Origin of the sequence: Bradyrhizobium sp. Ce-3, assembly GCF_022835695.1 — a bacterium.
In the GTDB taxonomy this organism is placed as follows: domain Bacteria; phylum Pseudomonadota; class Alphaproteobacteria; order Rhizobiales; family Xanthobacteraceae; genus Bradyrhizobium.
In genome coordinates this window covers 386,417-441,581 of sequence record NZ_BQUV01000001.1, presented here as the reverse complement: position 1 = coordinate 441,581, position 55,165 = coordinate 386,417, and the positions used below count along the sequence as shown (strand labels likewise).

Below are 55,165 nucleotides of genomic sequence, written 5' to 3'. Positions count from 1 at the left end.
TCTTCCGCGTCCTGCTGCAGATGGCCGTGGTCATGACCTATGCCGGCGCGCTGCCGGTGGTGAAGGTCGGCCGCATCGCCGGGCAATTCGCCAAGCCGCGCTCGTCGCCGACCGAGAAGCAGGGCGACGTCGAGCTGCCGAGCTATCGCGGCGACATCGTCAACGACATCGCCTTCACGCCGGAAGCGCGGATTCCCGATCCGCAGCGCCAGCTGATGGCCTATCGCCAATCCGCCGCGACGCTGAACCTGCTGCGCGCCTTCGCCACCGGCGGCTTCGCCAATCTCGGCAGCGTGCATCAGTGGATGCTCGGCTTCCTGAAGGATTCGCCGCAGTCCCGCCGCTACAAGGAGCTGGCCGACCGGATCTCGGATGCGCTGAACTTCATGCGCGCCTGCGGCCTCGATCTCGAAAGCCATCCGGAGCTGCGCGCCACCGATTTCTACACCAGCCATGAGGCGCTGCTGCTCGGCTACGAGCAGGCGATGACGCGGGTCGATTCGACGACCGGCGACTGGTACGCGACCTCCGGCCACATGATCTGGATCGGCGACCGCACCCGTCAGCTCGATCACGGCCATGTCGAATATTTCCGCGGCATCAAGAACCCGATCGGCCTGAAATGCGGCCCGTCGCTGAAGCCGGACGAATTGCTGAAGCTGATCGACGTGCTCAGCCCCGACAACGAGCCGGGCCGCCTGACCCTGATCAACCGCTTCGGCGCCGACAAGGTCGGCGATCATCTGCCGGGCCTGATCCGCGCGGTGCAGCGGGAAGGGCGCAAAGTGGTGTGGTCGTGCGATCCGATGCACGGCAACACCATCACCTCGACGTCAGGCTACAAGACGCGGCCGTTCGACCGCGTGCTGGCGGAGGTGAAGTCGTTCTTCCAGATCCATGCCGCCGAAGGCACGCATGCCGGCGGCGTGCATCTGGAGATGACCGGGCAGGACGTCACCGAATGCATCGGCGGCGCGCGCGCCATCACCGATGAGGATCTCAACGACCGCTACCATACGGTCTGCGATCCCCGTCTCAATGCCGAACAGTCGATCGACATGGCCTTTCTGATCGCCGAGCTGTTGAAGCAGGAGCGCGCGGGCAAGGTCAAACCGATGCCGGCCGCTGCGGGATTGTGAGTTGGGGCAGGTGACTTTGGGGCAAGCGACTTGAGGGCAGTGACTTGCTGAGGTTCTGGCGAGCCACCATCAACTCGCGCAACGGGCTGGCGTTCGCCATTCGCTCGGAGCAGGCGATTCGCGAGGAGGTCGTGGCGCTGGTGCTGTCGCTGCCGCTGGCCTGGCTGGTCGGCGCCACGGTGATGCGCCGGGTCGAGCTGGTCGCGACCGTGGTGCTGGTGCTGGTGATCGAGCTGCTCAACACTGCGATCGAGAAGCTCGCCGACCGCCTGACCATGGATCACGATCCGCAGATCGGACGGGTCAAGGACATGGGCTCGGCCGCCGTCGGCGTCGCACTCGTGATGGCCGGGCTGTTCTGGCTGTTCGCGCTCGCCGAGCGGATGGGCGCCTTTTCACCATGAATGCCAGCGGGCCGATCAGGCTTGCGGTGGTCGGACGCGGCCTGATCGGGTCGGCGGCCGCGCGCCATTTGAGCAAGATGGGCCATGACGTCGCGCTGATCGGGCCCGATGAGCCGGCCGACTTTGCGCGCCATGACGGCGTGTTCGGCAGCCACTATGACGAGGGGCGCATCACGCGGAGCTACGATCCGCAAGCCTTCTGGCGACAGATGAACCGCGCGGCGATTGCGCGCTACGGCGAGATCACGGCGGAAAGCGGTGTCGAATTCTACCGCGAAGCCGGTGCGCTCCACGTCGGTGACCGCGAGACCACCGATGTCGCCTCGGTCGGCACAGTCTGCGCCGCGGACGGGATCAATTGTGAGGCCTATCAGGACGCGGGGCTCGCGGAGCGGTTTCCGTTCCTGAAATCGACATCGGGAATGCTCGGCTATTTCGAGCCGCGCAATGCCGGATACATCTCTCCGCGCCGCCTGGTGCGGGCGCAGACCATCGCGGCGGAGCGCGCCGGGGCCCGGATCATCGGCGAGCCGGCGCTCGGGATTTCCGAGAGCGGCTCCGGTGTGACGATCCGGACCCGATCGGGCAGCGTCGAGGCCGATCGCGTGCTGGTTGCGGCAGGCGGGCACACCCAATCGCTGCTCGGCCGATCCCTTGGATTCACGGTCTATGGCCGTACCGTGGCGCTGTTTCGGCTCGGCGCGGCGGAAGTGCAGCGCCTTGCCGGCATGCCGTCGATGCGCTGTCTCGGGCCCAAGGGCGACAATCCCTATATCCTGCCGCCGGTCCCGTATCCGGACGGCCAGAGCTGGTTGAAGCTCGGCGGTGATCCCACAGATCTCCGGCTCGAGAGCGAGGCTGACATCAAGGACTGGTTCCGGTCGGGCGGATCGGTTGCCGTGGCCGATCGGCTGCAAACCCAGATCCTCGACCGCATTCGCGACCTCGCATTCGAGCAACGCCGCGTCGTGCCCTGCATGACCACCTTCGGCGACACCGGCTTGCCCTCGATCGGACCGTTGTCCGAACGGGTCACGGTCGCATTCGGCTGCTATGGCAAGAGCGCGAAATGTTCGGACGAACTCGGCCGGTTGGGCGGCATGGCGCTGCTCGGCGAGGCGAGGGCGGAGCTCGCGCCCTGACCGGCGCCTGTCATCCCGGTGCGATTTCTGCAATCGCACCATGACCGGACGACCATTGAAGTTTGCCCTTGTGCGGGACAACATAAAGATATGAGCGAACAACAGATCAAGATCACCCTGGCGCAACTCAATCCGACGGTCGGTGACGTCACCGGCAACGCCGCGAAAGCGCGCGCTGCGCGCGAGAAGGCCAAGGCCGACGGCGCCGACTTGGTGGTGCTGTCGGAACTGTTCATCGCCGGCTATCCGCCGGAGGATCTGGTGCTCAAGCCGGCGTTCCAGTCGGCCTGCCGCGCCGCGATCGAGGAACTGGCGCGCGAGACCAGCGATGGCGGCCCGGCTGTTCTGATCGGGACGCCCTGGGTGGAGGACGGCAAGCTCTATAACGCCTGCGCGCTGCTCGACGGCGGGCGCATCGCCGCGCTGCGCTTCAAGGCCAATCTGCCGAATTACGGCGTGTTCGACGAGAAGCGGCTGTTCGCACGCGGCCCGGCCTCAGGTCCGGTGACGGTGCGCGGCGTGCGCATCGGCGTGCCGATCTGCGAGGACATCTGGCTCGAAGAATCCGAGGAATACGAGAACGTCGTCGAGTGTCTGGCCGAGACCGGCGCCGAGATCCTGATCGTGCCGAACGGCTCGCCCTATGCCCGCGACAAGGCCGATCTCCGGCTGTCGATCGTGGTGGCGCGCGTCACCGAGAGCGGGCTGCCGCTGGTCTATCTCAACGAGGTCGGCGGCCAGGACGAGCTGATCTTCGACGGTGCCTCGTTCGCGCTCAATGCCGATCTCTCGGTCGCGGCGCAGCTGCCGGCGTTCGAGGAGAACATCACGACGCTCGTCTGGCGCAAGACGCCGGACGGCTGGCGCTGCAACGGCCCGATCGCGCCGCAGCTCGAGGGCGACAAGGCCGATTACGCCGCCTGCGTGCTCGGCCTGCGCGATTACGTCCGCAAGACCGGTTTTCCCGGCGTGTTGCTCGGTGTCTCCGGCGGCATCGATTCGGCGCTGTGCGCGGCCATCGCAGTCGATGCGCTCGGCGCCGACAAGGTGCGCGGCGTGATGCTGCCGTTCCGCTACACCGCGCAGGTGTCGCTCGACGATGCCGCCAAGCTCGCCGCCGCGCTCGGCATTCGTTACGAAATCCTGCCGATCGCCGACGCTGTCAACGGGTTCGAGAAGATCCTGGCGCCGGTGTTCGCGGGCATGGAGCGCGACATCACCGAGGAGAATTTGCAGGCGCGCGCCCGCGGCACGCTGTTGATGGCGATCTCCAACAAGACCGGCGCCATGGTGGTGACCACGGGCAACAAGTCGGAGATGTCGGTCGGCTACGCCACGCTGTACGGCGACATGAACGGCGGCTTCAACCCGATCAAGGACATCTACAAGACCGAGGTGTTCCGCCTGTCGAGCCTGCGCAATGAATGGAAGCCGGATGGCGCGCTCGGGCCGTCGGGCGAGGTGATCCCGGTCAACATCATCATCCGGCCGCCGACCGCGGAATTGCGCGAGAACCAGACCGACCAGGATTCGCTGCCGCCCTACGAGGTGCTGGACGCGATCCTGGAGCGGCTGGTCGAGCGCGAGGAGCCGCTTGCGACCATCATCGAAGCCGGCTTCGACCGCGATGTCGTGACCCGCGTCGATCGCCTGCTCAACGTCGCCGAGTACAAGCGGCGGCAGGCTGCGCCGGGCGTGAAGGTGACGCGGAAGAATTTCGGCCGCGACCGCCGCTATCCCATCACCAACCGCTTCCGTGATTTCGGCAAGGCGTTGCCGGAGCCCGACGAGACGCTGGTGACGCGCACCTCGCGCGCGTCGGCGGAAGCGTTCGAGGGCTGAGCCTTACTGCTTCTTCGGGATGAAGGTCGGGCCGACCGTGCGGATCTGGCCGTCGCTCGACGGCGCGGCCGGCGCGGTGGCGTCGGCGGCCGCAGGTTGCTGCGGCTGAGCTGCCGCTGCGGGCGCACCCTTCTTGCCGGCAGCGGCCTTGGTCTGGGCGCGCTGCTGCATCTTCCGCGCGCTCTCCTCGGTGACGATGATGTCGCCCTGCTGCGCGGCGGAGGCCTGGTCGTCGACCGCCTTCAGCGCCTCGGCCCAGCTCTGGCCCGCCGCCTTGCAGGAGCAGGACGGGTTGAACTCGGTGCGGTACTTGAAGGCGTTCGGCAGCGACGAGTAGGACTGGCCGCTGATCGAGACCGCCTGGTTGATGTCTTCGCCGGGATTCCGATAGGTGAACAGGCTGGCCTCCGCGGCCGGGCACTGCGCCTTGCAGACCTGCTCGTCGGCGGCGAAGCGCGCCTGGCTGGTCGCGAACGAGATCGGGAAGTAGGCGCCGTCGCAGGTGCGGACGCAGACGGTGCGGAAGGTACCGGACTGCGCGCCATATTGCGCGTCGGGCGGGGGCAGCGGATTGTTGGGATTGCCGCCACCGCCGCCGCCGAACAGGTTCTCGAGGAAGTTGCCAGGGCCGCGCGCGGCGGCTGCGGCGTATTGCGGGCCGCAATTGTTCTGCGCCAGCGCGGTCAGCACCGAGCGGCGCTGGTTCTCGCGGTCGGCGCCGCCGAGCCCGCCGGTGCGCAGCCGCTCGAGATTGCCGGTCATCTGGTCGAGATTGGCGCGCATCTGCTGGATCTGGTTGTTGACCGGACCGCACTGCGCCGAGTTGTTATTAAAGAGCGACAAGAACCCTGAGCTGTCGCAGCCCATCCGCCGCGCCTGAGCGGTGACCCGATCGAGCTCGCCCTGCTGCCTCGTCGCCGCATCCTGATAGCGGCGGATCTGCTCGTCCTTGGCCGGGTCGCCGCCGCCCCGATCGATCGCCGCCAGCTGGCCCTCGAGCCGGCCGCACATCGGATTGGCCTGCGGATTGGGCTGCGGCGCGCCTTGCGGAGCCGGGCCAGGCGGGCCCGGTGGCACCTGCGCCACGGCGGGCAGGGCTATTCCGCCCAGCAGAGCGCAAGTCAGGAACCAGCGGGAGAAGCGAGAATGGGAGCTATTGGGCATATCCGGCCATTAGAACGACGCCGCGCGGCGATCAACGCCAAGGCGCGCGGCCAGGGTCACCCGCAAGGGTCGCCTGCAATAGCCGTTTCTCGGGGCAGCGTCACGTCGTTTCCGGGGCGCCGGTGTGGCAATAACCCCGGTTATCCAGCGGCTTGGCCTAGCGCTGGCAGGTGATGGCGACGTATTCGCCGCAAGCGTGGCCGCTGCATGTCTCGTTCGCAGCGTGCGGAACCGCGCCGGTGATCTCGTCGGGATCGACGCGGCGGTAATTGGTGGCCTGCGCAAAATCCCGTGACTGGCAGTAGGCCCGGGCGGCGGAGGCGCCGCAGCGGTCGCCGCGGGCCAGGCACTGGTCGATGCCGTAGCCGTCGGCCTGGTTGGCGACGATGAAGACGCGGCTGTCGGCCAGCGCGGCAGAGGGGGCAAGCAAGGACGGGACAACGAAAAGCGTGCAGGCAATCAATGCTGAAATGGGCCGCATGGTGCACCGGTGAAATGGCGGGGAATCCGCTGGCCCTCCCGTACGCCCAAATCGTTAATAATGATTAACCATGAGGGCGTTGCCGTGATTTCGGTGCGAAGTGGGTTGCAAAACGCCTGAAAACAGCCCCTTGACGCGATAAAGGGGCCGTGAGACAGGAGGAACCATGAACGGCCACCTCGCCATCTGCAGCATTTGCCGCGAGATTATGAGCTAGCGATTCGCTGGCTGAGGCCGTCTTTTCTCAACACCTGAGAGCATTGGACCGCCCGGCCGCAAGGGAACGGTTTCCATGGATTTGCGCCTCTACGATACGCTGACCCGGGAGAAGCGGCCGTTCGTGCCGCTCGATCCCAACAACGTCGGCATGTATGCCTGCGGACCGACGGTCTATGACTTCGCCCATATCGGCAACGGCCGCGCAGCGATCGTTTTCGACGTGCTGTTCCGCGTGCTGCGCCATCGCTATGGCGCCGACCACGTGAAGTACGTTCGCAACATCACCGACGTCGACGACAAGATCAACGTCCGCGCCGCGCGGGACTATCCCGGCATGCCGTTGAACGAGGCGATCCGCAAGGTCACCGAACTGACCTATCAGCAGTATCAGGACGACGTCTCGGCGCTGGGCTGCTTAGCCCCGACCGTACAGCCGCGTGCGACCGAGCACATCCCGGAGATGCGTGCGATCATCGAGAGACTGGTCGCCGGCGGCTTTGCCTATGTCGCCGAGGATCACGTGCTGTTCTCGCCGCAGGCGATGAATGCGGCCAATTCGGTGCTGCCGCGCTACGGCGCGCTGTCGAAGCGCTCGCTCGACGAGATGATCGCGGGCGCCCGCGTCGATGTCGCGCCCTACAAGCGCGACAACACCGACTTCGTGCTGTGGAAGCCGTCGAAGCCGGGCGAGCCGTCATGGCCTTCGCCATCAGGCATTGCGGTCGAGGGGCGGCCCGGCTGGCACATCGAGTGCTCGGCGATGGCCTGGAAGCATCTCGGCGAGAAGTTCGACATCCATGGCGGCGGCATCGACCTGGTGTTTCCGCACCATGAGAACGAGCTCGCGCAGACCTGCTGCGCGTTCCACACCGACCGCATGGCCAATGTCTGGATGCACAACGGCTTCCTGCAGATCGAAAGCGAGAAGATGTCGAAGTCGCTCGGCAACTTCTTCACGATCCGCGATCTCCTGGCCGATTGGCCGGGTGAGGTGCTGCGGCTCAGCATGCTGCGGACGCATTACCGTTCGCCGCTCGACTGGACGCTGAAGAGTGCGGAGGAGGCCGCAAGGACGCTTGACGACTGGTATGCGGTTGCGGCCGATGCCGAGCCCGGTGCGCCGTCGCAGGCCGTGGTCGAGGCCCTCTACGACGACCTCAACACGGCACAGGCGATGGCGGTGCTGCATGGCCTGCGCAGCGCTGCGTCGAGCAGCGAGCAGAGCCGCACGGAGTTCGCCGGTTCGCTGCGGCTGCTCGGCTTCCTGTCGGAGAGTGCGGCCGCTTGGGAGGCGCGCAAGCAGCAGGCGAGCGGCGTCGATGCCGGTGCGGTCGAGGCGCTGCTTGCCGAGCGCACCGCGGCGCGGGCGCGGAAGGACTTCAAGGAGTCCGACCGGATCCGCGATCAGCTCGCCGCGATGGGCGTGGTGATCAAGGACTCCAAGGAAGGCACCACCTGGGAGGTCGCGCGATGAGCCGTTCCGCACCCGCCTTGCGCCCGTATCTGCCCGATGATGCAGCACTGCTGGCGGCGATCTTCGCGGCCTCGATCATGGACCTGACCGGCGACGATTACAGCGAGGCACAGCAGGAAGCCTGGGCGATGGCCGCCGCCGACGAGGCGGCGTTCGGCAAGAAGCTCGCCGGCCAGCTGACACTGATCGCGACCTTGCAGGGCGCGCCGGTCGGGTTCGCCTCGCTGAAGGGCGCCGATCACATCGATATGCTCTATGTGCATCCGAGCGCGGTCGGGCAGGGGGTCGGCAGCGCGCTGTGCGACGCGCTGGAGAAGATCGCGAGTGCCCGCGGCACCAAGACCCTGAAGGTCGATGCCAGCGACACCGCGCTCGAATTCTTCCGCAAGCGCGGCTACGTCGCGCAGCAGCGCAATACAGTCACCATCGGCGACGAATGGCTCGCCAACACCACGATGCAGAAGACGCTCGACGGCGTTGCCACCCCCGGGGGCCACGCATGAGCCGCGAGCGCCTTTATCTGTTCGACACCACGCTGCGCGACGGCGCGCAGACCAATGGCGTCGACTTCACGCTGCAGGACAAGCAGGTGATCGCGGGCATGCTCGACGCGCTCGGCATCGACTATGTCGAGGGCGGCTATCCCGGCGCCAATCCGACCGACACCGAGTTCTTCAGCAGGAAGCCCGCATTCGACCACGCGCGCTTCACCGCCTTCGGCATGACGCGGCGGCCCGGCCGCTCGGCCTCGAACGATCCCGGGCTCGCCGGCATCCTCGAGGCCAAGGCGGACGCGATCTGCTTCGTCGCCAAATCCTCCGCCTACCAGGTCCGCGTTGCGCTGGAGACCACCAACGAGGAGAACCTCGCCTCGATCCGCGACAGCGTCGCGGCCGCCAAGGCGCTCGGCCGCGAGGTGATGGTCGACTGCGAGCATTTCTTCGACGGCTACAAGGAGAACCGCGATTACGCGCTCGCCTGCGCCAAAGCCGCCTATGAGGCCGGCGCGCGCTGGGTGGTGCTGTGCGACACCAATGGCGGCAGCATGCCGCACGAGATCGAGACCATCGTCGCCGATGTGATCAAGCACGTGCCCGGTGTCCATCTCGGCATTCATGCCCATAACGACACCGAGCAGGCGGTGGCCAATTCGCTCGCCGCGGTGCGCGCCGGCGCGCGGCAGATCCAGGGCACGCTCAACGGCCTCGGCGAGCGCTGTGGCAACGCCAATCTCTGCTCGCTGATTCCGACCCTGAAGCTGAAGCGGGAATTTGCCGATAAGTTCGAGATCGGCGTCACCACCGAGAAGATGACGACATTGATGAAGGTGTCGCGCACGCTCGACGACATGCTGAACCGCGCGCCCAACCGCCATGCCGCCTATGTCGGCGAGAGCGCGTTCGTCACCAAGACCGGCATCCATGCCTCCGCGGTCATGAAGGATCCGCAGACCTATGAGCACGTGCTGCCGGATGCCGTCGGCAACCACCGCAAGGTGCTGGTGTCGGATCAGGCCGGCCGTTCCAACGTGATGGCCGAGCTCGACCGCGCCGGCATCGCCTATGACAAGAGCGATCCGCGGCTGACGCGGCTGGTCGAGGAACTGAAGGAACGCGAGGCCGCGGGCTTCGCCTATGAATCCGCCAACGCCTCATTCGACCTGCTGGCGCGCCGCACGCTCGGCAAGGTGCCGGAATATTTCAAGGTCGAGCAGTTCGACGTCAATGTCGAGCAGCGCTACAACGCCAACGGCCAGCGGGTCACGGTGGCGCTCGCGGTGGTGAAGGTCGATGTCGACGGCGAGCGGCTGATCTCGGCCGCCGAAGGCAACGGTCCGGTCAATGCGCTCGACGTGGCGCTGCGCAAGGACCTCGGCAAGTACCAGAAATACATCGACGGCCTGAAGCTGATCGACTACCGCGTGCGTATCCTCAATGGCGGCACCGAGGCGGTCACGCGCGTTCTGATCGAAAGCGAGGACGAGACCGGCGAGAGCTGGACCACGGTCGGCGTCTCGCCCAACATCATCGACGCCTCGTTCCAGGCGCTGATGGATTCGGTGTTTTACAAGCTGGTGAAGTCGGGCGCACAAGCGTGAGAAAATTGTAGCCCGGATGGAGCGGAGCGCAATCCGGGGCGGGTCCATCCGCGGAGAACCTTCCCCGGATTTCGCTTCGCTCCATCCGGGCTACAGGTTCGCAATGACGGCAGGAAGGAGGCCACATGATCGACCACGTCTCCGTCGGCGTCCGCGACCTCGACCGCGCCGCGCGGTTCTATGAGCCGACGCTGGCCGCACTCGGCCTGAGCCGTCTCGTCACGCGGCCGGCCACAATCGGCTTCGGCAAGGCCTATCCGGAGTTCTGGATCAATCTGCGCGCCGCGATGGCGCAGGTCGCTCACGAGAGCGGCACCCATATCTGCCTGCGCGCGAAAACCACAGCCGAGGTCGATGCCTTCCATGCCGCCGCGCTGGTGTCCGGCGGCGCATCCGACGGCGCGCCGGGCCTGCGCCCGCACGATCGCGTGCGCTACTACGCAGCCTTCATCCTCGATCCCGACGGCAACCGCATCGAGGCCGTGACGTTTCCGAGCGAGTGATGTTGGACGGCACTAATCTCAGACCGTCATCCAGAGGTGCGAGCGGAGCAAGCCTCGAAGGATGAATCGGCCACCGGCCGGGCCGTGCATGCTTCGAGACGCGCGTTCCGCGCTCTTCAGCATGACGGGACTAGGTTTGTGCTCGAACGATCACAGCCGCCGCGCGACTTCCGGTGCGAGTTCCTTCGCGGCTGCCGGCTTGCCGGCCACCGCCGAACGCAGCCGAGGCAGGATATCGTCGACGCGGTCGGCCATCAGCACGTTGATCGGCAGCGTCGGGCGGATGAACTCGGTCGTGCGCATGTGGTTCAACAGCGAGAGCAGGGGCTCCCAGAAGTTGTCGATGTTGGCGAGCAGGATCGGCTTGGAGTGACGGCCGAGCTGCTGCCAGGTCAATTGCTCGACCAGCTCCTCCAGCGTGCCGATGCCGCCGGGCAGCGCGACGAACGCATCGGAGCGCTCGAACATCAGGCGCTTGCGCTCATGCATGTCGGGCGTGACGATCATCTCCTGCACCGAGGTCAGCGCGTTCTCGCGCGCCCGCAGGAATTCCGGAATGATGCCGGTGACGGAGCCGCCATGATCGAGCGTGGATTTGGCGACCGCGCCCATCAGGCCGATCGAGCCGCCGCCATAGACCAGGCGCACATTGTTGTCGGCAAACGCCTTGCCGAGCGCAACGGCAGCTTCAACGAAGCGGGGATTGTTACCGGGGCCGGAGCCGCAATAAACACAGACAGTCTTGATTTGGTTCATACGATCCTTGTGGCACTGCAGCGTAAACAGGGTCAAGATCAGCATATGGGGATTGAAGACCAAAAAATCCCGTAAATTCCCGCGAATCGCGAACAATTTTCGTCATAAGCCTGTACGCCGCGTTCAAACGATCTATATGACGGGCACAATGGCAAATCGTGGAAAAGATGTGGCAGCGCACCGGCGCGCCATGACGGCGAGAGCAGGCTCCTGATGGTGCCGCCGCAACAGCCTGTAACCGCTGCCGATCAGCCCACGGCCACGACGCCGACGGCCGAGAAAGGCACGCTGCTCGGCACCCTCGTTCATCTCTGGCCCTACATCTGGCCGGGCGATCGCGCCGATCTGAAGATGCGCGTGATCTGGTCGGTGGTGCTGCTGCTGTTCGCCAAGCTCGCCACGCTGTCGGTGCCGTTCACCTTCAAATGGGCGATCGACGCGCTGAACGGCACGGGCTCGGCGCCGGTCGCAGCGTCGAACTGGGTGGTCTGGCTGATCGCCTCGCCGGTGCTGATGACGATCAGCTACGGCGCGGTGCGCATCATCATGGCGGTGCTGACGCAGTGGCGCGACGGCATCTTCGCCCGCGTCGCGATGCACGCGGTGCGGCGGCTCGCCTACATCACCTTCGTGCACATGCACGAGCTGTCGCTGCGCTTCCATCTCGAGCGCAAGACCGGGGGCCTGACCCGCGTGCTGGAGCGCGGCCGCTCCGGCATCGAGACCATCGTGCGGATGGTGATCCTGCAGCTGATCCCGACCATCGTCGAGGTCACGCTGCTCGCCGGCGTGCTGCTGTGGCAGTTCGACTGGCGCTACGTGCTCGCGGTGCTGATCACGGTCGTCGTGTTCATGTATTTCACTTACATCGCGACCGAGTGGCGGATCGAGATCCGCCGCAAGATGAACGATTCCGACACCGAGGCGAACACCAAGGCGATCGACTCGCTGCTCAACTACGAGACGGTGAAGTATTTCGGCGCCGAGGAGCGCGAGGCGCGGCGCTACGACCGCTCGATGGAGCGCTACGAGCAGGCCAGCGTGAAGACCTATACCTCGCTTGCGGTGCTCAACACCGGGCAGGCGATCATCTTCACGGCCGGCCTGACCGCGACCATGCTGATGTGCGCGTTCGGCGTCCGCAACGGCACCCACACGGTCGGTGATTTCGTGCTGATCAACTCGATGATGATCCAGCTCTACGTGCCGCTGAATTTCATGGGCATGGTCTATCGCGAGATCAAGCAGGCGATCATCGACATCGAGAAGATGTTCGACGTGCTGGAGCGCAATCCCGAGGTGAAGGACGTGTCGGGAGCCAAGCCGCTTGTCGTATCGTCCGGCAGCGTGCGCTTCGAGGATGTCCGCTTCGCCTACGAGCCCGACCGAGCGATCCTGAAGGGGCTGAGCTTCGAAGTGCCGGCCGGCAAGACGGTCGCGATCGTCGGCCCGTCTGGTGCCGGCAAGTCGACGATCTCGCGGCTGCTGTTTCGGCTCTACGACGTATCGAGTGGCCGCATCCTGATCGACGGCCAGGATATCAAGACGGTGACGCAGGCCTCGCTGCGATCGGCAATCGGCATGGTGCCGCAGGACACCGTGCTGTTCAACGACACCATCCGCTACAACATCCGCTACGGCCGCTGGGATGCCGGCGACGACGAGGTGGAGGAGGCGGCGCGTCTCGCGCAGATCGACGGCTTCATCCGGATGTCGCCGCAGGGCTACGAGACCCAGGTCGGAGAGCGCGGTCTGAAGCTTTCGGGCGGCGAGAAGCAGCGCGTGGCGATCGCGCGCACCGTGCTGAAGGCGCCGCCGATCCTGGTGCTGGACGAGGCGACCTCCGCGCTCGACAGCCACACCGAGCACGAGATTCAGGGCGCGCTGGAGCGGGTGTCGCGCAACCGGACCTCGCTGGTGATCGCGCACCGGCTGTCGACCATCGTCGGCGCCGACGAGATCATCGTGCTGGACCAGGGCCGGATCGCCGAGCGCGGCACCCACGCGCGGCTTTTGGCCGCCGACGGCCTCTATGCCAGCATGTGGAACCGGCAGCGCGAGGCCGAGGAGGCCCGCGAACGGCTCGCCCAGGTCGATGACGATGGCAGCGCACCGAATCGGCTGCCGCCCGCTGCAACTGATTCCTCGGAGGATTCCACCCCTGATACGGGTGAGAAACCCTTGCCGACCGCCGCGGAATAGTCGATTTAGGGCCTCTCCCGCCGCAGGGGCGGGGTACCACAGCGAGTTCTGATGTCGATCGCCAATTCCATCCGCGCGCAGATCCCGCCGATCCACCCGGAGGGCTATCCCTTCATCGGCGGCTTCGCGCTGGCGAGCCTGATCCTGTTCTGGATCTGGACCCCGCTGGGCTGGATCGGGACCCTGCTGACGGTCTGGTGCGCGCTGTTCTTCCGCGATCCGGTCCGCGTCACGCCGCTGCGCGACGGCATCGTGGTGTCGCCGGCCGATGGCCGCGTCTCCATGGTGGTGCAGGCGCTGCCGCCGGCCGAGCTCGGCCTCGGCGACAAGCCGCTGCCGCGGGTCTCGGTGTTCATGAGCGTGTTCAACTGTCATGTGAACCGCAGCCCGGTGGCCGGCCGCATCGACCGTATCGCCTACCGGCCCGGCGCCTTCATCAATGCCGAACTCGACAAGGCGAGCGAGGACAATGAGCGCAACTCGCTGGTGATCTCGAGCGCCAACGGCCGCATCGGCGTGGTCCAGATCGCGGGCCTGGTGGCGCGCCGCATCGTCTGCTTCGTCAAGGAGGGGCAGTCGATCGGCGCCGGCGAGCGCTTCGGCCTGATCCGCTTCGGCTCGCGGCTCGACGTCTATCTGCCCGAGGGCACCAAGGCGCTGGTCTCGGAAGGGCAGACCGCGGTTGCCGGCGAGACCATCCTGGCGGATTTCCGCAACGCCGACCCGGGCCGCACCTACCGCGCCGATTAACCCTCTTTCGCCAGGTCGATCAGCCGGTTCCCGCGCCAATGGCGGAGCGGGCCAGCGCTTGCTATATTGCCAAGCCATGACGCCATTCGATCACAATCCATCAGAGTATCGCCGACGCCGGTTCCGCCCGATCCCGGTGCGGATGCTGGTCCCGAACATGATCACGCTGCTGGCGATCTGCGCCGGCCTGACCGCGATTCGGCTGTCGACGGAAGGGCGGATGGAGCTTGCGGTCGCTGCCATCGTGTTCGCCGCGATCCTCGACGGCATCGACGGTCGCGTCGCCCGCATGATCAAGGGCCAGTCGAAATTCGGCGCCGAACTCGACAGCCTCGCCGACTTCGTCAATTTCGGCGTCGCGCCGGGCCTGATCCTGTATTTCTGGCAGCTGCATGAGCTCAACAACGGCGGCTGGATCGCCGCGATGGTGTTCGCGATCTCCGGCGGCCTGCGGCTGGCGCGCTTCAATGCCTCGATCGACGATCCGAACAAGCCGGCATTCGCCGCTAATTATTTCACCGGCGTGCCGGCGCCGGCCGGCGCGATCACCGTGCTGCTGCCGATCTATCTCGCCTTCCTCGGCGTGCCGATGCCGCCGGCGACCTTGACGGCGTTCTACACGCTGCTGATCGCCTTCCTGATGGTGTCGCGGCTGCCGGTGTTCTCCGGCAAGACCGTGAAGATGCGCGTGCCGCCGGAGATGGTGCTGCCGGTGTTCGTTGCCGTGGTGTTCTTCGTCGCGCTCCTGATCGGCTATCCCTGGCACATCCTGTCGGCGGGCTCGGTCGCCTATTTGATCAGCCTGCCGTGGGGCTGGAAGTCCTACCGCGACCAGGAGCGCCAGCTTGCGGCGCAGACGCAAGGCGCGAGTGCACCAGCGACGGCGCAGACCGCTGGTCCCTATGCGGCGCCGGCCGCGGATGCCGACAACGACGATCGTCCGACGCATCTGCATTGAGCGCGCCGACTTCCTGACCCGTCATCCCCGCGCAAAGGCTTCGCCTTTGTCGCTGGAGGAGCGCGTAGCGCGTCTCGAAGGATGCACGGCCACAGTCGGGCCGTCGACCCTTCGAGACGGCCGCTGCGCGGCCTCCTCAGGGTGACGGTGATGTAGTTGCTTCACTCACGCAAATATCAGCCATGAGCGTGGCTCGGTTGGGTTCGCCGCCGATCTCGGCTATAGGCCTAAGATCGGCCAGCGAACGCCAAAAATCAGGAGAGAAACGCCGTGACGACATCCGCTTCCGCCCCGCTGCCTGCGTCCGTCCTCGAGGCGTTGGCGCGCTATGACACGCCGACGATCTGCAACGCGATGGAGATCGTGGCACCTGAGCGCCGTCTGATCGGCTACACCGTGAAGCCGCTGGTCTGCCCGTTCCCGACGCTGCCGCCGATCGTCGGCTATGCCCGCACGGTCGCGATCCGCTCGGTGCTGAAATCCGGCCTCTCGGCCGAGGAGCAGTCGAAGCGCCGCATCGAATATTACGAATATGTCGGCACCGGCTTCGGTCCGCGCATCTCGGTGATCCAGGACATCGACGGTCCCGACGTCGGCTACGGCGCGTTCTGGGGCGAGGTGCAGAGTGCCGTACACAAGGCGCTCGGCTGCCTCGGCGTCATCACCGACGGCTCGATCCGAGACATTCCGCAATGGGCGCCGGGCTTCCAGGCGCTGGCCGGCTCGATCGGTCCGTCGCATGCCTGGGTGCACGCCGAGAGCTTTGGCGGCGAGGTCCGCGTCGCCGGCATGACGGTGCGTTCCGATGATCTGATCCACGCCGACAGCCACGGTGCGATCGTGATCCCCTACGAGATCGCGGCGAAACTGCCGGAGGCCGCCGAGCTCTGCGGCCGTCGCGAGACTCCGATCCTCGACATCGCGCGCTCCAAGGATTTTACGCTCGAGAAGCTGAAGGAAGCCCTGAAGCGCTCGTCGGAAATCCACTGACGCAACGCACGTCTCGATCTGCGCAACGGCGGGCCCTCGGGCCCGCCGTTTTGCATTGGTCAGACCGGCGCGACCTTCGCGATCTCGTTTGCGCCGCGAATCGTCATGTCGATCGCGACGTAGAGGATCACGGCGAGGCCGACATAGGCGATCCAGCGGTGGTTCTGTAAGAGCCGCGCGATGAAGGTCGCGGCGGCACCCATCATCGCGATCGAGAGCGCGAGGCCGAACACCAGCACGATCGGCTGCTCGCGCGCGGCGCCCGCTACCGCCAGCACGTTGTCGAGCGACATCGAGACGTCGGCGACGATAATCTGCGTCGTGGCCTGCCACAGCGTCTTGCGCGGCACCTCCGCGCCGTCGGTACCATCGGCGGCCGCGGTCTCATGCGCGCCGGCGCGCAGCTCGCGCCACATCTTCCAGCACACCCAGAGCAGCAGGATGCCGCCGGCCAGCAGCAGGCCGACGATCTGCATCAGCTGTGTGGTGACGAGTGCGAACAGGATGCGCAATAGCGTCGCGGCGCCGATGCCGATCAGGATCGCCTTGCCGCGCTGCTGCGCCGGCAGGCCGGCCGCGGCAAGGCCGATCACGACCGCATTGTCGCCGGCCAGCACGAGGTCGATGACGACGACTTGCAGCAGAGCGCTGAGCGCGTCGAGTGAAAACAGTTCGGACATGGGCAATGCTCCCCTTGAGGTCGGGGAGTGGACCGTCTCGACGAAACGGGATGTTGCCGTCACGCGGACGGCAAATCCGCCACGACGCTGTCACGTCGCGGCTCGAAGCAGGGCCACTCCAACTGAGTTCCAGTCCGACATCGCAGCTTGTGGCTGCCAGAGGGGCCCGGCCTGGGATTACGGTCGTGATACCGGCCGCAGCGCCGCTTCTTCCTCGAAGAACAGCGCTGCCTGGTCCGGCTCGCCGAGGATCGCCGCTGCACACCCCATGAAGGTGAATGCGCCGGCAAAATCCCACAGCGTGAGGTTCGCCACGCTTGCGCGCACGTGGATCACGCGCGCCGCAATCGCGGCAATGGCTGCCTCAGCGAACAACAACAGGCTGAGCGCGGGCAGCACGAGTGCGAGCTCAACCAGATGGACCGTCAGGACAATCGGCAGCGCTGATAGCACTGCGAAGAGCAGGAGCATGCCGAATGGCTCCAGCGAGAGAGCCTTCTGCGCGAACCTGTCTGGAATGGTCGAGGACATTGCGGCCCTTTGCCGATACCGGCCTTGTCGTTCATCTCGACGTTATCAGAATGCATTCACCTTGACGCGCGGCGCGGCGCCGCGCGACCGCAGGCCGCGCGACAGATTGCGCACCACGCGGGCGTGGTCGAGGGGGGCGTGCGGGCCGTTCCGGCTCTGTTTTGGGGCTGATGGCTGCCATGGCAAAGTCCGCAGCGGGGATTTATCTTTGCCGGCAGCGCTGGGCGAACGGATCGAAAGGCAATTTCGATGAATATGGCAGGCAAGACGGTGCTGATCACCGGTTCCACCGACGGCGTTGGCCGCTACGTGGCGATGAAGCTGGCTTCCGCCGGCGCCCGGGTCCTGATCCACGGCCGCGATACCAAGCGGGCGCAGGTCCTCGCCGACGAGATCAAGCGGGTCAGTGGCCGCGAGCCGATGTTCTACCAGGCCGACCTGTCCTCGCTCGCCGAGGTCCGCGAGTTCGCCCAGCTGGTGCTCGACGACCAGGAGCGCCTCGATGTGCTGGTCAGCAATGCCGGCATCGGTTCGCAGAACGACGGGCCCGCGCGGCAGACCAGCAAGGACGGCCACGAGCTGCGCTTCGCGGTCAACTATCTCGCCGGATTCCTGCTCGCGCATCTCTTGCTGCCGCGGCTCAAGGCGAGCACGCCGGCGCGCATCGTCAACGTCGCGTCGCTCGGCCAGCACCCGATCGATTTCGCTGACGTGATGATCACCAGGAACTACAGCGGCGCGCGAGCTTACGCGCAGAGCAAGCTGTCGCAGATCATGTTCACTATCGACCTTGCCGCGGAGCTGGAAGGCTCCGGCGTGACCGTCAACTCGCTGCACCCGGCGACCTACATGAACACCACGATGGTGCGCGCCAGCGGCGCCACGCCGATCTCGACCGTCGAGCAGGGCGGCGACGCCATCCTGCGTCTGGTCCAGGACGACGATGTCGCTGATAGGAGCGGACTGTTCTTCGACGGCAAGCGCGAGGCCCGCGCCCATGCCCAGGCCTATGACGCCGAGGCGCGCAAGCGGCTCAAGGCGCTGAGCCTCGCGCTTACCGGGTTGCGCCTTTCCTGACGCGGCGCGCCGCCGGCGCACCCTCGCTACGACCTTGGCTGCGGATCGCCTCGAACAGGTGCTTGCACGCAGCCTGAACGCCGCGATCGGGCGCCGTCGCAATGCCGAGCAGCAGGCCCGGCTGCCCGCGCTGCGGTGAAGCATACCAGGGCGAGAGCGGGGCGGGCGCCAGCCCGTGCGCCAGCGCCTGCCGCGCGATCGCGACATCATCGGTCTTGTCCGGCAGCGCCAGCATGACGGCGAGGCCGGCCACCCGGACGTCGTTGCTCCAGCTGCCGAGCGCCGCCGTCAGCGCATCGCGGCGTTCGCAATAGGCCCGCTTGGTTCGCCGGAGATGGCGGATGTAATGGCCATCGCGCATGAACTCCGCGGTGGAGAGCTGCACCGCCGGTCCGGGAGCGGGGGCGAGGCACGTCGCGACATCGGCGAACTGCGCCGCCAACGGTTCGGGCGCAACCAGGAAGCCGAGCCGGAGCGTCGGCGAGATCGTCTTGCTGAACGAGCCGAGATGGATCACGCATCCGTTGCGGTCGAGCGAGGCCAGCGCGGGCGCGGCGCGGCCGGCGAGCTGCAACTCGCCGAGATAGTCGTCCTCGATGATCCAGGCGCCGGACTGTGCCGCCCAGTCCAGCAGTTGCGCGCGACGCTTGGCTGACAGCGGCGGGCCGAGCGGGGCCTGCTGGCCCGGCGTCACCACCGCGAGCGCCGCGTCGGGTGCGTGCTTGAGGCCATACTCGACATCGATGCCATTGGCGTCGACGGGGATCGGCGCCAGCGCGAGCCGGGCCAGCTCGAGCCCCTTTCTGGTCAGTGGAAATCCCGGGTCCTCCATCCACGCACGGCGGCCTTCGAGGCCGAGCACCCGCAGCGCCAGACCAAGCCCACCGCTGAAGCCCGAGGTGATGACGATCTGCGCCGGCGAGCATTCAAGCCCGCGTGCGATCGCGAGGTGCGCGGCGATCTCGCGCCGCAATTCGATCTCGCCGCGTAGATCGTTGGTGCGGCTCACCGCGCTCAGCTCCGCACGGACGGCGCGGGCGCGGATTCGGGCCAGCAGCTTGGCGGGGAGAACGTCCTGCGCGGGGACACCCATGCGGAAGTGGCCCTGGCCGCTCAAGTCCTGGAACATTTCCGCGACCGAGCCGGGCATGACCGGCGTATCGGGCTTGGCTGCTTTGCTTGGTCGCCGCGCGACGGTGGTGCCGTTCGTCTTCGACGACACGATGTGCTGGGCGTCCGCCAGCTTGTCATACGCAGCGCGCACGGTGCCGCGCGCAACGCCGAGCTGGGCGGCAAGGTCGAGCCACGACGGCAGCCGGGCGCCGGGCACCAGCACGCCATTGTCGATCGCCACCGCAATCGCCTTGCGGATCTGCTCCGAGAGCGGCGTCTTCGCTGACCGGTCGAGCGTGATGGGAAGCGGGCTTGGCATGGCCCGTGGTACACCAATTCGGTTCATTCTTGGTGCTTCATTTTGACCATGGCTGCCCGCATCTATCCGGTAGCAATGGAGCCAATCACATGAAGATTTTACTGCCAGTTGTCATGGCCTGCGCGATGGTTGCCGCTCCGGCGAGCGCGGAATCGGTGACGCCAAAGTTCGAGCACGTGATCACGAACATTCCCGGCAAGTCGCTGGTCACAGCCGAGGTCGACTTCCCGCCCGGCGATCCGTCGGCGCCCCACCGTCACGCCAAATCCGCCTTCCTGTATGTCTATGTCCTGCAGGGTGCGATCGAAAGCCAGGTCGAGGGCGAAGCGGCGCCGCACGTCTACCGGGCCGGTGACAGCTTCTTCGAGGCGCCGGGCGCGCATCACGTGCTCGGACGCAATGCCAGTGCGACCGAGCCGGCGAAGATCCTTGCGGTATTCGTCGTCGACAGCAACGACAAGGTGCTGACCGTCTACGACAAGGAAGGGCACAAGCAGTGAGCATGCGGATCGACTACACCAAGGCCGCGCCCGCAGCCATCAAGGCGCTCGGTGGCGTCTATGGCTACATCACGCAATGCGGCCTCTCGGCGACGCTGATCGAGCTGGTCTATCTGCGCGTCTCGCAGATCAACGGCTGCGCCTATTGCCTCGACATGCATACCCGTTCGCTGCAGAAAATGGGCGTCAAGCTTGAGAAGCTTGCGGTGCTGCAGGTCTGGCGCGAGGCCGAGGTGCTGTTCGACGCGGAGGAGCGCGCGGCGCTGGCTTGGGCCGAAACCGTCACCCGCGTGGCGGAGACCGCGATCCCGGACGACGCCTATGAAGCGGCGCGCGCCACCTTCAACGAGAAGCAGCTGGTCGACCTGACCATCGCGATCGGCCTGATGAACACCTACAACCGGATCGCGATCGGCTTCCGCAATCCGCCGCAGGCCGTGGTCGAGCATTCCGCGGCGGCATGATTTTCGGCACTTCGTAGGGTGAGTTAGCCACCCGCGCGCCATGCGCGCGCCTTGGCCGTCATCTCCTGGACGAATGCATCCTTGCCGGTTCGATAGGCCTCGATGTCGTTCTTCGAGGCGGCGGCGAGGGCGTGCTTGATATCGGCATAGGCGCGTGCCGCCTCGGGGTGCGTACGCAGATAATCGCGAAACACCAGACGCGCTTCCCAACGCGGGTGGGACGGCTCCATCATATGCAGATGGTGGGTCCACGGGCCCGGCGGTCCCTTGCGGAAGAACAGCTCGCCGGGAAGCCATGACGCGTATTCCGGCATGTAGGCATAGCCAATTGCTTCAAGCGGCTTGACGCATCGTTGCCTGGCCTCTTCGAGGCTGGATATACCGACCAGCAGGTCGATGATCGGCTTCGACGGCAGACCTGGAACGGCCGTGCTGCCGATATGCTCGATGGCCGGCGCGAGCGCGCCGAGGGCCTGCGCGATCCGCGTACGCTCCTGTGCGAACAGCGTGGGCCAGTTCGCGTCATAGTCGGAGACGACGATCGACCCCGCGCCGTATTGCTCCACGTTATTCCCCCGATTGCGTCTCACAGACTATCACGTGGACGGCGGCCGGGCACCGCTCACGGACCCTGCTTGACCTCGACCGGCTTTGTCGCGAACTGCGGGAATGTCTCGGCCACGACCGGTCCATCGAGCCGCCACGAATAGCAGCCGCCGACGAAGAACGGCGGCTCGGTGACATCGCGCTGATGATCGAGCGCGCCGCGGCCCTGCGGGTCCTTGCCCGAGGTCGCGGTCTGGAACAGCGTCGTCACCGCCGGGCCGAGCAACTCGGCGAGATGGGTGCAGGTCTCAAGCTTGCCGATCTTGCGCCTGATAATATCGCGCCAGCCCTTGCCGATCCGTTCGCCGACCAGACGCTGCAGGATGCCCTCGACGTCGAGGCAGGACGGGTAGGGCGTCGAGGCCATGGTGGTGCCGGTCTCGCGGATCGTGAAGCTGTCGTCGACCGCGAGCCGCAGCCTGATGTCGTGCACGGGATCCTCCGGCTGCTGCAGGCCGCGATGCTTGTCCTGTCGCGCATATGGCTTGGTGTCGACCAGCCGCGCCTCGACCTCCCACAGCCCGTCGTCGCGGAGATAGCCGAGGCATTCGACGGAGCGGCGGTGCATCAGGCGACGGGGCTTGCCGTCGGCATTGGTATCGGGGGCGGACATCGGAACTCGCTGGATTGAATCTGACAACGATCCAAGCGGTCGCGTGCTCCGATGTCAACGTCCGTTGTCCGCGCGGCGCCATGCTGCGTAGGGCGGGTTAGCGAAGCGTAACTCGCCGTCTTCATCCGACGAATGCTCGTGCGGATGAGAGACCCGCGGTGGGTTACGCTTCGCTAACCCACCCTACGGTTTCGCGCCTCAGCTGACCCGCCGCTCGCGATTCTCCCAATACGGTTTGCGCAGCTCGCGCTTCAGGATCTTGCCGGCGCCGGAGAGCGGCAGCGCCGTCGCGGTGATGTCGACGCTGCGCGGGCATTTGTAGCCGGCGATCAGCGCCTTGCAATGCTCCATCAACTCTTCCGGCGTGGCGCTGGCGCCGCTCTTCATCACCACCACGGCGTGGACCTGCTCGCCCCAGCGCTCGCTCGGGATCCCGATCACGGCGCATTGCGCCACTGACGGATGCTGGGCGAGAGCATTCTCGACCTCGGCCGAATAGACGTTCTCGCCGCCGGAGATGATCATGTCCTTGACGCGGTCGACGACGTAGACGAAGCCGTCCTCATCCATGTAGCCGCCGTCGCCGGTGTGCATCCAGCCGTCGATCACGGCGCGCGCGGTCTCTTCCGGACGCTCCCAGTAGCCCATCATCACCATGTCGCCGCGCACCGCGATCTCGCCGACGGTGCCTGTCGGCACGATTTTGTCTTCGGCATCGACGATCTTGACCTCGGCGCCAAGCGTGGCGCGGCCGGCGCCGCGATGCCGGCCCTTGGCGCGGCCGTCGCCGATATGCTCTTTCCAGTGCAGCAGCGTCGCGATCGGCGACAGCTCGGTCATGCCATAGGCCTGGGTGAACTCGACATGCGGCAGCGCCTTCATGGCGCGGGTCAGCACGGCGTCGCTGATCACGGAGGCGCCGTAGGCGATCCGCTTCAAGGACGACAAGTCGTAACTGCCGAGCGTCGGGTGGTCGACGAACATCTGGATCATGGTGGGCACCAGCAGCACGTCGGTAACGCGTTCCTTTTGCACGGCGGCCGCGACGCCGTCGGGCGTGAAGCCCTGGATCACGACGTTGGAGCCGCCCGACAGCAGCACCGAATACATCGCCGCGCCGTTGGCGAGGTGGAACATCGGGGCCGCGTGCAGATAGATCGTGCTGCCCGGCCACAGGCCTTCGCCGAGCGCGTTCAGCGCATTGGCCATCAGATTGCCGTGGCTCAGCATCACGCCCTTGGAGCGGCCGGTGGTGCCGCCGGTGTAGAAGATGCCGGCGAGGTCGTCGCGGGTGCGCATCGCGTCCGGACTAGGTTCGCTCTGCGCGATCAGCGTCTCGTAATTCGCCATGCCTTCCGGCGTCTCGCCTTCGTCGGCATAGATCAGCGTCAGTCCGGGAATGGTCCTGGCCAGCGTCGTCCCCACTGGCGCGAATGCTTTATCGACGAACAGGATGGTGGCGCGGCAATCGCGCAGCGCATCCTCGTTCTCGATCGGAGACCAGCGGATGTTGAGCGGCACGATCACGGCGCCGGCCCAGCCGACGGCGAGGTACAGTTCGAGATAGCGGTCGGAGTTCAGCGACAGCACCGCGACGCGGTCGCCATTGTCGGCCCCAAGCGAGCGGATGGCGGCGGCGAGGCGGGCGACACGGCTGCCGACCTCGCGCCAGTTGCGCCGCCGCTCACCGCAGACGACCGCGAGCCCGTTTGGATTGACCTGCAGCGCCCGCCGCAGCCCGTGGGTGATGTTCACTCGTCTCCTCCCTTGATGCGTTTCCCTTGCGAGGCGGTTTGTCCGCCTTCTTGCGCGTTGGTGATGTGGCGATGCCTTCGGTGAGGCGGATCGCGAATTCTTCGGCGACGGCGCGTCCGGTCATCTCACCGCCGGGCTGGAACCAGTGGCCGATCCAGTTCAGCGAGCCAGCGATCGCAAATGCCGCGAGCTTGGGGTCGCAGGGTTTCACCGAACCGTCTTTCACGCCCTGCGCGATATAGTCGCGGAAGGCGCGGTCGATCCGCCGCTTCGCGGTCTGCACGATCTTGCGGTTGTCCTCGCTGAGATCGCGGATGTCGAAACGGACCAGGCTCTTGCCGTAGTCCTCGGTCATCAGCTCGGCATAGCGGACGATCAGCTTGCGCAGCTTGTCCAGCCCTGAGCCGCCGGCGGCGGAGGTCTCGGCGATGCAATCGTCGACCAGTTCGTTGCCGATCGACCAGCACTCGTACAGGATCTCGTCCTTGCCGCGGAAGTAATTGTAGAGCGCGGGCTTGGTGATGTTCAGCCGCTTGGCGACCTCGTTCAGCGTGGCGCGGTGATAGCCTTGCTCCAGGAACAGGGCGACAGCCGTGCGCAGCACCGCCTCGCGCTTCTCGTCGCGGGCGCGACGCCGGCTCTCGAACGGCAGCCAGGGCGACTCGTTGCTGGAGGAGGGAGAGCTGGCGTCCATCGCGTCGGTCGTTGTCGCATTGACTTGGGGTGATCGCCCGTATATTACCCATGGGTAATAAATAGTCCAGTGGGTAATTTCCGGGAGGACACGCAATGACGTCACGCACCTATGTTGCCGGGGTCGGCATGATCCCGTTCGTCAAGCCCGGCGCCAATGCGCCGTATCATGTGATGGGTGCGGAAGCCGCCAAGCTCGCGCTCGCCGATGCCGGGCTCGACTACGGCAAGGTCCAGCAAGCCTATGTCGGCTATGTCTATGGCGACTCCACCTGCGGCCAGCGCGCGCTCTATCCGGTCGGCATGACCGGCATCCCGATCGTCAACGTCAACAACAACTGCTCGACCGGCTCGACGGCGCTGTTCCTGGCGCGGCAGGCGATCGAGTCGGGGGCCGCCGATTGCGTGATGGCGCTCGGCTTCGAGCAGATGAAGCCCGGCGCGCTCGGGGCCGTGTTCACCGACCGCCCCAGCGCATTCGACGATTTCGACGCCGCCGCCGACAGACTGGTCGACGCGCCCGGCGTGCCGCTGGCGCTGCGCTATTTCGGCGGCGCCGGCCTCAGCCACATGAAAAAGTACGGCACGCCGCTGTCCGCGTTTGCAAAAGTGCGCGCCAAGGCGAGCCGCCATGCCAAGAACAATCCGCTGGCGCTGTTCCGCAAGGAGGTCACCGCCGACGACGTGATGAACGACCAGGTGATCTGGCCCGGCGTGATGACCCGGCTGATGGCCTGCCCGCCGACCTGCGGCGGCGCCGCCGCGATCCTGGTCTCGGAGAAATTCGCCGACCAGCACGGCCTCAACAAGCAGGTCCGGATCGCGGCGCAGGCGATGACGACCGACACGCCCTCGACCTTCGGGGCCGCTGACATGATGCAGGTGGTCGGCTACGACATGGCGCGGGACGCCGCGAACAAGGTCTATGAAGCCGCCGGCATCGGGCCCAAGGATCTCGACGTCGTCGAGCTGCACGACTGCTTCGCCCATAACGAGCTGATCACCTATGAGGGGCTCGGCCTGTGCGCCCAAGGCGAGGCCGCGAAATTCATCGATGACGGCGACAACACCTATGGCGGCCGGATCGTCACCAACCCGTCCGGCGGGTTGCTGTCGAAGGGCCATCCGCTCGGCGCCACCGGCCTCGCGCAGTGTTACGAATTGACGCGGCAGCTGCGCGGCACGGCTGCTGCGACCCAAGTGGACGGCGCGCGGCTCGGCCTGCAGCACAATCTCGGCCTCGGCGGCGCCTGCGTCGTGACGCTCTACGAACGCGTCTGAGGCCGGCCATGGTCGATCAATCCGCCGTCGGGCGTGAATTCACGCCCGTGACCGCGCGCGTCGAGCCTGGGCGCCTGCGCTTCTTCCTCGACACGCTCGGCGAGAGCAATCGGGTCTATCGCGACGAGGCGGCCGCGCAGGCCGCGGGCTTCGCGGCGGCGCCGGTGCCGCCGACCTATCTGTTCTGCCTCGAGATGATGGACGCGACCGTGCCGTTCGAATTTCTCACGGCGCTCGGCATCGATCTCGCGCGCGTGCTGCATGGCGAGCAGCGCTTCGACTATCACGCTCCCGTGGTGGTCGGCGATGTCCTGACTTTCCGGCCGCGTGTCTCTGGGGTGACCGACAAGAAGGGCGGGGCGATGACGCTGATTGTGGTCGACACGCCGGTCACGAACCAAAACGGCGTCCATGTCGCCGATGTCTCGCGCACCATCGTGGTGCGCAATGCGAGGCCGTCATGAGTGCTGGCATTCCGGCGGTCGGCGACCGCATCGTGCACAAGGAATTTCCGCCGATCACTCGGCATCGCCTCGCGCTATATTGCGGCGCCTCGGGCGATCACAACCCGATCCATGTCGACATCGACTTCGCGAAGCAGGCCGGGTTTCCCGACGTGTTCGCGCACGGCATGCTGGTGATGGGCTATCTCGGCCAGGCGCTGACGGATGCGGTCGGGCCGTCGCGCATCCGCTCGTTCTCGACCCGCTTTGCCGCGATCACCCAGCTTGGCGCCCAGCTGACCTGCGAAGGCACGGTAACCGAGCTGATCGAGCAGGGCGGCGAGAAGCGTGCGAAGCTCGCGCTCACGACGAAGGACCAGAACGGCGAGATCAAGCTCGCCGGCGAAGCGATTATCGCGCTGTAGGGAGAGATCATGTCGAAACTGCATGGAAAGGTCGCGCTCGTCTCCGGATCGGGCCGCGGCATCGGGCGGGCGATTGCTCACAAGCTCGCGGGCGAGGGCGCGCGCGTCGTGGTCAACGACCTCGATGCCGAGCCGGGCAATGCGGTCGTCGGCGAGATCAAGGCCATGGGCGGCGAGGCGATCGCGGTCAATGGCAGCGTGACGGAAGCGGGCTTTGCCGACCGCTTCGTCGGCGCCGCCATCGAGCAGTTCGGCGGCCTCGATATCATCGTCAACAATGCCGGCTACACCTGGGACTCGACGATCCAGAAGATGACCGACGAGCAGTTTCAGGCGATGCTGGACGTCCATCTGGTCGCGCCGTTCCGGATCATGCGCGCGGCATCGGAGCCGATCCGGGTGATGGCGAAGAAGGAGGCCGAGGCCGGCCGCGAGGTATTCCGCAAGGTGGTCAACATCTCCTCGATCGCCGGGCTCTACGGCAATGCCGGGCAGGCGAGCTACTCCTCGGCCAAGGCTTCGCTGATCGGGCTGACGCGCACGATGTGCAAGGAGTGGGGCCGGTACAAGGTCAATGTCAATTGCGTCGCGTTCGGCCTGATCAACACCCGCCTGACCCAGCCGATCGAGACCCAGCAGAAGACCATCGACGTCGCCGGCCGCGACATCAAGGTCGGCGTCCAGCCGCAGATGCTGGAGGCGATGGGCCGGATGATCCCGCTCGGCCGCGGCGGCACGCCGGAAGAGGCGGCAGACGCCGTCTATCTGTTCTGCGCGCCGGAATCGAACTACATCAGCGGTCAGGTGATCGTCGCCGGTGGCGGCCTTCTGATTTAGCACGAGGAAAGCATGCACTACCGATCGTCCTGGATGACCGAGGAGCTGGACACCTTCCGTGACCAGTTCCGCAAATTCCTTACCAAGGATTTGGCGCCGCACGCCGAGACATGGCGCGAGCAGAAGCTGGTCGACCGATCCGCCTGGCGCGCGCTCGGCGAGATGGGCGCGCTGCTGCCGAGCGTGCCGGAGGCCTATGGCGGCCTGGGGACGACCTTCGCCTATGACGCGGCCGTGCTCGACGATCTCGAGAGCACCGTTCCGGAATTGACGACCGGCGTTTCCGTGCACAGCGCGATCGTCGCACATTACATCCTCAACTATGGCTCGGAGGAGCAGAAGCAGCGCTGGCTGCCGAAGATGGCGTCGGGCGAGATGGTCGGCGCCATCGCGATGACCGAACCCGGCACCGGCTCCGATCTGCAGGCCGTCAAGACCACGGCGAAGAAGCAGGGCAATTCCTACGTCATCAACGGCCAGAAGACCTTCATCACCAACGGCCAGGCCGCCGACCTCGTCATCGTGGTGGCGCGCACCGGTGCGCCGGGCGCCAAGGGCATCTCGTTGATCGTTGTGGAGACCGCCGGTGCCGAGGGCTACCGGCGCGGCCGCAACCTCGACAAGATCGGCCTGCACGCCTCCGACACCTCGGAGCTGTTCTTCGACAATGTCACGGTGCCGCCGGAAAACCTGCTCGGCAACGAGGAGGGCCAGGGCTTCGTGCAGCTGATGCAGCAATTGCCGCAGGAGCGGCTGTCGCTCGCGATCGGCGCGGTCGCCTCGATGGAGCGCGCGGTCAAGATCACCGCCGACTACACCAAACAGCGCACCGCATTCGGCAAGCCGCTGATCGAATTCCAGAACACCGCCTTCACGCTCGCCGAGCGCAAGACCGAGGCGATGATCGCCCGCGTGTTCGTCGACTGGTGCGTCGAGCGCCTGGTCGCCGGTGACCTCGACACCGTAACGGCGTCGATGGCGAAATGGTGGTGCTCGCAGAAGCAGGTCGAGACCGCCGACGAATGCCTGCAGTTGCACGGCGGCTACGGCTACATGCAGGAATACCCGATCTCGCGGATGTTCATCGATGCCCGCATCCAGAAAATCTACGGCGGCACCAACGAGATCATGAAGGTCTTGATCGCGCGCTCGCTGTAGGGCGGGCTGGGCGTTCAGTTCCGTCATTGCGAGCGGAGCGAAGCAATCCACCACTCCCCGGCGGGACGATGGATTGCTTCGCTTCGCTCGCAATGACGCGGATGGGCCCGGAGAATATCCGCCCGCCCTGCGCAAATCAGCGGGACTGGCGCGCTGCCCTTTCCCTGCCGCATGGCTCAATGCGGCGGCCGCATCCCGCGGCGGTTTCGGCCTTGCGCCGTATTCCCGTCTATCATACCCCCGTGGGACCAAATTCCGCGCGAGCCGCGAGCGCGCGCCAATGCCCGCAGGGAGCCCTCATGACCAAGTCGAACGCCCGCACTGGAGGCCAGATCCTGATCGACCAGCTGGTCGCGCAAGGGGTGGAGCGCGTCACCTGCGTGCCGGGCGAAAGTTATCTGGCGGCGCTCGACGCGCTGCATGACAGCCCGATCGACGTCGTGATCTGCCGCGCCGAGGGCGGAGCGGCGATGATGGCCGAGGCCTATGGCAAGCTCACCGGGCGGCCCGGCATCTGTTTCGTCACCCGCGGTCCCGGCTCGACCAACGCCGCGCACGGCGTGCACATCGCGATGCAGGATTCCACCCCGATGATCCTGTTCGTTGGCCAGGTCGATACCGGCATGCGCGAGCGCGAGGCGTTCCAGGAGCTCGACTACAAGGCGGTGTTCGGCACCATGGCGAAATGGGCGGTCGAGATCGATCGTCCGGACCGCATTCCCGAGCTGGTCGCGCGCGCCTTCCGCGTCGCGCTGCAAGGCCGCCCCGGGCCAGTGGTGATCTCGCTGCCGGAGAACATGCTGACCGAAACCGCCGCGGTCGCCGACGCGCCGAAAGTCGAGCCGGCGGCGAGCTGGCCGGCGCCGGCCGATCTCGAACGCCTCGGTGTCATGCTCGCCGGCGCCAAGGCGCCGCTCGTCGTGCTCGGCGGTTCGGCCTGGACTGCCGAGGCGGCGAAGGGCATCGCGCGCTTTGCCGAGCGTTTTGATCTCCCGGTCGCAACCTCGTTCCGCCGCGCCTCGCTGTTCGACGCCGACCACTCGCATTACGCCGGCGATCTCGGCATCGGCCCGAGCCCGAAGCTGAAGGACCGCTTCACCAACGCCGACGTGATCCTGTTGATCGGCGGCCGCATGTCGGAGATGCCGTCGTCGTCCTACACGCTGCTCGATATTCCCACACCGAGCCAGAAGCTCGTTCATGTGCATCCGGGCTCCGAAGAGCTCGGCCGGGTCTACCAGCCTGCGCTGGCGATCCAGGCGACGCCTGCCGCCTTCGCCGCCGCGGTCGAGACCATGAAGCCCGCAGCCGCGCCCGCCTGGAAGGGCGAGGCGGCCAAGGCGCACGCGGATTATCTCGCCTGGACCGACAAGCCGCGCGAGCTGCCGGGCCATTTCCAGTACGGCGAGGTCGTAACCTGGCTGCGCGATCGGCTGCCGAAGGATGCCATCGTCTGCAACGGCGCCGGCAATTACGCCGGCTGGATTCATCGCCACCACCGCTTCCATTCCTTCGCCGCGCAGCTCGCGCCGACCTCGGGCTCGATGGGCTACGGCGTGCCGGCGGCCGTGATGGCGAAGCGGCATCATCCGGATCGCGTCGTGGTGGCGTTTGCCGGCGACGGCTGCTTCCTGATGAACGGCCAGGAGTTCGCCACCGCCGTGCAGTATGACGCGCCGCTGATCGTCGTCGTCATCGACAACGCGCAATACGGCACCATCCGCATGCATCAGGAGCGCGACTATCCCGGCCGCGTCGTCGGCACCCAGCTCAAGAACCCGGACTTCGCGCTCTACGCCAAGGCGTTCGGCGGCCATGGCGAGCGGGTCGAGCGCACCGAAGACTTCGCGCCGGCGTTCGAGCGGGCACTGGCCTCCGGCAAGCCGGCGATCCTGCACTGCCTGGTCGATCAGCGCGCGCTGTCGGTCGGCAAGGATTTCGTGCCCGAGCAGGCGACGCGTTGATGGTGCAATCGGCGGGTCGTCATGTTGCGATCATCGGCGCCGGCGCGGTCGGCGTGATCTCGGCCATCGAGGCGCTGCGCGAGGGACATCGAGTCACGCTGATCGATCCGGGCGAGCCCGGCGGCACCCAGGCGGCGAGCTATGGCAATGCCGGCTGGCTGTCGTCGCATTCGGTGATCCCGCCGGCCGAGCCTGGCACCTGGAAGAAGGTGCCCGGCTATCTGATGGACCCGCTCGGGCCGCTCGCGATCCGCTGGTCGTATCTGCCGAAGGCGCTGCCGTGGCTGGTCAGGTATCTGCTGTCGAACTGGACCGAGCCGCAGGTCGAGGCCACCGCGCGCGCGATGCGCGATCTCCTGAAGGACGCGCCGCTGCTGCACCGGCAGCTCGCCGAGGAAGCCGGTGTACCCGAGCTGATCGAGCGGCGCGGGGTGATGCACGTGTTTCCCTCGCGCGATCCGTTCGATCGCGACCTCGGCTGGCGCATCCGCAAGCGCGTCGGCATCGAATGGCTGGAGCTCAATGAAGACGAGATGCGCCAGCGCGAGCCCGATCTGCATCCGCGCTACAAGTTCGGCGTTGTGGTCGAGGAGGCCGGCCGCTGCCGCGATCCCGGCGCCTATGTCGCGGCGCTCGCTGCGCATGCGATCGCGAGCGGCGCCGAGCGCGTCGCCGCCAAGGCGACCGGGCTCAGGCTTGCGGGCGACCGGCTGGTCGCCGTGGTCACCGAGACCGGCGAGATCGCCTGCGACGCCGCGGTGGTTGCCGCCGGCGCGCGCTCGAAGCAACTGACCGCATCGATCGGCGATCCGCTGCCGCTCGAGACCGAGCGCGGCTATCACGTCATGATCGAGAATCCGGAATCCGGACCGCGCAATTCGATGATGGCCTCCGACGCCAAGATGGTGGTCAACTGGACCGACAAGGGCCTGCGCGCGGCCGGCACGGTGGAGATCGCCGGCCTCGACGCCGCGCCGAACTGGCAGCGCGCCGAAATCCTGCGCGAGCATCTGCTCAGCATGTTCCCGAAACTGCCGAGGGATATTCCACCCTCACGCATCAAGACCTGGTTCGGCCATCGCCCGAGCATGCCCGACGGACGGCCCTGCATCGGCCATTCCAGCGCCACGCGCGACGTGGTCTATGCGTTTGGCCACGGCCATGTCGGCCTGGTCGGCTCGGCCCGTACTGGCCGGCTGGTCGCGCAATTGCTCAGCGGCAAGCCGCCCGAAATTCCGCTGCAGCCGTTCGCGCCGTCGCGCTTCATGTAAGAGCAAACGGACCTCAGCTCTCGCCGGCCCAGGCCGTGATCGCGGCAGGTGCGATGATGCGTCGGGGTATATGTGGATTGATCGTCCCGGCGCTGACATCCTGAGTTTGTTCGAGCAGCGTGCGCGCAAACGCCTTGGCGTCCTGCTCGGTCGTGAAGGTGCGTGTCTGGCGTGCGAAGCGATGGTGTCCGGCGTCGGGGCTTCGCACGGCGAACGAAACGTACCAGATGGCCTTGTCCGTCTTCATCGCGCGTCTCAGGCGACGATGGTTCGCCCGCGCGATCGGGACGTGGTGCTGGATGTTCGATATGCAAAAAGTGCCAAGGGAAGAATCCTGAAATACAACAGACGATGGCTAATTGGCTCCTCGATGGACAAGGGTATGCTACAGGATCGGCGCGCATACTGATACTAGCGGCATAATACCTCTCAACCGATGGGTGAGCGACAATGCGCCGCCGCGACGATGGTTCCTACGATCCGAGCTCGCGATTTTCCCGGTGACTTGAGTCATGTCTGGCCGGGGTGCGGCAGCGGCGCGGCTCTAGACGGCCTCGCCATCCTTGCCGGCCGCGGCAATGGCCTTTTCGACTTCCGCGGCAAGGGCCGCAAGATGCTCGGCGAGCCTGGTGAACAGCTCGCGCTTCTTGATGTCGGTGGCGAGGTCGCGGATCAGGGCGCACTCCGCAGCGTCGGTGCGAAGCTTCTCCAGATGCGTCAGCATGTCCTGCATTTTTCTACCCCACCGCCGTCTTCGGCAAACGGTAGGAGGCGAGAAACCGGGCGACAATAACGTGTGATAATTTGCGGCCGACACCGATGTTGTGGCCAGCAAGTGCGATTCATCCTCATCGTCGTTCTGGCGAAGGCCAGGACCCATTACCCCAAATGCGCGTTGTTGCGCGACGCTGGGGCCACGGTCCCGTTCACAACCAAATGCGGCGATTATGGGTCCTGGCCTTCGCCAGGACGACGTCAACAGTTTGCCTCTCTCACGACCCGATCCGCACCACCATCTTGCCGAGCGCGGCACGGGTCTGCATCGTGGTGAACGCCTCGCGAAAAGCCTCGAACGCAAACACCTTGCCGACCACCGGTGTCAGCCGGCCCTCGTTCAGCCACGCCGACAATTGGCTCATCACGCGCGCCTGCGCCTCGGGCTCGCGGCGCGCGATCTGGGCGGCATCAACGCCGACCAGGATGCCGCCCTTCAGGAGCGGCAGGTTGAACGGTAGCGCGGGGATCTGGCCTGCCGCAAAGCCGACCACGACATGGCGGCCGTTCCAGGCGATCGAGCGGAATGCCTGCAGCGAGACCTCGCCGCCGACCGGATCGAAGATCACGTCGGGACCATTGCCGCCGGTCGCCTCCTTCAGCGTGTCGCGCCAATCAGGCTTCGTGTAGTCGACCACGGCGTCGGCGCCGAAACTGGCGGCGAAGTTGCGCTTCTCCCCGGTCGATGCCGCGGCAATGACGCGCGCGCCGAGCAACTTGCCGACCTGGATCGCGGCGACGCCGGTGCCGCCGGCGGCGCCGAGCACCAGGAGCTGCTCGCCGGCCTTGAGCGAGCCGCGCTCGCCGAGCGCGTACAGCGCGGTGAGATAGTTGGTGCGGAACGCCGCGGCGGCCTCCATCGACAGTCCGTCAGGCATGATCTCGACGGCGGCCGGCGGCACAACGATCTGCTCGGCCAGCGCGCCCGAGCGCGCCGCGCCCATCACCCGCATGCCCGGCGCGATGCCGGTGACATCGCTTGCGACGGCGTCGACCACGCCCGCGAATTCCGCTCCCGGCGTAAAGGGCAGGGCGTCCTTGGTCTGGTAGCGGCCCTCGACTTTCAGCCCGTCGACGAAGCCGATGCTCACGGCGTGGACCCGGACGCGGATCAGTCCGGGGCCGGGTTCGGGTGAGGCGATCTCCTTCAGTTCGATCTGATCGATGGGCGCATATTGCTCGACGACGACCGCCTTCATGCTGTCCTGCTCATTGGTTCGTTTCCTCTGGAGCCCTTTCCGTTCCGATTGAATCGGAACGGGGCTCCAGATTCTTGTGTTGACGCGTTTTCTTCACGCGAACCGGTACCCACTTCGCTCGAAAACGCTTCTAGCGAACCTATCCCATGTCCGTTGTTCTACGGGGAGGGCTTTTGTGCATGCAGCGACCGCGCTGCATGCGGAAAGCCAGCATCTTCAACGACATCGCGAAAAGGCCGGCGTTTACCCGTTGTTATCCCTACCAAATTCGGTAACGCGTCCTTAATGGCGTTAACGTTAGGGTTTTCCACGCGGCCCGCCTGGGGCTGCGCGCCGTCCAGGACGGGCAGGTTGCGTACGCGTTGGAGTCTCCTATGGATATCATGACTGGCGCCGGGCTGTTGGCTGGCATCATCGTCATCGCGGTGATGATGTTCATGGGCGGCGACCTGCACATGTTCATCTCCGAACACGCCATGATCATCATCTTCGGCGGCTCGATTGCGGCTACGATGATCCGTTTTCCGCTCGGCGTGATGCTGCACGGGCTGCCGCTCGGCGCCAAATTCGCCTTCACCATGAGCCGGCTGTCGGCCCGCGATCTCGTCGACGAGCTCGCCCGCATCGCCGAGATCGCCCGCAAGCAGGGCCCGGTCGGGCTGGAGAAGGTCGAGACCGACGAGCCGTTCCTCGCCAAGGGCATCCGCTATGTCGCCGACGGCTACGACCTCGAATTCATCCGCGACAACATGGAGCGCGACCGCGACAATTTCCTGATGCATCTCGACGAGGGCAGCAAGATCTACCGCGCGATCGGCGACTGTGCACCGGCCTTCGGCATGATCGGCACGCTGATCGGCATGGTGCAGATGTTCGCCAACATGACCGATCCCTCCAAGCTCGGCCCGTTCATGGCGACCGCGCTGCTCGCGACCTTGTACGGCGCGCTGGTCGCCAACCTGTTCTGTCTGCCGATCGCCGACAAGCTGCACGGCAAGCTGCTCGACGAGGAAACCAACCGCACGCTGATCATCGACGGCATCCTGATGATCCGCGATTCCAAGAGCCCGGCGCTGGTGCGCGAAATGCTGCTGGCCTACCTGCCGGAGAAGCATCGCCACGAGGAAGGCGAGCCGGTTCCGGCCTGATCGGACGGCGGGTTCGGGAAACGCAGCCGGAAAAACGCGACAATGGCCAAGAAAAAGCGCGGCGACGCCCATACCGGAGGTCACGGCTGGTTCGTGACCTTCGCCGACCTGATGGGCCTGATGATGAGCTTCTTCGTGATGCTCGTCGCGTTCTCCACCATGGACAACAACAAGCTGAAGATCGTCGCCGGCTCGATGCGCGACGCCTTCGGCGTGCAGACCAATGTGCGCTATTCGGGGATCGTCGAGTCCGACGGCCTGCCGACCCGGCCGAAGCTCAAGAATGTCGAGCACATTTCGCCGGAGGACTCCTCGGCCAACCCGACGCCGGACGAAAAAGAGCGCAGCCAGGTCAACGGCGCGCGGCTGAAGATCGACCGCGAATTCGCGCTGGCCTCCGCCTCGCTGCGGCAGGCGCTGCAGGACATGCCGGAGCTGACCGAGATCTCCAAGAACATCATGTTCGAGGAGACCAAGGAGGGGCTCAATCTCGAGATCGTCGACCAGGATGGCCGCTCGATGTTCGCCGACGGCTCCCGGGAGCCGTATGAGCGCACCCGCCGGCTGATCCAGAAGCTCGCCGCGCCGCTCAAGGCGACGCCGCTGCGGGTCGCGATCGTGGGGCATACAGCCGCAGGCTTCGTGCCGGCGCGCAGCGATTATGACGCCTTCGACCTGTCCGCCGACCGCGCCAACGCGGTGCGGCAGATCCTGGAGCGGGAAGGGCTGCCGCCGTCGCATATTTTCGCGGTTTCCGGCAAGGCGGACGGCCAGCCGCTGTTTCCCGACGACCCGACGCTGCCGGCAAACCGTCGCGTGACCATCACGTTGATGCGGGAGAATCCGCCGCTGCCGCCCGATCTGAAGCCGTAGCCGCAAAAATACCATGCTACCGTCATGCTAGCCGTGCTGGTTGGTTGACAGGCGGAGCGGAAGCGTCGATAGCCGCGCGGATCAAAATCAACCGATCGGGCGTTCCAACCTCGCCATGGCTGTCAGCGTCTCATCCACCGAAGCTCAGGAAGGCCAAGGTACAGGTCAAGGTACCTCCAGCTTTTGGGCCCTGACGCTGGGCAGCATCGGGGTCGTGTTCGGCGATATCGGAACGTCGCCGCTCTACGCATTCCGCGAGGCGGTCGGCGGCGCCGCGCACGGCCAGCCGGTCACCCGCATCATGGTGCTCGGCGTGCTCAGCCTGATCCTGTGGGCGCTGTTCGTCGTCGTCACCGCCAAATACGTCCTGCTGCTGCTGCGCGCCGACAACAATGGTGAGGGCGGCACGCTGTCGCTGATGGCGCTCGGCCAGCGCGCGATCGGACGCCGCAGCTGGCCGCTGCTCGCGCTCGGCGTGGTCGGCGCCTCGATGTTCATCGGCGATTCCATGATCACGCCGGCGATCTCGGTGCTGTCGGCGGTCGAAGGTCTCAAGCTCGCGACGCCGCATCTCGAGCACTACGTGGTGCCGCTGACGATTCTGATCCTGGTCGTGCTGTTCGCGGTGCAGCGCAACGGCACCGCGCGCGTCGCCTCCGCCTTCGGGCCGGTGATGGTGGTGTGGTTCGCCTCGCTCGCGGTGATGGGGGTGGTCCACATCATGGACGATCCGTCGGTGCTGGCGGCGATCAATCCTTATTACGCGCTCCAGTTCATGCTGACCCACGGCACTGTCGGCCTGGTGACCCTGGGCGCGGTGTTCCTCGCGGTGACCGGCGGCGAGGCGCTCTACGCCGATCTCGGGCATTTCGGCCGCAAGCCGATCCAGTCCGGCTGGCTGTTCTTCGTGCTGCCGTCGCTGCTCCTGAACTATTTCGGGCAGGGCGCGCTGGTGCTGTCCGATCCTAGCGCGATCGAGAACTCGTTCTACCGCATGGTGCCCGAGGTGCTGCTGCTGCCGCTGGTCGGCCTCGCCACCGCGGCGACCGTGATCGCAAGCCAGGCGGTCATCACCGGCGCCTATTCGCTGATCAGCCAGGCGGTCCAGCTCGGCCTGTTGCCGCGCTTTGAGGTCCGCTACACCTCGGAGACCCATGCCGGCCAGATCTATCTGCCGCGGGTCAACCGGCTGCTGCTGGTCGGCGTGCTGCTGCTGGTGCTGCTGTTCCGCACCTCGAGCGGGCTCGCTTCGGCCTACGGCATCGCCGTCTCCACCACCATGGTCGCCGACGGCATCATGGGCTTCATCGTGATCTGGAAGCTGTGGAACTGGCGCGTGGCATCGGCAGCGGCACTGATCTTGCCGTTCGTGATCGTCGACATGACCTTCTTCAGTGCCAATCTCCTGAAGCTGTTCGAGGGTGCATGGGTGCCGCTGCTGTTTGGCGTCGTGATGGCGACGATGATCTGGACCTGGCGCCGTGGCGCCGCGATCCTGGTCGCCAAGACCCGCCGCATCGAGGTGCCGCTGCGCGACCTGATCCACAGTCTGGAGAAGCGGCCGCCGCATATCGTCAAGGGCACCGCGGTGTTCCTGACCAGCGACCCGAGCTTCGTGCCGACCGCGCTGCTGCACAATCTCAAGCACAACAAGGTGCTGCACGAGCACAATGTGATCCTGACCATCGAGACCGCACCGACGCCGCGCGTCGATCTGTCCGAGCGCGTCAACATGGAGAAGGTCAGCGACAAGTTCACCGCGGTGCGGCTGCGCTTCGGCTACATGGAATCGCCGAATGTGCCGAAGGCGCTGGCGGTCGCGCGCAAGCTCGGCTGGCAGTTCGACATCATGTCGACGTCGTTCTTCGTGTCGCGCCGGTCGCTGAAGCCGTCCGCCCAGTCCGGGATGCCGCAATGGCAGGACCATCTGTTCATCGCGATGAGCCGCTCCGCCAACGACGCCACCGACTATTTCCAGATCCCCACCGGGCGGGTGGTTGAAGTGGGTACCCAGGTAACTATCTGAGCGGGCAGCAGGATTCCAAAGTTGACCGGCCGTGATCCATGCGTGATATGCATGGCGGAGGCCTGAATCCGGGCTAACCTATGCATTCCTGCCGGGAGTATAGGCCTGCATCCCGGCGTTGTGCGGTGCGGCAGAAGACAGAGGCGCAGCTTCCCATGTCATCCGAGAGTGCGATCACCGCGGCGGAAGCGCCGGCGGCAAACGGCCATGGCGAGGCGCATTCCACCGCCACCTTCAAGGCGCTGATGCTCGGCAGCATCGGCGTGGTCTATGGCGATATCGGCACCAGCCCGCTGTATGCGCTGCGCGAAGCCGTGATCGCGGCTGCCGGCGGCGAGGGCGGTGTGACGACGCATGCGGTACTCGGCGTCGTTTCGCTGATCCTGTGGGCGTTGATCGTCGTCGTCACGCTGAAATACGTCGTGATCCTGCTGCGCGCCGACAACAATGGCGAGGGCGGGACGCTGGCGCTGATGGCGCTGGCGCAGCGCGTGGCCACCAAGGGCGGCGCCGCGATCGTGTTGCTCGGCATCATCAGCGGCGCGCTGTTCTACGGCGATGCCGTCATCACGCCGGCGCTCTCGGTGCTGTCGGCGATCGAAGGCATCAAGCTCGTCACCTCGACTTTCGATCCCTATGTCGTCCCGCTCACGGTGATCATCCTCGTCGTGCTATTCGCGGTGCAGTCGCGCGGCACCGCGCGTGTCGCGGCGTTCTTCGGGCCGGTGATGTGCGTCTGGTTCGCCGTGATCGCGATCGCGGCGCTGCCGCAGATCGTGCGGCATCCCGAGGTGCTGTACGCGCTCAATCCGTTCCTCGCGGTGTCGTTCATGCTGCATCACGGCGTGATCGGCTTCATCACCCTCGGTGCCGTGTTCCTCGCCGTGACCGGTGCCGAGGCGCTCTATGCCGATCTCGGCCATTTCGGCAAGCGTCCGATCCAGGCTGCCTGGATGTCCATCGTGCTGCCGTCGCTGGCGCTCAACTATCTGGGGCAGGGCGCGCTTCTGATCGGCGATCCCAAGGGCATTGAGAACCCGTTCTTCTTGATGTTCCCAGACTGGGCGCTGATCCCGATGGTTGCGCTTGCGACCATGGCGACCGTGATCGCGAGCCAGGCCGTCATCACCGGCGCCTATTCCCTGACCCGGCAGGCGATCCAGCTCGGCCTGATGCCGCGGTTCGAGATCCGCCACACCTCGGAAGCACATTCCGGGCAGATCTACATGCCGCGGATCAACCGCCTCCTGTTCATCGCGGTCATCGTGCTGGTGCTGATGTTCCGCTCGTCGAGCGCGCTGGCGTCGGCCTACGGCATCTCGGTGACCGGCACCATGGTGGTGACGGCGATGATGGGCTTCGTGGTGATCTGGAAGGTCTGGCGCTGGTCGCCGATCGCCGCCGCCGCGCTGGTCGCGCCATTCCTGTTCCTCGACATCATCTTCCTCGCCGCCAACCTGCTCAAGGTGTTCGAGGGCGGCTGGGTGCCGCTGGCGCTCGGCGGCGCCATGATCGTGGTGATGTACACCTGGCGGCGCGGCAGCCGGCTGCTGTTCGAGAAGTCGCGCAAGCTGGAATTTCCGCTCGCCGATCTCGTCGCGATGCTGGAGAAGCGGCCGCCGCAGCGCGTCTCCGGCACCGCGGTGTTCCTGACCAGCGACCCCGTCAGCGCGCCGACCGCGCTGATGCACAGCCTCAAGCACTACAAGGTGCTGCACGAGAAGAACGTCATCCTGACCATCGAGACCGCGCCGACGCCGCGCATCGATCCGTCCGAGCGGGTGCGGATGGAGCAGCTGAGCGAGACCTTCGCCAAGGTGACGCTGAAATTCGGCTTCATGGAACAGCCTAACGTGCCGAAGACGCTGGCGATCGCCCGCAAGCTCGGCTGGCAGTTCGACATCATGTCGACCTCATTCTTTCTGTCCCGCCGTGCGCTGAAGCCGGCGGCGCATTCGGGCATGCCGAGCTGGCAGGACCATCTGTTCATCGCATTGAGCCGCTCGTCGAACGACGCCACCGACTATTTCCAGATCCCGACCGGGCGGGTGGTCGAGGTCGGCACGCAGGTCACGATCTAGGGTCACGATCCAGGATCGCGATCCAGCATTTCTGCGCGGCATCTAACCCGTTTCGGGCGCTTGATTTTCTCTCCGCGAGAGGCGACTTTGCGGCCCGGACCTGCGAGCCGCACGACGCTCGCCAAGCTGATATCGGGAGGATGTTTCCGTGGCGGACCACAAGGTGGAAGATTTGTTTCCGGACGAGGTGTCGAAGGGCATAGCCGAAGGCCGCTATCTCCTGGTCGACGTCCGTGAACCCAATGAGGTCGCAGTCGAGGCCTATCCCGACGGCGTCGTGGTGCCGCTGTCGACCTTCGATCCCGCTGCGATTCCCGATCCACAGGGCAAGCAGGTGGTGTTTGCCTGCCGCTCCGGCAAGCGCTCGGTGACGGCCTCGCTGGCCGCCCAGGCGGCGGGCCTGCCCTACGACAAGCATCTGGCAGGCGGCATCATCGGCTGGAAGGCGGCTGGACTGCCGACCAAGACCGGCGGCTGATCCCTGACATGACCTCCATGAACAAGGTCTTCGCGGACCTTCCCGTCACCATTTTCGAGGCGATGTCGCAGGCTGCGCGCGACAATGCCGCCATCAATCTCGGACAGGGCTTTCCCGACGATCCCGGACCGGAGGATATCCGCCGCGCCGCCGCGGACGCCTCCATCAACGGCTACAACCAGTATCCGTCGATGATGGGCATTCCCGAGCTTCGTCAGGCGATCGCATCGCATTACGGCCACTGGCACGGCCTCAAGCTCGATCCGATGACCGAGGTGATGGTCACCTCCGGCGGCACCGAGGCGCTGACCTCCTCGATCCTGTCTGTGGTCGAGCCCGGCGATGAGGTGGTGTGCTTCCAGCCGGTCTACGATTCCTACCTGCCGATCATTCGCCAGGCCGGCGGCATCCCGCGGCTGTTGCGGCTCGAGCCGCCGGAGTGGCGGCTGAACGAGGAGATGCTGCGCAGCGTCTTCAATCACAAGACCAAGGCGGTGCTGTTCAACAATCCGCTCAACCCTGCCGCCGTGGTTTATCCGCGCGAGGACCTCGAACTGCTGGCGCGGTACTGCCAGGAGTTCGACGTGGTCGCGATCTGCGACGAGGTCTGGGAGCACGTCACGTTCGACGGCCGCGAGCACATCCCGCTGATCACGATCCCGGGCATGCGCGATCGCACCATCAAGGTCGGCAGCGCCGGCAAGATCTTCTCGCTGACCGGATGGAAGATCGGTTTCGTCTGCGCTGCGCCGCCGCTGCTGCGCGTGGCGGCGAAGGTGCACCAGTTCCTCACCTTCACGACCGCGCCGAACCTGCAAGCCGCCGTCGCCTACGGCCTCGGCAAGCCGGACGATTATTTCTTCGACATGCGCAAGGACATGGCGCGCAGCCGCGACCGCCTCACCAAGGGGCTCGAGAGCATCGGCTTTCCGGTGCTGAAGTCGCAGGGCACCTACTTCCTCACCGTCGACCTGTCGCCGCTCGGCCTCAACGAGACCGATGCGGAGTTCTGCTGGAGAATTGTGCAGGATTACAAGGTTGCGGCTATTCCGGTGTCGGCCTTCTACGAGCAGGATGCGGTGACGTCGGTCGTGCGTTTTTGTTTCGCCAAGAAGGACTCGACGCTCGACACCGCGCTGGAGCGATTGTCGGACGCCGTCCACCGCCGCAAGAGGTAGACCAGAATGCGAGGGCAGAACCGTCGTCTCGTCAACTTCGTCGGCGCGATCGCGACGGTCCTGCTGCTCTCGGCCTCCGCCGGCGCCGAGGAACGAACGGTCAACTTCTACAACTGGTCGAACTACATGGCGCCGGATGTCCTCGAGGACTTCACCAAGGAAACCGGCATCAAGGTGGTCTACGACACGTTCGACGCCAATGAGACGCTGGAGACGCGGCTGCTCGCCGGCAAGTCCGGCTACGACGTCGTGGTGCCGACCGGCTATTTCCTGCAGCGCCAGATCACCGCAAAGGTGTTCCTGAAGCTCGACAAGTCGAAGCTGCCGAACCTCGCCAATGCTTGGCCCGTCGTGACGGGGCAGCTCGCGACCTACGATCCCGGCAATAATTACGGCGCCAACTACATGTGGGGCACCACCGGTATCGGCTACAACGTCAAGATGGCGGAGAAGATTCTCGGGCCCGACGCGAAGATCGACAGCTGGGACATGGTGTTCAAGCCGGAGAACCTCGCCAAATTCAAGGATTGCGGCATCCACATGCTGGATTCCGCCGATGACATCCTGCCGGCGGCGCTGAGCTATCTCGGCCTCGATCCGAATTCGACCAAGCAGGCCGACCTCGAGAAGGCCGCCGATCTCGTCACCAAGATCCGGCCCTATGTGCGCAAATTCCATTCGTCCGAATATCTCAGCGCGCTGGCCTCGGGCGAGATCTGCTTCGTGGTCGGATGGTCTGGCGACATCATGCAGGCGCGCAGCCGGGCGGCGGAAGCCAACACCGGCGTCGAGATCGGCTACACGATCCCGAAGGAGGGCGCGCAGATGTTCTTCGACAATCTCGCGATCCCTGCGGACGCCAAGAATGTCGCCGAGGCCTATGAGCTGATCAACTATCTCTACCGTCCCGAGGTCGCGGCGAAGAATTCGAACTTCCTGTCCTACGCCAACGGCAATCTGGCGAGCCAGAAGCTGATCGATCCGAAGATCTTCAACGACAAGAACATCTATCCGGACGAGGCGATGCAGAAGAAGCTGTTCGTGATCACGGCGCGCGATCCGGCGACGCAGCGGATCATCAACCGGCTGTGGACGAGGGTGAAGACCGGGAAGTGATGTCTCGTTGCAAATGCCGTCATTGCGAGGAGCGTCAGCGACGAAGCAATCCATGGCTCCGCAACTGGCGAGATGGATTGCTTCGCTTCGCTCGCAATGACGAGGTGAGGCTGCTGCCAGCCTACCGCCAGCGCCGGTGCAGCCAGAGCCATTGATCCGGATACTCGCGGACCCAGCCTTCGACGATGTCGGTGATCGCCTGCGTCGTGCCCTGGACGTCGATCTCGCCGGATGCGTCGAACACCGGCTGCACTTCCTCGGTGACCTCGCCGCGGAAGCGGCCGTCGGGCAGGCGGATGATCCGGGTGCCGTGGATCGGGCAATCGATCTGCCGGCGCAGGCGTGCCAGCAGCGGGTTCGCGGTGGTCTTGCGGCCGAAGAAGGTGACGGGAACGCCGTTGGTCAAATACTGGTCGACCAGCATCGCGACGTGCTGGCCGTTCTTCAGCGCCTGTGCCAGCTTGAGCGGTGCGTCGCGGCCGGCCGGCACCAGCGTGCCCAGATTGACGGCGCGGATGCGTTCGATGGCGCGGTCGGCGGCTTCGATGTTCGGCCGCCGGAACAGGATCGTCGCATTGAGCCCGTGTGCCGCCGCGGCAATCGGAGAGAGCTCCCAGTTGCCGAGATGTGCGGCAAAGAACAAGGCCGGCTTGCCGTCGTCACGCAACTGGTCGAACAGCTGCTTGCTGCGCGCCGAGAATTCGACGCGACCCGGCCTGTCGGGATTCTGGGGATCGTGGTCCCAGATGCGGTCGATGTGCGCGAATTCAGCGCCGATGCGTCCGAGGTTGTGCCAGACGCCGGTCAGGATCTCTTCGATCTCCTGCGGCGACTTTTCCGGGAAAGCTGCGGTGAGGTTCTCGCGGCCGATGCGGTCCTCACGCAGCCGGCGGCCGATGAAATGGGCGGCGCGGCCGAAGAACCGTGCGGTCTTCTCCGGATCGAAGTAGCGCGTGGTGCGCAGCAGGCCGATCGTCAGCCCGCCGATCGCGGCATCGGTCACGGGCTTTGCGGCATCACGCAGATGCGCGCGGGCGCGAAGGAGCAGGCGTTTCATCTGATGAGGCGAGGGCGCTAGGCCGGCTCGCGCGTCAGGATCAGCGAAGCGTTCTGCCCGCCGAACCCGAACGAGTTCGACATCACGGCGGTCACCTTGGCGTCGCGCGCCTTGTTGCCGACCACGTCGAACGGGATCGCGGGATCGGGCACCTCGTAATTGATCGTCGGCGGAATCCGCTGATGCTCGAGCGTGAGCAGCGAGAAGATCGCCTCGACCGCGCCGGCCGCCGAGATGGTGTGACCGACCATCGATTTGTTCGATGACACCGGAATGTTCTTGGTGTGCTCGCCGAACACCGCCGCGGTCGCAAGATATTCCATCTTGTCGTTTTCCGGCGTCGAGGTGCCGTGTGCGTTGATGTGATCGATCTGCTCGGGCTCCATGCCCGCGTCAGCAAGCGTCTTGCGCACGCAGCCGATCGCCGGCTTGCCGTCGGGGGCGGAGCGGGTGCGATGGAAGGAGTCGGTCAGCTCGCCGCAGCCGGCGACGACGCCCAGGATGCGTGCGCCGCGTGCGATCGCGGCGTCGTAGCTCTCCAGCACCAGCGCGCCGGCGCCCTCGGCCATCACGAAACCGTCGCGGTTCTTCGAGAACGGCTTCGAGGCGCCCTGGGGCGGATCGTTCTGGGTGGAGAGTGCCGACAGCAGCGAGAAGCGCACCAGGGCTTCGGGATTCACCGAGCCGTCGGTTGCGATGCACAGTGTGGCATCGGTTTCGCCGCGGCGGATCGCCTCGACGCCGAGCTGGATCGCGGTCGCACCGGACGCACAAGCCGTTGAAAGCGAAATCGGCGACCCCTTGGTGCCGAAGGTCTCGGCGAGACTGAGCGCGACCGAACCGAAGGTGAAGCGCCGGTGGAAGTGCGCGAACTTGCCGCCGCTGCACGTCGCCAGATAATCGATGATGCCGAAATCCTTGGTCGGAACCTCGCGCGCGACCTCGAGCCGCTGCGGCCACTCGGTCTCGATCGGCGCGACCGCGAGAAACAGCGGGCCCGGGAAGTCGCCCTTGCTGCCGATGCCGGACTGCTCCAGCGCCTCTTCGGTCGCGATCTCCGCCAGACGCTGCGAGAGGCTGGTCGAGGAGAACGGGTCGACGGTGACGAAATCGACGGCGCCGGCCATCGTCGTCTTCAGACTGTCGAGCGGGAAGCGCGTCACGGTCTTGATGCCGGACTCGCCTGCGGTGAGGCGCTTCCAATTGTCGGCCTTGCCGCCGCCGAGCGACGTCACGATTCCCATGCCGGTCACGACGACGATCGGTCGGCCGAATTTATCGCGTGGTGCTGTCATGGTGTCCCCGTCGGTGCTTGCGCCGAATTACTTGACGGCCTCGACCAGTGCCATGCCTTCGCCCTGCCAGTGGCCGACCCCCAACACGACAATCTGGGTTGGCGCTTCGGTCTTTTCAACCTCCAGCCCGGTCGGGTCGTTGGCCGGATAGAGTGCGCCGCGGGAAATCGACAGCGCGGCCAGCGCCAGCCCGAGCGGGAACTGGGCCTCCATGGTGTGCCCAAAGGTCGTACCGGTGGCGCGCACGGCAAGGCCGGGATGCTGACCGAGGAATTCGCGCTCCTCGGCCGTTGCAGGCTCGGCGCCGGTCGCACCCGTGATCAGCATGGCGCTGTCGTTGCTGACACCGAGCTGAGGCCACATCGACTGCAGCGACTTCGTCACGGCGCCGGGCGCTTTGCGCTTGGCGAGATCGGCGACCACCTTGGTCAGCCTGGCGTACGGCTTGGCACCGCGTGCCTCGGCGTGCTCGCGCGATTCCATCACCAGGAAGGCGCCGGCGGAGCCGATGGCGAAGCCCGGATTGTTGCGGCGGGCCCAGACCGACGCGTATTGATCCTTGAGGGCGAAGTCGCCGAACGAATAGAGCATCAGCAAATCGCCGCGATCGCCATTATGGGCGGCGCCGACCAGCGCGATGTCGCTCTGTCCGGCCCCGATGCGCGCGACCGCGATCCGTGCAGCGTCGATGCTCGAGGCTTCCTCGCCCATGAAGGTGCGCGAGGTCCCGCACACGCCGTGAACGATCGCGATATTGCCGGCGAGCAGGTTGGAGAGCTGCGCCAGGAACAGCGTCGGGCGCAGCTCGTTCATCAGCTTTTCGTTGAGGACGGCGGGCGGCAGCTTGCCCTGCGCGTCGGCATTCATGATCGCGAGGTCGACATTGAGGTCACGCTCGCCGCCACCGGCTGCGATGATCATGTCCATCCGCGACAGGATTTCCTGATTGCCTTTGACGCCGGCGGAATCGAGCGCCAGCCCGGCGGCGTAGGTGCCGATCCGCTGCCAGGTCTCCATCTGACGCTGATCGCCCTTCTTGGGGATCTGGGCATCGAAGCTGACGGGGGCGATCGGATGGATCACGTAGGGCGCGAGACGCTTGTCGTCGGCATTGACGCGCCTTTCGCCGAGCGCCTCCCAATGCGCGTCCAGCCCCTCGCCGAGCGAGGTGAGCAGGCCGACGCCGGTGATCCAGACTTCCTTCTCAGCCATTACTCATTGCCTGCTGCGGAAACCCGATCTTGGCGGCCATCGCATCCATGTGCACACGCAAGTCCGGGCTGGGGAAGGGGATATGACGGAAGGTCAGCTCGGCATTGCACTTGAGCTCCTTGCCGACGCGGACCTTTGCCGAAGTCACGGTGAAGCCTGAACCTTCGTGTTCGATCTTGGCGTCGATCGTCAGCGTCGAACCGGGGCTGACGAAACCGCGCATCTTGGCTTCCTTGACCATGGCGAGGAACGGCATGCGCTCGAACTTGGTCAGACCGAGGATCAGCCAGCCCGAGCTCTGGGCCATGGCTTCGGTGAGCAGCACGCCGGGCATGATCGGGTAGCCCGGGAAGTGCCCGGCGAACACCGAATGGCTGTCCGGCGGGACATCCGCCTCGACGACAATGGTCCTGGCGTCGAGGTTGAGGTCGACGATCCGATCGATCAGCTGAAAAGTTTCAAGCTGCATGACTGGCGATTACGAGGCCGAGCCCGTGCCCGCGTTCTTGGCCGCAACCAGCTCGTCGATGCGGTCGGCGAGATTCTGCAACACGAAGTACTGCTCCGTCGTGGCCTTGCCGTCGTTGACCTCCTGGGTCCACTTCTCGAGCGGCATCTTGATCCCGAACGCCTTGTCGATGGCAAAGGCGATGTCGAGGAAGTCGAGGCTGTCGATCCCCAGATCGTCGATCGCATGGCTCTCCGGCTTGATCGTATCGCGCGGGATGTCGCAGGTCTCCGCGATAATGTTGGCGATCTGCTCGAATGTGGAGGACATCATTAAGCCTTTGATATATTGAAGGTAATTCCGGGTCTGCTCGGAGGAGGCGGGCGCGTCGCCCCGGAATGCCCTGTTGCTGCTGCCGGAGTCGTGTGCCCGTATATCGGAGCAGGGCCGTTAGTTCAATGGAGCTTGGCCGGGCTGGCAAGGACGGTTTTTGGGCAGGGTTCCGACCGGTCTAGGTACGCGGCATCACCGTAATCTTCGCGCAATCTCGGCGGCCCATCAGCACGCAGTCCTGGGTCTTGCGCAGATCGGCGATGCTCATGGCGAGCCAGATGCCGATCGCAGTGAGCGCCACGGTAAAAGCGAAGGCGGCGATGTTGGCGAGCATGCGCTGGCGGAAATCGTCCGGCTCCTCGCGCGGCTTCTCATACCGGGAGAGATCGTTGGCGACGGAAACAGGAGCGACGGAAGCCGGGCGGCTCGATCGGGGCGACTCCTCGCGCTTGCCGGGCGGCTGCGCCGAGGTGCGCGGCCGGAATTTCAGCACGACGTGCTCGTCATCCGAGGAAATTGGCCGCTGCGTCTTCACTGTTGTCAGTCCGGTCGCGTCGCCGTTGCAACTTAGCATGTTCGCCGCGCTTCACACCTAAAATCTTGGTGCGCGCAGAGGTGGTATTTATCCTTCGAGGGTCTCGTGGAACCGACTGTAGTCGATCCGCAGCCGGCCGTCGTCGGTCGCTTGCAGAATCTCGGCATAGCGATGGCCGAAGCGGATGTCGGAATGTTCGTACGATTTTCGCGCATGCACAGTTTGCGCTGCAACGTCGTCATAGCCCGAGACGATGAGACCGAGCCCGGCATTGACGGCTTCGAGGTCCGCGGCGTCGAGGCCGTGAAGCGGACTGTCCTGGTCGATCGCATGAAACAGGGTCCAGCTCAGCGCCAGCGCCGGGCTTTCGCTGCGCAGCAGCGGCAATTCGTAGAACCGGCGATAGGGCATGCCTTCCTTGCTGACGCCGCTCTTGAACAGCCACAGCCGCGCGGTGGCATTGGCGATGATGTTGTGCCGCTCGTTGGCGAGCCGGATCATCAGCGTCGGCTGGCCCTCATGGTTCGAGATCACGGGACTGTCGGCGAACAGCAGCCGCGCGCTCGGCCGCGAGAACCGGGCGAAGATCAGCCCGGTCATCAGCGACATCGAGAAGATGCCGGTGAAGAGCTCGATGGTGGCGATGAAATGTCCGTAATGCGTCTGCGGGTGCATGTCGCCGTAGCCCGCGGTCGAAAGTGTTTCGATGCTGAAATAGAGGTAGTCGATGTATTGGCCGTCGGGCACGTTGGCGATCGGACGATCGCCGAGCCAGTAGAGCAGCGCGAAGACGGCGTTGAAGGCGACGAACACCAATGCTGCACCGCCGATGAAGGCGGGCCACGACGCCGTCATGCAACGGTGGCTGATGTCTGCCCAGAAACTAAGCTCCAACCCTTCGGTCACGACCTCGCGGTTGCCGAGGCGCACCGTGCGTGCCTTCACGCGATCGCTTGCTCTCAAAGCCATGTCGCCGAACCGGCTCTTTCGTCTGCCTCTGACATCATGTCATAATGGAACCCATTCCGGAGTGCCGGTCAAACGGGAGTGCAAATCATGGCCCATACGCGCGAGCCTTACGTCAAACCGGTCCCGATCCTGTCGTTGCGACCGACCCAGATGACGGTCGGCATGCATGAGGTGAAGGAGAAGCGGAAGCGCTGGCGCGAGCACAAATCGGACAAGAAGCGCGCGGAGTTGCTCGGCAAGCACATGATCCCGGTGGTCCATGGTCCCGACGATCGCTACTACGTGGTCGATCACCATCACATGGCGCGTGCCCTGCACGAGGAGGGCGTCAAGGACATCCTGGTCACGGTGATCGGCGATCTCACGATGGTCGAGCGTGACGTGTTCTGGGGCGTGATGGACAACAAGCGCTGGGTCTATCCCTACGACTCCAAGGGCGAGCGCCGGCACTTCAGGGACATTCCGAAATCGATCAAGGACCTCAAGGACGATCCATTCCGCAGCCTCGCCGGCGAGATGCGCCGGGCCGGCGGCTTCGCCAAGGACACGACGCCATTCAGCGAATTCCTGTGGGCCGATTTCCTGCGCCGCCACATCCCGCGCAAGACGGTGGAGAACAATTTCGACAAGGCGCTGGAGAAGGGGCTGGCGCTGGGCCGCAGCCCGAGCGCGGTCTATTTGCCCGGCTGGTGCGGGCCGGCATCCGACGACTGACCGGGCGCGGCCTCCGGCCTGTGCTGATCCTCCTTGCCGCCGAGCACGTGGTGCAGCCACCGCTCGGTCCGCTTGCCGAAGGTCAACAGCAGGAATGCCAGCACCAGTGCGGTGAGGACGATCGGCCAGTGTCCGGCGCCGCAGACGATCCCGACGCATGCGGCGAAGAACGCGCATGCGGCGCTGGTCAGGCCGTGGACCTGATCGCGGTCGCCACGCCGGACGATCACGCCGGCGCCGAGAAAGCCGATCCCGGTCAGCACACCCTGGATCACGCGGCTGACCGCATCGGTGAATTTCCCGGGATCGACCGCATGCAAGGCCAACAGCACGACCGTGGCCGTCGAGAGGCTGACGAGACCGAGCGTCTTCAGGCCGATCGGCTTGCCGCGCAGGTCGCGGTCGAGCCCGATCGTGCCACCGGCGAGCGTGGCCGCACCAAGACGCAGGATGATCTCGCTCAAGTCGGTCAAGGCGCCCTCTATTTCGGCTGCCGGCCGAGCGTGTAGAACTCGCTGTTCGGCCGCATCCCGGTGACGTTCGCGAGCCGGTTGGAAAGCGCGAAGAATGCCGCGACCGCGGCAATATCCCAGACGTCGTCATCGCTGAAGCCGTGGACGGCAAGCGCGGCGAAGTCCGTCTCCGCGACCTCCTCGGCGGCGCGGCTCACCTTCATGGCAAAATCGAGCATCGCGCGCTGCCGCGGCGTGATGTCGGCCTTGCGGTAGTTGACCGCGATCTGGTCGGCGATCTCCGGATTTTTGGCGCGGATGCGCAGGATCGCGCCGTGGGCGATCACGCAATACTGGCACTGGTTGGCGGCGCTGGTCGCCACCACGATCATCTCGCGCTCGGTCTTGGAGAGGCCGGAGTCCTTCTCCATCAGCGCGTCGTGATAGGCAAAGAACGCGCGAAACTCGTCCGGGCGATAGGCCAAGGTGAGGAATACGTTCGGCACGAAGCCGGACTTCTCCTGCACCGCCAGGATGCGGGTGCGGATATCCTCGGGGAGCTTGTCGAGAGCGGGCGTCGGAAAGCGTGTTGCGGTCGGCTGCGTCATGAGATGGTTCCGGCATGCCGCGGGGACGCGGCGTCACGCGAAACCATAATAGATGACGCCTTGGGCGCAAGCCGCTTCGGCGCCTTGAAGAATTCGGCTAGCGCAGCGGCTTCTTCAACAGCGAGAAGCGATCCGGATCGAGGCCCAGTGACGGTTGCAGCATCGGCGCCTCGGCGGGCGCCATGGTGCGCGGCGCCGCTGCCGGCGCGTTGAAATTGGCGTCGCCGCTCGGCGAATCGCGATGCGAGGTGGCGCCGCGCCAGCGCTCCAGCACGGCGCTGACGAAATGCATGTCGTGGCCGGCGGTGACCGACGGCACCGTCGCGATGGTGGCCTCGCCGCGCGGCAGCTGATGCGGCGGCACCTCCTTGAAGCGCAGCCGGGTCGGCAACGCGACGCCTTCGCCGAATGCCAGCACTTCGCGGGTGCCGAGCGAGGGCACGAACGACAGCAAATTGGCGGCGGCGTCCGACACCGCCGAGCGCAGCAGCGCCTGGTCGCGGTCGTTGGCAAGGCGCATCGTAAACAGCGTGTTGCACTGGGAGATGATGGTGGCGTCGAGCTCGGCCGGCCGCTGCGTGATCAGGCCGAGATAGACGCCGTATTTGCGGCCCTCCTTGGCGATCCGCGATACCGCCTTGCGGGTCGGTCCGAAGCCGATATTGCGGTCGGCGGAGGCGTAGCGGTGCGCTTCCTCGCAGACGAACAGCATCGGCGAGACGCCGTCGCTCCACAGCCCGAAATCGAACGCCATGCGGCACAAGACCGACACCACGGAATCGACGACTTCGGCGGGGAAGCCGGCGAGCTGCATGATGGTCATCGGCTTGCCGTTGGCGGGCAGGCGGAACAGATGGCTGATCACCTCGGCCATGGTGTCGCCGCCGACATTGGCATTGTCGAACATGAAGGCGTAGCGCGGATCGTTGCGCACTGCGTCGATGCGCGAGATCAGCTTGTGATAGATGATGCGCGAGGAGCGGTTCTCGAGCTTGCCCATGCGTTCGTCGATCAGCGAGATCAGGTCGACCAGGCGGTACGGCACCGGCGTGTCGACGGTGTAGCCGACCTGCTTGGGGTCGACGCGCTTCAGCCCGAGACCGACCCGGTCGGAGTTCTGGTACTGGGTGTAGATGCCCTTCGCCATGGGGATCACTTCGGCGAGGATGTCGAGCTCTTCGGGCACGCCGGGCCGGCCGCCGAACAGCACGTCGACGATCTCTTCGAAGTTGAACAGCCAGAACGGCAGCTTCAGGTTTCGCGGATTGAGCACCTGCGCGCGCTCGCCGAAGCAGCGGCCGTATTCATTGTGCACGTCGAGCAGGAAGATGCGCAGGTTGGGCCGCGACTTCAGGATCTCGTTGAGCAGCAGCGAGACGCCGGTGGATTTGCCGACGCCGGTCGAGCCGAGCACCGCGAAATGCTTGGAGAGCATTTCCTCGACGTCGACATAGGCGATGACCGAACGATCCTGCTGCAGCGTCCCGACATTGATCTGGTCCGAGCCGCTCGGTGCATAGACCGTGCGCAGCTCCTGGTTCGTGATCAGGTCGGTGCTGTCGCCGATGGTCGGATAGTGGGTGACGCCGCGCTGAAATTTCGGGCGGTCGCCGCCAAGGATCTCGCCGAGCAGGTCGACCGAGGCGGTCGCCATGTACTCGTCGGACGGCGGCAGGTGCTCGCACGACACTTCGGTGATCATGGCAACGATGACCGAGCTCGCGCAGCGGATGCTGACGAAGCGGCCGACGGTCGCCCGCATTTCTGAGAGTTGCATCTGGCCGCCGGCCAGCAGCCCAACCCGGGCCTGCGAGCCGCGCACAGAGATCACACGTCCGAAGGATGTCACAGTTCCAGCCTAGCTCGTTCTCAAAATCTAAATGTCCGGACCAATATGCCCGCCCGGGATTGGAAAAACCGTTAAATCGCCGGGGTTCCGCATCGGCTAAATCTACACCTTCCCGGTGACGATTTGTTTCTATCGTGCCGTGAGGTTGCGCTGTGTCGCGCGCATCGGCGGCGAAATCGTCGCTTTCCGGCACAGTGGCGATTGTTTCGCGGTTTTTCCGTTAACGCGGAATTCACCATCTCCGAGGACGACATCGGCGGCCCCGTAGGTTTACGGGGCCTGCGGCGTGATTTGTCGTCCGCTGTGATCAGGTATCGTGTAACCGATTGCTAACTGCGAGTTGTAACGACCTTTCCATTTGTGCTGCGTAACGATGCCGCGCCCGGGAGAGATCAGCGTGCGCATCGAACATCGCAATTCATCGTCAGGGAATGCCGACACCAGCTCGACCAAGGGGCTGGCGTTCTGTGCCGGTCTGCTGGTCGGCAGCCTGTTCGGAAGCGCGACCGCACAATGGAGCGAGCGCGAAGGCCTGCTGATGGCGGCATTTGCGATCATGGCCGTGATCGTCTTCCTGCTGCTGAAGCGGCATGAAATCTCTGACGCGCGGCTCGCCAGCGAACGCCGCAACCTGATGACCGCCGTGAACAACATTCCGCAGGGCCTCGTGCTCTACGATGCCTCGGCGCGCATCATCATCTGCAATCGTCCCTACATCGAGATGTTCGGGCTTTCGCCCGACGTGGTGAAGCCGGGCTGCACCATGCAGCGGCTGATCGCGCATCGCCAGGAGACCGGCTCGTTCGATGGCGATGTCGGCGATTTCTGCGATGCTATCATCGGCAATGTGAAGCTCGGCCGCGCCACGCGCCAGCTGACGCAGGCGCCGGGCGGGCGCGCGATCGAGATCGTCAACAAGCCGCTGCCGGAAGGCGGCTGGGTGGCGACCATCGAGGACGTCACCGAGCGCACGCGCACTGAGAACAAGATCGCCCGCATGGCGCACTATGACGCGCTCACCGATCTGCCCAACCGCGTGCTGTTCCGCCAGCGCCTCGAGCAGGCGCTCAAAACGATCCGGCCGGATCAGCAGCTCGCGGTGATGTATATAGACATCGACGAGTTCAAGAGCGTCAACGACGCGCTCGGCCATCAGATCGGCGACGAACTGCTCAGCGCGATCGCCGATCGGCTGCGCGGCTGCGTGGGCGAAACCGATGTCGCGGCGCGGCTCGGCGGTGACGAGTTTGCCGTGATCCAGACCGCCGTCCGCGACCAGACCGAGACCATGCAGCTGCTCGCCGCGATCTATCAGGCGATCCGCCGGCCGATCGAGTGCAGCGGGCATCTGATCACCACCGATGCCAGCATCGGCATCGCCGTCGCACCGGCCGACGGGCTCGAGCTCGATCAATTGCTGCGCAACGCCGACCTTGCGCTCTATGGCGCCAAGAGCGACGGCCGCCGCACCTACCGCTTCTTCGAGGCCGGCATGGATGCGCGCGCCAAGGCACGGCGCAGCCTCGAGCTGGAGCTGCGCCAGGCCATCGTGGACGGCAGCTTCGAGCTGCACTATCAGCCGCTGCTTCATCTCGAGGACAGCCGCGTCAGCTGCTGCGAGGCGCTGGTGCGCTGGCGCCATCCCGAGCGCGGCACCATCTCGCCGGCGGATTTCATCCCGGTCGCCGAGGATACCGGGCTGATCAACGATCTCGGGCACTGGGTGCTCAACACCGCCTGCCGGGAAGCGGTGAACTGGCCGGATCATATCCACGTCGCGGTCAACGTGTCGCCGATCCAGTTCAAGAGCCAGACGCTGGCGCTGAACGTCGCCGCCGCGCTGGCGGCATCTGGGCTCGCGCCGTCGCGGCTCGAGCTCGAGATCACCGAGGCGGTGCTGATCCGCGACGACGAGGCCGCGCTCGATATCCTGCATCAGCTGCGCGAGCTCGGCGTCCGCATCGCGCTCGACGATTTCGGCACCGGCTATTCGTCGCTGAGCTACCTGCAGCGCTTCCCGTTCGACAAGATCAAGATCGACCGTGCCTTCATCAAGGATCTGGCGGGCACCGGCGCGTCGTCCACGATCGTCCAGGCCGTCGTGAACATCGCCGCCGCCAGCGACATGACGACGACCGCGGAGGGGGTCGAGACCGAGCAGCAGCGCAATATGCTGCGCATCCTCGGCTGCACCGAGATGCAGGGCTATCTGTTCAGCCGGCCGGTGTCGGATGTCGAAATCCGCAAGCTGCTGTCGTCGCATCGCGAGAAGGCCGTCTCGGTCGCCTGACCGGCGGCCCTCGACCCCTTGCACTCTGTGATTCCGGCCACGGACTAGAGCGTCGGCGCCGGCCATCTTGTTGAGCCGCAACAAGAGGGTCTCGCCATGTATTATCTCGTGAATGCGCTTCTCGTTCTCGCGATCGCGTTCTTCTTCTTCCTGCCGATGACCGATCGCCGCACGGCGCGGATGAAGCTCTGCATGGTGTGCGCGCTCGCCGTCGCGTTGACGGTGTCGGCGACCGCATCCCGGCCGCACGGACCGGCGCCGGTGCTGGCGTCGAAGGGCTAGGCGCGGACGCTGCGCTCGGCGCGGGTCTGGCGCGTGGCGCCAATAATTTGTTGACGAGACCTAATCCCTTGTACACTAGTACAAATCGACGCGCCGCTCGCCCGCCCGAGCGAAGGATGTCGATCCAGCGTCGTCGCGCCAGGAGACCGCCCATGCAGCCGGAACCGATCTTCGATCTCGCGCATCTCGGGCATATGGAGCTTTTGACGCCGAAGCCCGACGAGAGCCTGAAGTTCTTCGTCGACGTCATGGGCATGACCGTCAGCGGCCGTAGCGGCGAGTCGGTCTATCTGCGCGGCTGGGACGATTACGAGCGCTACTCGCTGAAGCTGACCGCATCGAAGACCTCGGGGATGGAGCACATGGCGCTGCGGGCCCGCAGCCCGCAGGCGCTGG

At 65.6% G+C, this 55,165-nt stretch carries 56 protein-coding genes (2 of these 56 cut by a window edge); 33 read left to right on the top strand and 23 right to left on the bottom strand.

The genetic code is table 11. The annotated features are described in order from the left end of the window. From BRSPCE3_RS02220 to BRSPCE3_RS02205, 4 genes are all read left to right on the top strand, one after another. Window positions 1-1,139, top strand: partial view of a class II 3-deoxy-7-phosphoheptulonate synthase gene (locus tag BRSPCE3_RS02220; protein WP_244063965.1) — the 3' portion only. Its footprint begins 250 nt before the window's first position; 1,139 of the gene's 1,389 nt are visible here — the last part of the coding sequence; its start codon lies off the left edge, out of view; the stop codon is at window positions 1,137-1,139. Window positions 1,140-1,183: 44 nt separating this feature from the next. Beyond that, window positions 1,184-1,543 (top strand): diacylglycerol kinase, encoded by a 360-nt coding sequence (locus BRSPCE3_RS02215; protein WP_244063963.1) that lies wholly within the window; start codon window positions 1,184-1,186, stop codon window positions 1,541-1,543. After that, complete coding sequence (locus tag BRSPCE3_RS02210; protein WP_244063961.1) at window positions 1,540-2,685, top strand: FAD-binding oxidoreductase; 1,146 nt, start codon at window positions 1,540-1,542, stop codon at window positions 2,683-2,685. The genes BRSPCE3_RS02215 and BRSPCE3_RS02210 overlap by 4 nt, the downstream gene beginning before the upstream one ends. Before the next feature lie 90 nt (window positions 2,686-2,775). After that, a complete protein-coding gene (locus tag BRSPCE3_RS02205) occupies window positions 2,776-4,527 on the top strand; it encodes an NAD+ synthase (protein ID WP_244063959.1) in 1,752 nt (583 codons plus the stop codon). Between the two features lie 3 nt (window positions 4,528-4,530). Here the strand turns inward: BRSPCE3_RS02205 and BRSPCE3_RS02200 are convergent, their stop codons facing one another. Then, a complete protein-coding gene (locus BRSPCE3_RS02200; protein ID WP_375709851.1) occupies window positions 4,531-5,691 on the bottom strand; it encodes a DUF2865 domain-containing protein in 1,161 nt (386 codons plus the stop codon). Window positions 5,692-5,848: 157 nt separating this feature from the next. Then, window positions 5,849-6,172, bottom strand: a complete 324-nt coding sequence (locus BRSPCE3_RS02195) for a hypothetical protein (RefSeq protein ID WP_244063957.1) — start codon at window positions 6,170-6,172, stop codon at window positions 5,849-5,851. A gap of 292 nt (window positions 6,173-6,464) precedes the next feature. On the opposite strand from BRSPCE3_RS02195, the gene cysS reads away from it, so the two are divergent. The 4 genes from cysS (at window position 6,465) to BRSPCE3_RS02175 (ending at window position 10,466) form a co-directional block, all read left to right on the top strand. Continuing rightward, window positions 6,465-7,865: a cysteine--tRNA ligase gene (gene cysS / locus BRSPCE3_RS02190; protein WP_244063955.1), complete on the top strand. Its 1,401-nt coding sequence runs from the start codon at window positions 6,465-6,467 to the stop codon at window positions 7,863-7,865. Next, the gene (locus BRSPCE3_RS02185) at window positions 7,862-8,368 is read left to right on the top strand and encodes a GNAT family N-acetyltransferase (RefSeq protein ID WP_244063953.1); all 507 of its coding nucleotides are present in this window, start codon (window positions 7,862-7,864) and stop codon (window positions 8,366-8,368) included. Before cysS ends, BRSPCE3_RS02185 begins: the two co-directional genes overlap by 4 nt. Further along, the gene (gene cimA / locus BRSPCE3_RS02180) at window positions 8,365-9,963 is read left to right on the top strand and encodes a citramalate synthase (RefSeq protein ID WP_244063950.1); all 1,599 of its coding nucleotides are present in this window, start codon (window positions 8,365-8,367) and stop codon (window positions 9,961-9,963) included. Before BRSPCE3_RS02185 ends, cimA begins: the two co-directional genes overlap by 4 nt. 125 nt (window positions 9,964-10,088) lie before the next feature. Next, window positions 10,089-10,466 carry a VOC family protein gene (locus tag BRSPCE3_RS02175; protein WP_244063948.1) on the top strand — a complete coding sequence of 126 codons (378 nt, stop codon included), beginning with the start codon at window positions 10,089-10,091 and terminating at the stop codon, window positions 10,464-10,466. 150 nt (window positions 10,467-10,616) lie between these two features. Here the strand turns inward: BRSPCE3_RS02175 and BRSPCE3_RS02170 are convergent, their stop codons facing one another. Next, entirely contained in the window at window positions 10,617-11,222 is a 606-nt protein-coding gene (locus BRSPCE3_RS02170; RefSeq protein ID WP_244063946.1) for a TIGR00730 family Rossman fold protein, read from the bottom strand. A gap of 213 nt (window positions 11,223-11,435) precedes the next feature. Here BRSPCE3_RS02170 and BRSPCE3_RS02165 point away from each other — a divergent pair, with 213 nt between their 5' ends. The 4 genes from BRSPCE3_RS02165 to BRSPCE3_RS02150 all read left to right on the top strand — a co-directional run bounded on the left by BRSPCE3_RS02165 (window position 11,436) and on the right by BRSPCE3_RS02150 (window position 16,122). Then, window positions 11,436-13,424 carry an ABC transporter ATP-binding protein/permease gene (locus BRSPCE3_RS02165; RefSeq protein ID WP_244063945.1) on the top strand — a complete coding sequence of 663 codons (1,989 nt, stop codon included), beginning with the start codon at window positions 11,436-11,438 and terminating at the stop codon, window positions 13,422-13,424. Window positions 13,425-13,475: 51 nt separating this feature from the next. After that, the gene (locus BRSPCE3_RS02160) at window positions 13,476-14,174 is read left to right on the top strand and encodes a phosphatidylserine decarboxylase (protein WP_050404685.1); all 699 of its coding nucleotides are present in this window, start codon (window positions 13,476-13,478) and stop codon (window positions 14,172-14,174) included. A gap of 76 nt (window positions 14,175-14,250) precedes the next feature. After that, the gene (gene pssA, locus BRSPCE3_RS02155) at window positions 14,251-15,132 is read left to right on the top strand and encodes a CDP-diacylglycerol--serine O-phosphatidyltransferase (RefSeq protein ID WP_244063943.1); all 882 of its coding nucleotides are present in this window, start codon (window positions 14,251-14,253) and stop codon (window positions 15,130-15,132) included. A gap of 270 nt (window positions 15,133-15,402) precedes the next feature. Then, a complete protein-coding gene (locus BRSPCE3_RS02150; protein WP_244063941.1) occupies window positions 15,403-16,122 on the top strand; it encodes an RraA family protein in 720 nt (239 codons plus the stop codon). Window positions 16,123-16,181: 59 nt separating this feature from the next. On the opposite strand, the gene BRSPCE3_RS02145 is transcribed toward BRSPCE3_RS02150, so the two are convergent. Then, a complete protein-coding gene (locus BRSPCE3_RS02145) occupies window positions 16,182-16,802 on the bottom strand; it encodes a TerC family protein (protein WP_244063940.1) in 621 nt (206 codons plus the stop codon). Window positions 16,803-16,979: 177 nt separating this feature from the next. Further along, window positions 16,980-17,333 carry a hypothetical protein gene (locus tag BRSPCE3_RS02140; RefSeq protein WP_244063939.1) on the bottom strand — a complete coding sequence of 118 codons (354 nt, stop codon included), beginning with the start codon at window positions 17,331-17,333 and terminating at the stop codon, window positions 16,980-16,982. 249 nt (window positions 17,334-17,582) lie between these two features. Here BRSPCE3_RS02140 and BRSPCE3_RS02135 point away from each other — a divergent pair, with 249 nt between their 5' ends. After that, window positions 17,583-18,410: an SDR family NAD(P)-dependent oxidoreductase gene (locus BRSPCE3_RS02135; RefSeq protein WP_244063938.1), complete on the top strand. Its 828-nt coding sequence runs from the start codon at window positions 17,583-17,585 to the stop codon at window positions 18,408-18,410. Here BRSPCE3_RS02135 and BRSPCE3_RS02130 read toward each other — a convergent pair. Beyond that, entirely contained in the window at window positions 18,388-19,842 is a 1,455-nt protein-coding gene (locus tag BRSPCE3_RS02130) for a PLP-dependent aminotransferase family protein (protein ID WP_244063936.1), read from the bottom strand. The genes BRSPCE3_RS02135 and BRSPCE3_RS02130 overlap by 23 nt on opposite strands. Window positions 19,843-19,931: 89 nt before the next feature. On the opposite strand from BRSPCE3_RS02130, the gene BRSPCE3_RS02125 reads away from it, so the two are divergent. Together BRSPCE3_RS02125 and BRSPCE3_RS02120 are read left to right on the top strand one after the other, a co-directional pair. After that, window positions 19,932-20,342 (top strand): cupin domain-containing protein, encoded by a 411-nt coding sequence (locus BRSPCE3_RS02125; RefSeq protein ID WP_244063935.1) that lies wholly within the window; start codon window positions 19,932-19,934, stop codon window positions 20,340-20,342. Beyond that, entirely contained in the window at window positions 20,339-20,806 is a 468-nt protein-coding gene (locus tag BRSPCE3_RS02120) for a carboxymuconolactone decarboxylase family protein (RefSeq protein WP_244063933.1), read from the top strand. Before BRSPCE3_RS02125 ends, BRSPCE3_RS02120 begins: the two co-directional genes overlap by 4 nt. Before the next feature lie 23 nt (window positions 20,807-20,829). On the opposite strand, the gene BRSPCE3_RS02115 is transcribed toward BRSPCE3_RS02120, so the two are convergent. The 4 genes from BRSPCE3_RS02115 to BRSPCE3_RS02100 all read right to left on the bottom strand — a co-directional run bounded on the left by BRSPCE3_RS02115 (window position 20,830) and on the right by BRSPCE3_RS02100 (window position 24,579). Further along, window positions 20,830-21,372, bottom strand: a complete 543-nt coding sequence (locus BRSPCE3_RS02115; protein ID WP_244063931.1) for a GrpB family protein — start codon at window positions 21,370-21,372, stop codon at window positions 20,830-20,832. Window positions 21,373-21,428: 56 nt separating this feature from the next. Continuing rightward, window positions 21,429-22,025 (bottom strand): DUF2889 domain-containing protein, encoded by a 597-nt coding sequence (locus BRSPCE3_RS02110; RefSeq protein WP_244063929.1) that lies wholly within the window; start codon window positions 22,023-22,025, stop codon window positions 21,429-21,431. A gap of 198 nt (window positions 22,026-22,223) precedes the next feature. Then, window positions 22,224-23,780 (bottom strand): long-chain fatty acid--CoA ligase, encoded by a 1,557-nt coding sequence (locus tag BRSPCE3_RS02105; RefSeq protein ID WP_244063927.1) that lies wholly within the window; start codon window positions 23,778-23,780, stop codon window positions 22,224-22,226. Then, entirely contained in the window at window positions 23,710-24,579 is an 870-nt protein-coding gene (locus BRSPCE3_RS02100; protein WP_309296286.1) for a TetR/AcrR family transcriptional regulator, read from the bottom strand. Before BRSPCE3_RS02100 ends, BRSPCE3_RS02105 begins: the two co-directional genes overlap by 71 nt. Here BRSPCE3_RS02100 and BRSPCE3_RS02095 point away from each other — a divergent pair. The 7 genes from BRSPCE3_RS02095 (at window position 24,570) to BRSPCE3_RS02065 (ending at window position 31,852) form a co-directional block, all read left to right on the top strand. Beyond that, a complete protein-coding gene (locus BRSPCE3_RS02095; RefSeq protein WP_244063926.1) occupies window positions 24,570-25,754 on the top strand; it encodes a lipid-transfer protein in 1,185 nt (394 codons plus the stop codon). The genes BRSPCE3_RS02100 and BRSPCE3_RS02095 overlap by 10 nt on opposite strands. A gap of 8 nt (window positions 25,755-25,762) precedes the next feature. After that, on the top strand, window positions 25,763-26,218 hold the full coding sequence (locus BRSPCE3_RS02090) for a MaoC family dehydratase N-terminal domain-containing protein (protein WP_244063925.1): 456 nt from the start codon (window positions 25,763-25,765) through the stop codon (window positions 26,216-26,218). Then, entirely contained in the window at window positions 26,215-26,622 is a 408-nt protein-coding gene (locus BRSPCE3_RS02085; protein ID WP_244063923.1) for a MaoC family dehydratase, read from the top strand. Before BRSPCE3_RS02090 ends, BRSPCE3_RS02085 begins: the two co-directional genes overlap by 4 nt. A 9-nt stretch (window positions 26,623-26,631) precedes the next feature. Continuing rightward, window positions 26,632-27,459 carry an SDR family NAD(P)-dependent oxidoreductase gene (locus BRSPCE3_RS02080; protein ID WP_244063921.1) on the top strand — a complete coding sequence of 276 codons (828 nt, stop codon included), beginning with the start codon at window positions 26,632-26,634 and terminating at the stop codon, window positions 27,457-27,459. Between the two features lie 12 nt (window positions 27,460-27,471). Next, complete coding sequence (locus BRSPCE3_RS02075) at window positions 27,472-28,617, top strand: acyl-CoA dehydrogenase family protein (protein ID WP_244063919.1); 1,146 nt, start codon at window positions 27,472-27,474, stop codon at window positions 28,615-28,617. Window positions 28,618-28,916: 299 nt separating this feature from the next. Further along, entirely contained in the window at window positions 28,917-30,581 is a 1,665-nt protein-coding gene (locus tag BRSPCE3_RS02070; RefSeq protein WP_244063918.1) for a thiamine pyrophosphate-binding protein, read from the top strand. Then, window positions 30,581-31,852 carry an FAD-binding oxidoreductase gene (locus BRSPCE3_RS02065; protein ID WP_244063916.1) on the top strand — a complete coding sequence of 424 codons (1,272 nt, stop codon included), beginning with the start codon at window positions 30,581-30,583 and terminating at the stop codon, window positions 31,850-31,852. Before BRSPCE3_RS02070 ends, BRSPCE3_RS02065 begins: the two co-directional genes overlap by 1 nt. 13 nt (window positions 31,853-31,865) lie before the next feature. Here the strand turns inward: BRSPCE3_RS02065 and BRSPCE3_RS02060 are convergent, their stop codons facing one another. From BRSPCE3_RS02060 to BRSPCE3_RS02050, 3 genes are all read right to left on the bottom strand, one after another. Further along, the gene (locus BRSPCE3_RS02060; RefSeq protein WP_244063914.1) at window positions 31,866-32,099 is read right to left on the bottom strand and encodes a hypothetical protein; all 234 of its coding nucleotides are present in this window, start codon (window positions 32,097-32,099) and stop codon (window positions 31,866-31,868) included. 297 nt (window positions 32,100-32,396) lie between these two features. After that, a complete protein-coding gene (locus tag BRSPCE3_RS02055) occupies window positions 32,397-32,585 on the bottom strand; it encodes a hypothetical protein (RefSeq protein WP_244063912.1) in 189 nt (62 codons plus the stop codon). A gap of 259 nt (window positions 32,586-32,844) precedes the next feature. Then, window positions 32,845-33,825, bottom strand: a complete 981-nt coding sequence (locus tag BRSPCE3_RS02050; RefSeq protein WP_244063910.1) for an NADPH:quinone oxidoreductase family protein — start codon at window positions 33,823-33,825, stop codon at window positions 32,845-32,847. Window positions 33,826-34,199: 374 nt separating this feature from the next. Between BRSPCE3_RS02050 and BRSPCE3_RS02045 the strand changes: the two genes are divergently transcribed. The 7 genes from BRSPCE3_RS02045 to BRSPCE3_RS02015 all read left to right on the top strand — a co-directional run bounded on the left by BRSPCE3_RS02045 (window position 34,200) and on the right by BRSPCE3_RS02015 (window position 42,725). Beyond that, window positions 34,200-34,973 (top strand): motility protein A, encoded by a 774-nt coding sequence (locus tag BRSPCE3_RS02045; RefSeq protein ID WP_076860523.1) that lies wholly within the window; start codon window positions 34,200-34,202, stop codon window positions 34,971-34,973. Between the two features lie 42 nt (window positions 34,974-35,015). Then, window positions 35,016-35,846 carry a flagellar motor protein MotB gene (locus BRSPCE3_RS02040; RefSeq protein ID WP_244063908.1) on the top strand — a complete coding sequence of 277 codons (831 nt, stop codon included), beginning with the start codon at window positions 35,016-35,018 and terminating at the stop codon, window positions 35,844-35,846. A 115-nt stretch (window positions 35,847-35,961) separates the two neighbouring features. Next, entirely contained in the window at window positions 35,962-37,872 is a 1,911-nt protein-coding gene (locus tag BRSPCE3_RS02035; RefSeq protein ID WP_244063906.1) for a potassium transporter Kup, read from the top strand. 155 nt (window positions 37,873-38,027) lie between these two features. Then, window positions 38,028-39,953 (top strand): potassium transporter Kup, encoded by a 1,926-nt coding sequence (locus tag BRSPCE3_RS02030; RefSeq protein ID WP_244063904.1) that lies wholly within the window; start codon window positions 38,028-38,030, stop codon window positions 39,951-39,953. Between the two features lie 148 nt (window positions 39,954-40,101). Next, window positions 40,102-40,431, top strand: a complete 330-nt coding sequence (locus BRSPCE3_RS02025) for a rhodanese-like domain-containing protein (protein WP_016848419.1) — start codon at window positions 40,102-40,104, stop codon at window positions 40,429-40,431. Between the two features lie 8 nt (window positions 40,432-40,439). After that, the gene (locus BRSPCE3_RS02020; RefSeq protein ID WP_244063903.1) at window positions 40,440-41,609 is read left to right on the top strand and encodes an aminotransferase; all 1,170 of its coding nucleotides are present in this window, start codon (window positions 40,440-40,442) and stop codon (window positions 41,607-41,609) included. Window positions 41,610-41,615: 6 nt separating this feature from the next. Next, window positions 41,616-42,725, top strand: coding sequence for a polyamine ABC transporter substrate-binding protein (locus tag BRSPCE3_RS02015; protein ID WP_244063901.1), 1,110 nt, complete (start codon window positions 41,616-41,618; stop codon window positions 42,723-42,725). A 121-nt stretch (window positions 42,726-42,846) separates the two neighbouring features. Here BRSPCE3_RS02015 and BRSPCE3_RS02010 read toward each other — a convergent pair whose 3' ends face one another. From BRSPCE3_RS02010 to BRSPCE3_RS01980, 7 genes are all read right to left on the bottom strand, one after another. Then, on the bottom strand, window positions 42,847-43,782 hold the full coding sequence (locus BRSPCE3_RS02010) for a lipid A biosynthesis lauroyl acyltransferase (RefSeq protein WP_244063900.1): 936 nt from the start codon (window positions 43,780-43,782) through the stop codon (window positions 42,847-42,849). A 17-nt stretch (window positions 43,783-43,799) separates the two neighbouring features. Further along, the gene (locus BRSPCE3_RS02005) at window positions 43,800-45,077 is read right to left on the bottom strand and encodes a beta-ketoacyl-ACP synthase (RefSeq protein WP_244063898.1); all 1,278 of its coding nucleotides are present in this window, start codon (window positions 45,075-45,077) and stop codon (window positions 43,800-43,802) included. 27 nt (window positions 45,078-45,104) lie between these two features. After that, window positions 45,105-46,289, bottom strand: a complete 1,185-nt coding sequence (locus BRSPCE3_RS02000) for a beta-ketoacyl-ACP synthase (protein ID WP_244063896.1) — start codon at window positions 46,287-46,289, stop codon at window positions 45,105-45,107. After that, entirely contained in the window at window positions 46,282-46,758 is a 477-nt protein-coding gene (locus BRSPCE3_RS01995) for a 3-hydroxyacyl-ACP dehydratase FabZ family protein (protein WP_244063895.1), read from the bottom strand. Before BRSPCE3_RS01995 ends, BRSPCE3_RS02000 begins: the two co-directional genes overlap by 8 nt. 9 nt (window positions 46,759-46,767) lie before the next feature. Beyond that, complete coding sequence (locus tag BRSPCE3_RS01990) at window positions 46,768-47,067, bottom strand: acyl carrier protein (RefSeq protein ID WP_021081038.1); 300 nt, start codon at window positions 47,065-47,067, stop codon at window positions 46,768-46,770. Between the two features lie 181 nt (window positions 47,068-47,248). Continuing rightward, window positions 47,249-47,605 (bottom strand): hypothetical protein, encoded by a 357-nt coding sequence (locus tag BRSPCE3_RS01985; RefSeq protein ID WP_244064936.1) that lies wholly within the window; start codon window positions 47,603-47,605, stop codon window positions 47,249-47,251. Between the two features lie 87 nt (window positions 47,606-47,692). Continuing rightward, window positions 47,693-48,574 (bottom strand): ion channel, encoded by an 882-nt coding sequence (locus tag BRSPCE3_RS01980; RefSeq protein ID WP_244063894.1) that lies wholly within the window; start codon window positions 48,572-48,574, stop codon window positions 47,693-47,695. A gap of 87 nt (window positions 48,575-48,661) precedes the next feature. Between BRSPCE3_RS01980 and BRSPCE3_RS01975 the strand changes: the two genes are divergently transcribed. Beyond that, entirely contained in the window at window positions 48,662-49,288 is a 627-nt protein-coding gene (locus BRSPCE3_RS01975; RefSeq protein WP_223973191.1) for a ParB-like protein, read from the top strand. Here BRSPCE3_RS01975 and BRSPCE3_RS01970 read toward each other — a convergent pair. From BRSPCE3_RS01970 to BRSPCE3_RS01960, 3 genes are all read right to left on the bottom strand, one after another. Then, window positions 49,249-49,761, bottom strand: coding sequence for an MgtC/SapB family protein (locus BRSPCE3_RS01970; RefSeq protein WP_244063893.1), 513 nt, complete (start codon window positions 49,759-49,761; stop codon window positions 49,249-49,251). The two genes, BRSPCE3_RS01975 and BRSPCE3_RS01970, sit on opposite strands and share 40 nt — an antisense overlap. Window positions 49,762-49,769: 8 nt before the next feature. Next, a complete protein-coding gene (locus tag BRSPCE3_RS01965; protein WP_244063892.1) occupies window positions 49,770-50,348 on the bottom strand; it encodes a peroxidase-related enzyme in 579 nt (192 codons plus the stop codon). 97 nt (window positions 50,349-50,445) lie between these two features. Then, on the bottom strand, window positions 50,446-52,197 hold the full coding sequence (locus tag BRSPCE3_RS01960) for an ATP-binding protein (RefSeq protein WP_244063891.1): 1,752 nt from the start codon (window positions 52,195-52,197) through the stop codon (window positions 50,446-50,448). Window positions 52,198-52,594: 397 nt separating this feature from the next. Here BRSPCE3_RS01960 and BRSPCE3_RS01955 point away from each other — a divergent pair, with 397 nt between their 5' ends. The 3 genes from BRSPCE3_RS01955 to BRSPCE3_RS01945 all read left to right on the top strand — a co-directional run. After that, the gene (locus tag BRSPCE3_RS01955; RefSeq protein ID WP_375709850.1) at window positions 52,595-54,487 is read left to right on the top strand and encodes a bifunctional diguanylate cyclase/phosphodiesterase; all 1,893 of its coding nucleotides are present in this window, start codon (window positions 52,595-52,597) and stop codon (window positions 54,485-54,487) included. A gap of 96 nt (window positions 54,488-54,583) precedes the next feature. Continuing rightward, entirely contained in the window at window positions 54,584-54,769 is a 186-nt protein-coding gene (locus tag BRSPCE3_RS01950; RefSeq protein ID WP_244063890.1) for a hypothetical protein, read from the top strand. 152 nt (window positions 54,770-54,921) lie between these two features. After that, window positions 54,922-55,165, top strand: partial view of a catechol 2,3-dioxygenase gene (locus tag BRSPCE3_RS01945; protein ID WP_244063889.1) — the 5' portion only. The gene runs 713 nt beyond the window's last position; 244 of the gene's 957 nt are visible here — the first part of the coding sequence; the start codon lies at window positions 54,922-54,924; the stop codon falls past the right edge of the window.

What these genes read in the sequence shown, in the direction of transcription:
- BRSPCE3_RS02210 (WP_244063961.1), top strand. Translation starts at nt 1,540, where the DNA reads ATGAATGCCAGCGGGCCGATCAGGCTTGCGGTGGTCGGACGCGGCCTG.
- BRSPCE3_RS02205 (WP_244063959.1), top strand. Translation starts at nt 2,776, where the DNA reads ATGAGCGAACAACAGATCAAGATCACCCTGGCGCAACTCAATCCGACG.
- BRSPCE3_RS02200 (WP_375709851.1), bottom strand. Translation starts at nt 5,691, where the DNA reads ATGCCCAATAGCTCCCATTCTCGCTTCTCCCGCTGGTTCCTGACTTGC.
- BRSPCE3_RS02195 (WP_244063957.1), bottom strand. Translation starts at nt 6,172, where the DNA reads ATGCGGCCCATTTCAGCATTGATTGCCTGCACGCTTTTCGTTGTCCCG.
- cysS (WP_244063955.1), top strand. Translation starts at nt 6,465, where the DNA reads ATGGATTTGCGCCTCTACGATACGCTGACCCGGGAGAAGCGGCCGTTC.
- BRSPCE3_RS02185 (WP_244063953.1), top strand. Translation starts at nt 7,862, where the DNA reads ATGAGCCGTTCCGCACCCGCCTTGCGCCCGTATCTGCCCGATGATGCA.
- cimA (WP_244063950.1), top strand. Translation starts at nt 8,365, where the DNA reads ATGAGCCGCGAGCGCCTTTATCTGTTCGACACCACGCTGCGCGACGGC.
- BRSPCE3_RS02175 (WP_244063948.1), top strand. Translation starts at nt 10,089, where the DNA reads ATGATCGACCACGTCTCCGTCGGCGTCCGCGACCTCGACCGCGCCGCG.
- BRSPCE3_RS02170 (WP_244063946.1), bottom strand. Translation starts at nt 11,222, where the DNA reads ATGAACCAAATCAAGACTGTCTGTGTTTATTGCGGCTCCGGCCCCGGT.
- BRSPCE3_RS02165 (WP_244063945.1), top strand. Translation starts at nt 11,436, where the DNA reads ATGGTGCCGCCGCAACAGCCTGTAACCGCTGCCGATCAGCCCACGGCC.
- BRSPCE3_RS02160 (WP_050404685.1), top strand. Translation starts at nt 13,476, where the DNA reads ATGTCGATCGCCAATTCCATCCGCGCGCAGATCCCGCCGATCCACCCG.
- pssA (WP_244063943.1), top strand. Translation starts at nt 14,251, where the DNA reads ATGACGCCATTCGATCACAATCCATCAGAGTATCGCCGACGCCGGTTC.
- BRSPCE3_RS02145 (WP_244063940.1), bottom strand. Translation starts at nt 16,802, where the DNA reads ATGTCCGAACTGTTTTCACTCGACGCGCTCAGCGCTCTGCTGCAAGTC.
- BRSPCE3_RS02140 (WP_244063939.1), bottom strand. Translation starts at nt 17,333, where the DNA reads ATGTCCTCGACCATTCCAGACAGGTTCGCGCAGAAGGCTCTCTCGCTG.
- BRSPCE3_RS02135 (WP_244063938.1), top strand. Translation starts at nt 17,583, where the DNA reads ATGAATATGGCAGGCAAGACGGTGCTGATCACCGGTTCCACCGACGGC.
- BRSPCE3_RS02130 (WP_244063936.1), bottom strand. Translation starts at nt 19,842, where the DNA reads ATGCCAAGCCCGCTTCCCATCACGCTCGACCGGTCAGCGAAGACGCCG.
- BRSPCE3_RS02125 (WP_244063935.1), top strand. Translation starts at nt 19,932, where the DNA reads ATGAAGATTTTACTGCCAGTTGTCATGGCCTGCGCGATGGTTGCCGCT.
- BRSPCE3_RS02110 (WP_244063929.1), bottom strand. Translation starts at nt 22,025, where the DNA reads ATGTCCGCCCCCGATACCAATGCCGACGGCAAGCCCCGTCGCCTGATG.
- BRSPCE3_RS02095 (WP_244063926.1), top strand. Translation starts at nt 24,570, where the DNA reads ATGACGTCACGCACCTATGTTGCCGGGGTCGGCATGATCCCGTTCGTC.
- BRSPCE3_RS02090 (WP_244063925.1), top strand. Translation starts at nt 25,763, where the DNA reads ATGGTCGATCAATCCGCCGTCGGGCGTGAATTCACGCCCGTGACCGCG.
- BRSPCE3_RS02085 (WP_244063923.1), top strand. Translation starts at nt 26,215, where the DNA reads ATGAGTGCTGGCATTCCGGCGGTCGGCGACCGCATCGTGCACAAGGAA.
- BRSPCE3_RS02080 (WP_244063921.1), top strand. Translation starts at nt 26,632, where the DNA reads ATGTCGAAACTGCATGGAAAGGTCGCGCTCGTCTCCGGATCGGGCCGC.
- BRSPCE3_RS02075 (WP_244063919.1), top strand. Translation starts at nt 27,472, where the DNA reads ATGCACTACCGATCGTCCTGGATGACCGAGGAGCTGGACACCTTCCGT.
- BRSPCE3_RS02070 (WP_244063918.1), top strand. Translation starts at nt 28,917, where the DNA reads ATGACCAAGTCGAACGCCCGCACTGGAGGCCAGATCCTGATCGACCAG.
- BRSPCE3_RS02065 (WP_244063916.1), top strand. Translation starts at nt 30,581, where the DNA reads ATGGTGCAATCGGCGGGTCGTCATGTTGCGATCATCGGCGCCGGCGCG.
- BRSPCE3_RS02060 (WP_244063914.1), bottom strand. Translation starts at nt 32,099, where the DNA reads ATGAAGACGGACAAGGCCATCTGGTACGTTTCGTTCGCCGTGCGAAGC.
- BRSPCE3_RS02055 (WP_244063912.1), bottom strand. Translation starts at nt 32,585, where the DNA reads ATGCAGGACATGCTGACGCATCTGGAGAAGCTTCGCACCGACGCTGCG.
- BRSPCE3_RS02050 (WP_244063910.1), bottom strand. Translation starts at nt 33,825, where the DNA reads ATGAAGGCGGTCGTCGTCGAGCAATATGCGCCCATCGATCAGATCGAA.
- BRSPCE3_RS02045 (WP_076860523.1), top strand. Translation starts at nt 34,200, where the DNA reads ATGGATATCATGACTGGCGCCGGGCTGTTGGCTGGCATCATCGTCATC.
- BRSPCE3_RS02040 (WP_244063908.1), top strand. Translation starts at nt 35,016, where the DNA reads ATGGCCAAGAAAAAGCGCGGCGACGCCCATACCGGAGGTCACGGCTGG.
- BRSPCE3_RS02035 (WP_244063906.1), top strand. Translation starts at nt 35,962, where the DNA reads ATGGCTGTCAGCGTCTCATCCACCGAAGCTCAGGAAGGCCAAGGTACA.
- BRSPCE3_RS02030 (WP_244063904.1), top strand. Translation starts at nt 38,028, where the DNA reads ATGTCATCCGAGAGTGCGATCACCGCGGCGGAAGCGCCGGCGGCAAAC.
- BRSPCE3_RS02020 (WP_244063903.1), top strand. Translation starts at nt 40,440, where the DNA reads ATGACCTCCATGAACAAGGTCTTCGCGGACCTTCCCGTCACCATTTTC.
- BRSPCE3_RS02015 (WP_244063901.1), top strand. Translation starts at nt 41,616, where the DNA reads ATGCGAGGGCAGAACCGTCGTCTCGTCAACTTCGTCGGCGCGATCGCG.
- BRSPCE3_RS02010 (WP_244063900.1), bottom strand. Translation starts at nt 43,782, where the DNA reads ATGAAACGCCTGCTCCTTCGCGCCCGCGCGCATCTGCGTGATGCCGCA.
- BRSPCE3_RS02005 (WP_244063898.1), bottom strand. Translation starts at nt 45,077, where the DNA reads ATGACAGCACCACGCGATAAATTCGGCCGACCGATCGTCGTCGTGACC.
- BRSPCE3_RS02000 (WP_244063896.1), bottom strand. Translation starts at nt 46,289, where the DNA reads ATGGCTGAGAAGGAAGTCTGGATCACCGGCGTCGGCCTGCTCACCTCG.
- BRSPCE3_RS01995 (WP_244063895.1), bottom strand. Translation starts at nt 46,758, where the DNA reads ATGCAGCTTGAAACTTTTCAGCTGATCGATCGGATCGTCGACCTCAAC.
- BRSPCE3_RS01990 (WP_021081038.1), bottom strand. Translation starts at nt 47,067, where the DNA reads ATGTCCTCCACATTCGAGCAGATCGCCAACATTATCGCGGAGACCTGC.
- BRSPCE3_RS01980 (WP_244063894.1), bottom strand. Translation starts at nt 48,574, where the DNA reads ATGGCTTTGAGAGCAAGCGATCGCGTGAAGGCACGCACGGTGCGCCTC.
- BRSPCE3_RS01975 (WP_223973191.1), top strand. Translation starts at nt 48,662, where the DNA reads ATGGCCCATACGCGCGAGCCTTACGTCAAACCGGTCCCGATCCTGTCG.
- BRSPCE3_RS01965 (WP_244063892.1), bottom strand. Translation starts at nt 50,348, where the DNA reads ATGACGCAGCCGACCGCAACACGCTTTCCGACGCCCGCTCTCGACAAG.
- BRSPCE3_RS01950 (WP_244063890.1), top strand. Translation starts at nt 54,584, where the DNA reads ATGTATTATCTCGTGAATGCGCTTCTCGTTCTCGCGATCGCGTTCTTC.